The following is a 57,671-nucleotide window of genomic DNA, read 5'->3' as shown; positions in this document are numbered from 1 at the left end:
CGCTTGAACGACGCATGATTGAGCGAGTTGCGCACGAAAATCGCGCGCAAGATCGGTCATATCGTCGAATTGGCTCGTCCCTCTCTTATGCACCCACTTTTGCAATTGCCGGGCACGAAACGGCTTGCCCCCCCACTGACCCACTAACTGGGTCAGTGCCGGAGCGTCGAGCCCAAGCAAGTTGATCGGTTCAGGATGCATACGCGATGTGCCACGAGCCAAACAACCGAATTAACGGCTGTGGATGTTAATTTCAGGGAAAAAGAAGGCAATCTCTGCCTTCGCTGTTTCAGGCGCATCTGAGCCGTGAACAGCGTTCGCGTCAATGCTGTCAGCGAAGTCAGCACGGATTGTGCCTTTTTCTGCTTTCTTGGGATCTGTGGCACCCATCAGATCGCGGTTTGTCTGAATCGCGTTGTTACCCTCGAGGGCTTGAACGAAAACAGGACCGGAAATCATGAAGTCCACCAGGTCCTTGAAAAAAGGACGGGCACTGTGAACAGCGTAAAAACGCTCAGCGTCGGCACGTGACAAATGCATCATGCGTGCAGCGATCACTTTTAAGCCAGCGCCTTCAAAGCGGGCAATAATCTGACCGATGACATTTTTTGCCACGGCATCAGGCTTGATAATCGAGAGGGTACGTTCGACTGACATGTAAAACTCCAATAAATCTCAATAAAAACAGGGACTTTGCTTGTGCTAACCCTAGCCTGTGATTCTAGCACGCCACATCTGCCCGCAACACCCTAAAATAGCGAGTTATTCGCCCTACGGCGACGCCTTGCGACCTCACTTTTACCGGATATTTTGATGAATCAGCCCAACACCACCCCAGACAGCGAACTTTCTAAAAGTTTTGAACCTGCCACAATCGAGGCACGCTGGTATCAGGAGTGGGAGAAACGGGGCTACTTCGCTGCAGGCCAGCACACCCAAGGCGGCCCCGGCGCTGGCATCCCCTATGCCATCCAGTTTCCCCCGCCAAATGTGACAGGAACCCTGCACATGGGCCACGCTTTTAACCAGACCATCATGGATGGTTTAATTCGCTATCACCGCATGCTCGGTCATGACACGGTCTTTGTTCCAGGCACCGATCACGCGGGCATTGCGACCCAGATCGTGGTCGAGCGCCAACTCGATGCCCAAAAGTCCTCGCGCCATGACCTCGGTCGCGAAAAATTCATTGAAAAGGTCTGGGAGTGGAAAGAGTTATCCGGAAATACCATCACGAGTCAGGTGCGTCGCTTAGGCGCTTCCGCCGACTGGCCTCGTGAGTATTTCACGATGGACAAGCAAATGTCAGCCGGGGTGGTTGAAACATTTGTCCGGCTCTTTAAACAGGGTCTCATTTATCGCGGAAAACGCCTCGTCAACTGGGATCCCAAGCTACTGACTGCCGTTTCAGACCTTGAGGTGCTGTCCGTTGAGACCGATGGTCACCTCTGGCATATCACCTACCCCTTCGTCGATGGCCCTCAAACCATAACGCATGAGGATGGCACCCAAGAAAGTATTCGAGGGATGACAATTGCCACTACCCGTCCCGAAACGATGCTGGCCGACGGTGCGTTGTGCGTTCATCCCGAGGATGCCCGCTACCAACACCTGGTTGGCAAATTAGTCGATCTCCCCCTTTGCGATCGCCAGATTCCTATTATTGCGGACGATTTTGTAGATCCAGCCTTCGGCACAGGTTGCGTCAAAATCACGGGTGCGCATGACTTTAACGACTATGCCTGTGCAATGCGTCACAACCTCCCCTTAATTGTGATTTTCACCCTTGACGCAAAAATCAATGACCAAGGGCCAGCACAGTTTTATGGCCTCGACCGTTATGAGGCTCGCAAGGCCGTCGTCGCCGAACTCGACACACGAGGGTTCTTAGTCAAAGTCGACGCCCACAAAATGATGCAGCCCAGGGGTGACCGCACTGGCGAGGTGCTCGAACCCATGCTCACCGATCAATGGTTCGTGGCCATGAGTAAACCTGCACCCGCAAACACACTGCACCCGGGCAAGAGTATTACCGAAGTCGCTCTGGAGGTTGTGGCAAAAGGAGAGGTTGAGTTCTTTCCCAACAACTGGACAACCACCTACAACCAATGGCTGGAAAATATCCAGGATTGGTGCATTTCCCGTCAGTTGTGGTGGGGCCATCAAATTCCAGCTTGGTATGCACCCGACGGTCAAGTGTTCGTGGCGCATGACGAACAGGATGCACTGAAACAAGCTCAAGCCGCCGGAGTCCAAGGACCCTTAGTACGCGATCCGGACGTGCTTGATACATGGTTCTCCTCTGCGCTGGTCCCATTCACCACAATGGGCTGGCCTGAAAAAACTCCTGATTACGAACGGTACTTGCCTTCCAGCGTTCTAGTCACAGGTTTTGACATCATCTTTTTTTGGGTTGCCCGCATGGTGATGATGACCACGCACCTGACCGGTCAAGTCCCGTTTAAGCACGTGTATGTTCATGGCCTGATCCGCGACGCGGAAGGTCAGAAAATGAGCAAATCAAAAGGGAACACTCTCGACCCAGTGGATCTCATTGACGGTGTTGATCTGGAAACCTTGGTTAAAAAACGTACCTTTGGCCTGATGAATCCCAAGCAAGCCGGCACCATCGAGAAAGCGACGCGACGTCAGTTTCCGGAGGGCATCCCCGCGTTTGGGAGCGACGCCCTGCGCTTTACGATGTCGGCATACGCGACACTTGGTCGCAATATCAATTTTGATCTTAAACGCTGCGAGGGCTATAGAAACTTTTGCAATAAGCTATGGAACGCGACACGCTTTGTGTTGATGAATACCGAGGGCCAAGACATGGCAGCGGTCGACGCGAGCGCGCAAAGCTTCGTCGACAAATGGATCATTACCCAGCTTCAACAACTCGAGCTCGATGTCGCAAAAGGATTCGCCGACTATCGTTTTGATAATATCGCCAATGCGCTTTATCACTTTGTGTGGGACGAATATTGCGATTGGTATTTAGAGCTCGCCAAAGTCCAGATTCAACATGGTAAGGCTGAGCAACAACGCGCGACGCGTCGTACGCTGATCCGGGTTTTAGAAGCGATCCTTCGACTGATGCACCCCATCATGCCATTCATCACTGAAGAGCTTTGGCAGAAAGTGTCCATTGTGGCTGGCAAGCGCTCGGCGCTGGAGACTTCGAGCATTTCCATACAAGCTTTTCCTCAGGCTGATGTTCACGCCATGGATGCGCAAGCATGCGCACAAGTTGATTTACTCAAGGGTCAAATCGAGGCTGTGCGCGCCCTTCGAGGCGAAATGAATCTTTCACCCGCCGCGCGCGTGCCTTTAATCGCCGAAGGTCCCCAAGAAATGTTGCTTCAGCACGCACCCTATCTTGCGTCGCTGGCCAAGCTTTCTGGCGTGGATGTCATGTCAACCTTACCCGACGATGGCGCGCCCGTTCAGGTGGTTGGACAAACACGCTTAATGCTCAAGGTTGAGATCGACGTCGCGTCAGAAAAAGTACGCTTAGATAAAGAAATCGCTAGACTCGAAGGCGAGATCAACAAAGCCCAAGTCAAACTTTCTAACGAGTCGTTTGTTGCACGCGCACCCGCCGCAGTCGTCGAACAAGAGCAACAACGTGTCGCACAGTTTGGCGAGACGCTTGCTCAGGTCAAAGGGCAGCGCGCTAGATTAGACTGAGCAAAAACTTTTCGTCCGCCTTGGTAAGCAAGCCTAGTTTTCGCGCTTGCTCAAGTAAATCAGGGCGATTTTTAGCAGTGAGGCAGAGAGATTGCTCTCGACGCCATCGCGCGATGTTGGCGTGGTTTCCAGACAGCAAAACGGGCGGGACGGGCTGATCCCACAAAACCTCGGGACGGGTGAAATGTGGGCTGTCTAGCAAACCTGAAATGGATGGCTGAAAAGAATCCTGCAGCGAAGAGTCTCCGTGATGAAGTGCGCCAGGCATGAGTCTGACGGCAGCATCGATCATGGCAAGCGCTGCGATCTCTCCGCCAGATAAGACAAAATCGCCCAATGACCATTGCTCGTCGACACACTCGTCGATGAATCTTTGATCCACGCCCTCGTAGCGACCGCAAACAAAGATGGCGCCAGCAGATTTTGCAAGTTGAGCTGCTTGAGCCTGACCAAAGCGCTTACCAACGGGTGACAACAAGATCACTGGGGAAACACTTTCGCGTCGATCAGAATGAATGGCAAGCAGCGTTTGCTTGAGCGGTTCGGCCATCATCACCATGCCAGGACCACCGCCATAAGGACGATCGTCAACGGTACGATGCACATCATTCGTAAAGTCGCGAGGACTCCAAGCATGCAGTGCCCAAATGCTTTGGTTGTGCGCGCGTCCCGTCACGCCCAAGTCACGCACCACACCAAACATTTCCGGAAACAAGGTGATGACGTCGATGCGCATCATGAAGCCTTAGAGATCGAGAGGCCAGTCAGTTTCGATGCGACGGGCAACAATATCAACATGCTGTATGTGAGCGGCAACAAAAGGCACCAAAATTTCTTCGGGACGACCTTTGGCATCAAGCATGACCTGAGGCACACGCTCAACAGACGGCGTTTGATCTCCCTCAAGAGTCATTCGCTGAACACGAAGAATCGCGTGGGCGCCATTGTCAACAACTTCAAGGACCACTCCAACAAGTTGTGCTTCGCTATACACATAGCAGTCAACAAGGTCTACCCAATAAAACTCATCGGCCTGGGCTTTGGGAAAATATTGTCGAGAAACATGCACGGTATACCCACGCATAGACTCTGCAAGATCGCGATCTCCGACATGCTCGAGATCAGCCACGACTGTTGCGCCTTGAGGGCGCACTTGCTTAACTGCGTGAGGGCGGAATATGCTCGACGTGGAGATCCCAGAGCCGGGAGAAATAGGGGACTGTGGTGGAGCTAACCACCAAACAGGTGCAGCACGCAAGACTAAACCTTGCGCTGAATGCGGCTGGACTTTGACCCAACCTTTTACGCCATATGCTGACACGATACGACCTAATTCGATTAGGTCATTTGGCGCTTGTTGAGCGCCTGTGTCAGCCATGGCGAGGTACGAAGTCAGTCAAACGATGCGATCAAGCCGCTGTAGCGACTTTTGAAGAGTAGTCTTTGACCAGACGGGCAACCGCTGGAGACAACTGTGCACCCACTCCTGTCCAATATTGGACACGATCAAGCGCAATACGAAGAGGCTCTTCGTTTGCATTTGCAACAGGGTTATAAAAACCAACGCGCTCAATAAAACGACCATCACGACGATCGCGAGAATCAGTCGCAACGAGGTTGTAAAAAGGACGTTTCTTGGAGCCGCCACGGGCCAGGCGAATCACCACCATACGTAATCCCTTGAAAATGTTCAGTAAAGCCAAAGATTATAGCATCAAACAATGAATGAGCATTGTTTATTTCAAACGTTTATTTCAAACGTCGCTCTAAATAATGCGTCACGCGATCTACTTCGTCCACCTGAGCGAGTAATGTATTGCCCGTTTGCTTACAAAAAGCCTGAAAATCACGAACTGCCCCTCGGTCTGTTGTGATAACGCGCAGGATTTCGCCCGAGGTTAGGGTTGCCAAGGCTTTTTTAGCACGCAAAATGGGTAATGGACAGGCAAGTCCTGTCGCATCCACGGTTTCTTTGAACGCCCGGGGCACGTTGTTAGGATCACTCATTTAGCCTCGACCCAGGATTTCACGCTCGCCAAACTGGTTGTCAGAGCCAACAAGTCCGTCCCTCCGCCCATCGCCATGTCTGGACGACCGCCGCCCTTGCCACCAATCTGTCCTGCAACAAAACTCACCAACTCTCCGGCCTTGATCTTGGCATTCAGGTCCGCCGTCACGCCCGCCACCACACTAATTTTGCCGTCAGTCGACGCTGTCGCAAGCAAAACAACTGCTGATTTCAGACGGTCTTTGAGCTGATCAACCATCGAGCGAAGATCTTTGGGATCGACACCCTTGACTTCGGTGACCAGTAACTTAAAGCCCGCTGGCATCTCAATCGCAGCCTCGGTGAGCGCATTGCCAGCACTGGATGCAAGCTTTGCACGTGCTTGCTCGAGCTCTTTTTCCGCGGCCTTTAGCTGATCTTGTAAGAGTCCAATGCGCTCAGGGAGCTCGGCTGGCTGGGTTTTCAACGCAGCTGCTGCGCGTTGTATCGTCGCATTTAAATGCTGCACCCAAGCCAAGGCATTCGCGCCGGTTACCGCCTCGATACGTCTGACGCCAGCGGCAACACCGCCTTCAGCGATCACCTTGAACAAACCAATATCACCCGTACGAGCAACGTGGGTACCGCCACACAATTCACGGGAAAAGCCAATATCCAGGACGCGTACGCTATCCCCATACTTTTCACCAAACAACGCGACTGCACCACCTTTGACTGCATCGTCATAAGACATCGTCTGAGTCATTGCAGCCTGATTACTCAATACCTCTGCGTTGACAATTGCCTCAACGCGCGCGATTTCCTGTTCGGATAACGGGGCATCGTGTGCAAAATCAAAACGCGTCTTATCGCCATCGACTAAAGAGCCACGCTGCTGGACATGGCCTCCCAGCACCTCGCGCAAGGCTTTATGCATCAAATGGGTCGCCGAATGGTTACGCACCGTGCGCGTACGTTGCTCGGCATTGACGATAGCGGTTACCGCATCGCCCACAGACAGGGTGCCGGAGGTCAGGCGACCATGATGCCCAAACACGCCAGGTTGAATTTTTTGCGTATCTAACACATCAAACTGTGTCGAACTGGTCATCAAACAACCCGTATCTCCGACTTGACCGCCAGACTCCGCATAAAACGGGGTTTGATCAAGCACCACAATGGCATCCTGTCCAGCAGACACACGCTCAACAGCGGACCCTCCAACATAAAGCGCTAAAACCTTGCCTGGCCGCTGAAGGTGATCGTAGCCCTCAAAAACGGTCTGAGCACCCGTATACACAAGTCCCTCAGCCATTTTGAATTTACCGGCCGCACGCGCTTGATCTCTCTGACGATCCATGGCGACATCAAAACCAGCCTGATCAACATCGACCCCTCGTTCGCGACAAATATCAGCAGTCAGGTCAACGGGGAAACCGTAGGTGTCGTAGAGCGTAAACAGCGTGTTGCCGTCTAAGATCTGCGCCTGATCTTTTTGGGCGGCAGGTAATGCAGCCAAGGCCGCATCTAAGATTTTCATGCCGTGCTCAAGGGTCTCGCCGAAGCGTTCTTCTTCTTGGCGCAGGACTTGCTCGACTCGGGCGGCATTGTTCGCGAGTTCGGGATACGCATCCCCCATCTGCTTGACCAGATCAGGCACCATTTTGTAGAAAAACGGTTTGCTTTGACCCAGCTGATAACCATGGCGCAGTGCACGACGAATAATACGGCGCAATACGTAACCCCTACCCTCATTGCTTGGGATCACACCGTCGACCACGAGGAAGCAACAAGCACGAATATGGTCGGCAATCACTTTAAGCGAGTTATTCGCGAGATCTTGGGTGCCTGTTTCACGGGCGGCGGCAGCGATCAGCGCCACAAACAAATCAATCTCGTAATTGGAGTGCACATGCTGCAACACAGCAGCAATACGCTCAAGGCCCATTCCCGTATCAACACAAGGCTTTGGAAGCGGCGTCATCTTGCCAGCGGCATCCCGCTCGAACTGCATAAACACCAAATTCCAAATCTCGATATAACGATCACCGTCCTCCTGCGGAGATCCAGGAGGACCACCCCAGATCTCCGCTCCATGATCATAGAAAATCTCAGTGCATGGACCGCAAGGTCCAGTATCAGCCATCTGCCAGAAGTTATCCGATGCGTAGCGGGCGCCTTTGTTATCACCGATACGGATGATGCGCTCAGCCGGCACACCAATTTCTTTTTCCCAGATACCGTAGGCTTCGTCGTCCTCTTGGTACACCGTTACCCAAAGTTTTTCCTTGGATAGGCCATAAACGACCGTCAGCATTTCCCAAGCAAAAGCGATGGCGTCTCGTTTGAAATAATCACCAAAACTAAAGTTGCCTAGCATTTCAAAAAACGTGTGATGACGGGCGGTGTAACCGACGTTTTCAAGATCGTTATGCTTTCCGCCGGCTCGCACACTTCGCTGAGACGAGGTCGCACGTTTATAAGGGCGGGAATCCTTGCCTGTAAAGACGTCTTTGAACTGAACCATCCCCGAATTGGTAAACAATAGGGTGGGGTCGTTTCCCGGCACCAATGACGATGAGGGCACAATTGTGTGTCCCTTGGACTGGAAGAACTGCAAAAATTTCTGGCGAATTTCGGTCGTTTTCATCGTGCGGCATCAAATAAGGGGAAAGTCAAGAGAACGCTATGGCAGCAGCCTCTCAAGCATAGTCATCGATTATACGGGCTTGAACCCATCGTTTCAGGTGTGCGTGACTGCGCTGGGGGATCTCTCTGGTCTCAGTAAAAAAACGGCCAACAACACACTCTGCCTCAGTTTAAACAAAGATAAGTATAAAACTCTTCATAGGAATGAAAGGGGTAACGCCAAACTGAAATCAACTTGGGTTGATAGCCCTCAGGACAAGAGCAATCGCCCGTCAAGGGGTTTCGCCGGTCGATGTTGAGTTCCAGTCTCGTATGACAAGCTGCATTAAGACTAAGAATGTAGTGACCTCCACTAGACTTGGTGCTTGATTGCCAGATACCTGCCTGACAGACCAATAGTCCTTTCGTGCTGGACTGCGCGATCAAGCCCTCGCCTTCACACGCAGTACCCTGCTGCGCAACGGCAGCTAGCTGAAGATGTTCCGAACTAGAAATTCGTCCCGCAGCAGAGATAGCACCACCGACCGAGAGTCTACCCTTCACATTCAAATTGGCGTCGAACTGCACATCACGCAGGTCTCCTTGTCTCAAAAAGGACGCCTGCGCACTAGAATCGAAAAAACTCTGCAAAACAATCGATCCAATCGGCAACGGTGACATGTCGGACTCAGGCGGATTGGGCAAATCCAAGGTGGGGCCTCGCACGCGCTCCGGAGACAGCTGCGTCACGCTCGCACCTTGACCTTTAAAAGACGCTAAGATCTTGCCAATACGCGTCATCGTGCTGGCTTGATGGCCCTGAGATTGTTGCGGCGTCGCAATCGTGAGAGCCTCGAGCTTACAACCTTGTGTCAAACACAATCCATGTGGTTTAAGCACCTTGATACTCACGTCATAACCGAGCGGGGCACGCAAGGAAAACCCCTTAGGCAAATGTCCTGCTCCCACCAACTCGCTTAGTGACGGTCGCCAGATATGTTGATAATCCGCTGAACCCGAACCCGTCACAGACAGGCCTGTTAAAAAATCTGCCTGACGCACGAGCATCTGATCTACAGACTCCTTGACGGTCATCAGCCATCGTCCCATCGCCTCAGAAGCAGCATCTTCAGTCTGCTGAACCCAGGTTGTCGCTGACCAAACGCCAATGAGAGAAGTCAGTGCCGTCACAACGATCATTTCAAATAAAGAAAAACCACACTGCTCAACAAGCCTCAGCGAATCACTCGTACGCATCAGCGAATCACAAATTCAAAAACATTACGATCTCCGTTCAAACACTGAGCATCCGCTAACAAAGGGTTGTAAGGAGAAATGGGTTCATGCAAATGATCTTTGACTCTAACAGGTCCTCCGCTACCAGATATCGTGACAACCTCTGCAATACGCTGCAAAATGGAAGCAAGACCTGGACATGCCGCATGATTGACGTCATTGAGCGTGAGCAAAAAAGCTGAACCAACAGGTGCACCGGATAACGCGTATGGTGCGACGCGGATGACGCCTCGGCCCGAGACGCCTTGCCCACCGAGTCCGTGAGCAACATTCGCGCCAGCCCCCTCCCCCGACACAGCCACGACACTAGAACCGCGCAAAGAGTTTGCTAGCACTCTAGTATCTACACCCGCATAGGGGCTCGCACCAAAACCGTTTGTCGTGACCTTGAGTCGCGCGACGAAACGCTGCAGCTCTTCGGCCACTCGGGGAACTTTGCTTTCCACGACGTAGCCCTGAATCGCAGGAATTCCGACAATTGCGAGCAACATCATAATGGTCGTCACAATTGAAATTTCGATGAGTGAAAATCCATACTGCCGCTGTCGCTTCGACTTGAACGGAAAGCCTCTGTTACGAAACATGCAAATGAAGGAAGGTGTTTGGCGGGCGTATTTTAAAACAGCATCAAATGACATGAAACAGTCCTATAAAAATTAACGGGAATAATGCAAACTCAAGGCCTGTCTGAGTTCGTCAAAAACTTGGGCATGCCAAAAAGCAACCCCAAGGACAATGGCTAAGGCAAACAGCAGAGCACCCCAGCGTAAATAAAGTGCTTGAATACCGATACATTTGAGCGCGAAGACTTCAGTTCTTAATCGCGTTCGTTGCAAGGCCTCATCCAAACCAAGCGTTCGGGTTAAATCCGTGAAATACCACCAGATTGCAGGGTCAATTAACCCAGTGTCCAACGCATCTGTCGCAGGCGCACCGAGATCCAAGCGCCTCACCATTGTGGACAAATGCCTTTCAAACCAAGAAGATGCACCTTGCGTTTGAAGTGCAATAGCGTCCCTTAAACGTGCACTATGACACCCACCAGGACTTAAGGTCACTGCGAGCAAGGAGATGAAGCGCAAGGTATGAACTCTTCTATAAAACGCCCAAGGCCCTATCCGATCGGCGAGTTCCCTGAACCTACCTGTCCAATTTGCAAACGACCAGAGCAAAGCAATCACAGCAACAAGTAGCCCCAAGCCTACATAAGGCCATGAAAAGCTCAGCGCTTCTTCTGTAGCAAACAAAGCCTTCGTCCAAGAAGAAAAATATTGTGGAGGAACCGCTGCAAAAACTTGTCTAAATTGCTTTGCTGTAAAAAATGGAATCGACAAAATTGAACCAAATGCCAGCAATAATCCTGCGATGCCTGAAAAGGCTGTCGTCAGCAACATGAGGCGAGCGCGATCGACCAATCTCACAACATTGGCGAGTTGCCGCAGAGTTCTAGTCAGCGCATCTGCGCCCGCATACTGGGCAGATTGGATCGCGAGTAGATCTTCGAGCGGCAAGGTGGCACTCCATGTTAAGAATAAATCACCACCGGCCTGAGGAAAGCGCTCAAGCCATACGCGCGACAAAACACCGCGTGCGCCTGTCGGATAACGCAAAGCATCGTCTTGAAAAATATTGAGCAATGTCTTAGAACCACCTGTCGCATCAATCAGGTCAGCCAAATACTCGTAATAGTCGGCTCGCTGAGATCTAAATGACCACCCAGCTATATGCACCCAAAGGTCTTTCCAAAAGTCAGTCCATCGATCTAAACGAAACGAGCGTATCCACTCACAACGGGGCACGTGAAGACTCCCTCATAGAAGAAATCGTACCGAAAGTTTGTTCAACAGTTCGCGGATCGAGTAAACCTGTCCACACTTTAAAAAGTGCGCACTGTCTAGCGCTCTTACCCTGCATATTGGACTCCTTGATCGGACTTCTCTTTCTTTGCTCAAACCATCGATGCAAGGCAAGACCGTCGTTCGCCCTGAGACCCAACAAAAACTCAGGTTCTTGGGAAGGCTCAATAATTTCTGCCGCGACGGTACGGCCGGATATACCCACGAGATCCGACAAACCTTTGGTGCACTGTGCGCACCCATGGGATGATCGAAATCTCAAGTGATCTCGGGAAAGCTGCGCCTCCTCTTCAAGCATTTGAATCCAAGACTCCCTCCACTGTGGCGATCGGAGCTGATTGTTTGCGCAACGCCATGTATCTGATTCGAGAACTTGCTCATAGCTTTGTGCACACCCTTGACATAAGAGAGGCAAAAGACACTGGAACACGAGCAATTTCAAAATTCCCGGGGTGGCTAGAAAATCCCTGGGTACACCAATAAAACTTGACGTCAAACGCTCCGGTACCCAGAGCGCAGAACCAGCATGTACCGTCGTATATAGGCTGATCCCAGATCCTGCAAGATCAGAGAATGCTCTCCCGCCAGCAGCGTCCCTGATTTCTCCAATCAATAAATCATTCATGGCAGAACGCTTAAACGCTTTGAGCTTGTTGTCAAAAACGATCAAAGGGTCTTCGTCGACTGATCTTGATACGGTGTTTTGGAGAGCATGAGGAATCAAGTATTCCGCAGGGTCTTCTAACGTAATCACTTTTCGATGCGTAGGAATCTCTCGCAAGAGTGTCGCCAACGTTGTTGACTTTCCCGACCCTACCGTCCCCGCCAAAATCGTCGCTCCGCCCTGAGTCAAACTCGCTCTTCGTAACGCTGCAATTTGTGATTCCTGATAGCCGAGCTCGGAAAGCTCTGGCGTCAATTCAGTTGAGTCAAGAATTAATAGTCGCAAACAAACAGAAGGCCCTTGATCCGCGGCCAACGATGCCCAACGCAAACACACTTTCTGCCCTCCTAGCTCGCGCGTCACTCGACCTTGCTGCTCAATCGTTGGGTCGAAGACGGCGCCATTCCCACCCTCAACATCCATCCAAGTCACTGCAAGCATCGCAAGCATGGTCGCGGTTGGAAGGCGGGCGTAACGATCAGGACACACATAACGTCCATCGATCGTAAACAACACTGCGGACTCGGTCTGATTTCGTTTTACATTAAAGTGAATATCACTGGCGCGATGCTCAAGCGCCCAAAGTAGAATTGCACTCATTGCTTGTGACAAGGCACTCCCGTTATTGGACGACTCCTGAATCTGAATCGACATAGCACCGGACGTGCGAAGAGACTTAGTCACCGCAATCAGCAGAGCGGGAGACAACACAAACAAAGGACTCGCATTCAGTCGGAATCCACGTTGACTGAGTAAGTGCAACAGCGCACTTGTCTGATCATCGTGATAATGCTGACTCAACACAAAGATACCCGCTGATGAATCGCTAAAAAGAACGGGGCACATGCGTGAAACTAAACCGAACACATCCAACTCTTTAATCAGTGTTCTCATAAAAGTAGGGACTAAGCGATCGAGCTCGCCTTGTGTTCGAATTTCCCTCAATAGGCCCTCTGGCTGCATTGATCTAAGCCCTGTCATTGATGACGCTGACCAAGACAAAGCGTTTCACGATCCTCTAATTTTTTTAAATATACGCAAGGTGGCGCAATACGCTCCAATATGTACTGAACGGATCGTCCCGACATCGGGTGCTGTCTGCGACTCTTGAAAACATGGGGTTCTGAGTCAAGCAAAATTTCTGCAGTCAAAGATTGACCCACTCCATAGATCGCGAGCAAGACATTGCCTGTGCTGTGTGTCGTCACAGGACCAGATAGAGTAAGTGGCCCAACAACTTGCTGACGCGCAGAAATAAGCGCGGCCTGGGTGTCTAGCTTTAATAACTCTTCGACGACAGCAGGTGTATCGGCGCTGACGCGCCCAACAAGTCCGGCAAGCACGAGTATTCCACTGAGGCAAGACAAACTGATGCTGCGCACCGCATGAAGGTACACGCATATGCCTCGCTTGTATAAAAAATTACTCGACATGTTCAAAAACATCTCCCATCAAACTGATTGTCAATGCACTGCGGTTGATACCTTTGCCCGATGCGGGTCCAATCTCAAGTTGTAGACTTCGCCAGTGCACAGGTACGGACAATCCTCGCAGCGCAGATATCGAACGCAAAGGACCTTTGATCGACAGCATTCGCCGTTTTAAAGGCTTGATGTGTGTAGGCCTTTGCAAAGCCATACCCTGTCGATTAATCGGCGCCGGGATTGTGATTTGCGTACCAGTCCCTAATTGAATAGATTCGAATACGGGGGTCACACTTTGCAAGTAACTCAGCCAATCCTTGAGAGATGTTGATGGAGATGTCAGTTCAAATAAACTGGCTGCATCCAGGACTTTCCAACGCATCATTCCATGATCGAGATCTGGAAACTCGATAGTCCAGTCCTCTGGCTTTGCCACATCGAGATGTTGACTCAACGCCAACCTATGAGAACGTTGATAGCGTGCAACACAATGCCAATCCATGCCCGATGGCTCACATGCAATCTGCTTTAATATCCAACCGCTAGGACTCACTGGGGCTTGATGCCAAGCCTGGACGACCTTAAAAATTTGTTCGGGATGATGGATGGGATGCTCGTGCGCAAAACGTTCTTGAACGCGTTGCCATAAATCACTGGCATTTTCTTGAAGCAGCACCCCTGGATCGGAGGCGTGATCGTGAGACCACAATCTAATAAAAAAGACTGCCGTGATCATCCCGAAACTTGCGAGTAGCAACGAGAGGCGTCCTCGTGCCGGCATCCTCTGAAGACGTGTCTGGAGGCTGATGTTCGCTCGCATCCAATCCGGCTGATTCGATGTATCTAACAAGGCATACCGCAATACCTGAAGATTAGGAAAGCGTCCTCTGAGAACAAGCAGCGCCGCATCAGCTTCGTCCATACTCTCAAACCAACGATCTGTTTGCGCGAGAACCAGGCCACTATTTACCGCGACGAACCAATATCCCATTGCAGGGACAAAACTGACGGCCGCAATCACGCCCTCTTGATGCGCCGAGGCAAAGATCGCCGCGGCCGCGTGCAAGGGTCGATTTCGCAGGGCATGCGTATACGAGACACCCGACTTGTCTTTAGGAACGATACCGCAACCAACAACTGCGGCAAGTCCTCCCGTGATGAGATAGTGTGTCGCCCTCAGGGATCGGGCTCTTTGTCGTCCAAGCTTTGTCGGTTCGCCACCCACGAGCGGCATCCAATCGAGTCCAAAAACAAGCCCTACACCATCCGAAAGAGGCATCACGTGTGTACCACGCTGTCCTGTTAGGGTGATTGTTTGAGGTAACATCAAATGCCCTCCTCGACTTGTGCGGTCACAATGATCAAGGTCGCAGTCCGTCCTTGCTTTGCCCGATCCATACCACCGAACATAAGTGGTACCTCAGGCGCTAATCGACTGCGTTCCGAATCGTCATGCTTAGAGTCGAAACCAGAAATCAACATCGGCTGCCCCGCCTTGAGTGCGACCTGTTGCACCGTTCCGTGACCATCTATCGTGATTTGCTGAATTTGTAAACGACTATTCGGCTCCCCTACTACTAACGACTTCAGCGGTTGAGCGACTGTGTTGTCATAGGCAACAGAAAGCAATATCTGTCCATTTTCTTGTGCGTCCGGCACGAGCGTCAAAAATGCACCCACTGTTTCCTCTTTTTGACTGACGGACACTGAACCTAACCCGGCACGCGTGACGGATGGCCCGTTATCCGCAGGCTGTGTTGACTTGACTTGATCAATATAAGAAAAGGTTGTTCTGACGGCATGGGTAACAGGACGTCGATTTAATGTCAGGACGGGAATCGTGACATGACGAAGAACTGTTCCATATTTAGACAAGGCTTTTAGAACGGCTTGACTGCGAACGACTGATGAAGGACGCGCACTCACCAGAGCGGCTGCTCCTGCCACGGATGCACCAGCAAACGAACTGGATAAGGATGCAGCGACTTTTCCTTGTTCCCAAAGAGAATCCCAATCCAAACCAAACTCTGCGTCTTGATTCGTCACGAGCGTAATCTCCTCGAATATCAGTCGTACCCGACGGGTCAGGATTCTGTTTTCTCTTTCTATATATCTAGCGATTTCGCCTAATACTTCCGGAGTATCAGTGATCACGATGGATGTTGACGCGCCTGGTTGTGCCGCGATGATGGCCGAGCGCGTCAAAAATGGTTCGAGACGTTGCTGGATAGCGAGTAGCACATGCTGTTCGGATGCAACAAGCGACGTGCGAGAGGAGTTATCAAAACCGCCACTTTTGCTATTTGCAGCGCGCCCGAGTCGTGCGTCTGCATGCGCGGAGAGAGTGAGCGACCGCACATCAAAAACACGCGTCTCGGTGCGATAAAACTCCAGCGCCCGATCGTGATAACGCCATAAAACACCTAAACGTCTCGAAAGAATATCCAGCACTTCAGGAAGTGGCCTGGCTCCCATCGGGAGCTGAACTTGAGTCATCCCCGAACTAGCCGTTTGACCCGCAGAGGCATTCAACCGTGGCAAGAAGTGATCAACAGGCAGCAAGGCCTCTGGCTTGATGCGAACCGGAATACTCGTCGCTTGAGTGATGCGCTCAGCCAACGTTGGTAAATCCACTCGACCGTCCCGATACATCAGCGTCGTGTCGATCTTCGTTCTCAGAGCGCTCGGCAAACTCACTTCTCTGGCCAGCGGCACTGCGCGCCCCATCAGCCATGGCTTGTCAATGCTTTGCGCACGGGCCTTATCCTTTGGCGTTCGCGTCGCAATTTCAAATGTTCGATGTTTGTGATCAATCAGATCTGTTGTCTGTTTGACGCGCTCCTCTTGTTGCGCGAGACGATGCGTTAATGTGCAACCCGACAAAATACTGAGCGATACAAGCACCAGACTGAACTCGACCCTTTGTCGATTTTTTTCAAATAGATCACTCATACGCGGGTACCTTCTGCAAGCGTACGGTCGCAAGCCTCGGCTAAAGGTACAACGCGCAAAACCTGATTGGCGTAAAAACACGGCTGCAATGGCCTGTCTGATAGTTCTGTGGCCTCAATCAGCGCGCGCACCGAACCGACAAAATCATCGGAAAAATTTGCAGTGGCGGTCAGAGGAATATCGACATCCACAGCCCAGTGCTCTGCTTGAAATCTCCACCCGCTTAATCCAGACCAACGCGCCAATGTCTGCCTGAGATTGACGTCTGTACCTGTCACGGCATAGAAGGGTTGAGAAGTTGCTTTGATGGTCTCAGCAGAAACGGGGATGGATTGTGGCGTGGGCGGAGGCTGACTTAGGCTTGGGCTAGACGTCACTGTGCCGAGCTGACTTGCTGCTGAAGATGAAACGCGTCGCGCTTGCGCCTGTTGATGCGCACCTCGAAATACAAGCCTTGTCCAAGCACCCTCAAGCTTGGCGTAAGGTCCATGGCGCTCGTAAGTCACGAGCTGCTCCTCAGCTTCTGTAAGCCCAAAGATCGCGGGCAATACCTGTCCTGTTTGCCATTGGAGCCACGTATGTGTCGAATCTGAAAATACCTGCAGTGGAGCGACGGCTCTATCGCCTGACAAACGCCATGAAAAGTCCAGCACGCCTTTTGGCGTCGCGCCTGAATGATCACGCGGACTTATTTTCCAGCCTGCGGCAGATCCAGCACAAGCTTGTAGTGACAACACAAGCATTAAAAAGGCACTTCCAGTCCATATCCTTAACATTTTTACATCGCATTTGTTCGAGGACGGCTATGTTGGACCCGAACCTGCCGTTCGACAATTGCATGTAGTACGCATGGAGTAAATCAACACCAAAGAAAAACGGAGCCCGCAGGCTCCGATTTTTTTGAATAAAAGATTTTATTTGCGTTTAGGCGCTGGAGCTGGGGCATCCTGTGACAAAACTTTTGCCTGATCAACCGCCTTGGTCAACGCCTCGACAGGCGGCGTATTGCCAGAGAGCGCCGCATCAAACTCACGGCTCAAAATCGGCTCGATTTGGGGGTAGTTGCGCAAACGGAATCCGCGGCTATTCGGGTCCTTGACGTTACGCATGCTGTCCACGAGTTGACGTGCACCCGGAATGCGATCGTAAAACGCTGCATCGCCTGTACGAAAGGCGGCATCCGTCAGCGGCAAAAATCCAGTGCGCTGGTGCCATGCCGAAGCAATGACCGGTTGGGCAAGGAAAGACAGAAATGACATTGTCGCTTTATCTTGGTCCTTGGGGTGACCGGAAGTCGCCCAGAGAGCGCCCCCACTCACGTAAGGCGCACCTGATGTTTTTACAACCTGATCGTAGAAAGGCAGCGGTGCGATGCCATAACTCAGGCCTTTGCTTTCTTGCATCCTGGCTAAAGCACCAGAGGTCGTTGTGATCACCGCACAACGGTTATCAGCAAACATCGCATCGGCTTCTGAGCCATTGCTGTTGAAGGGAAACAAGTCTGAACGCTTCCAGCTCACCATGATGGACAAATGGCGCATGAACACGGGGTCCAACAAATTGAGTTGTGCACCGCGCACCTTAGCATCTAAACCATTACCTGGAGTGACGTACAAAGCGCCATTAATCGGTGCCATGTTTTCAAGGTGGGTGGTGACCTGATGGCTCGTGGCGAAAGGACACTGATAGTGCGCCTTATCTCTCAAGAGCAGCAAATGATTTTGCAGTTCGGGCCATGTTCTGGCGGGCTTGTTGGAATCCAAACCTGCCTTTTTGTAACCGGCAACGTTATAAAACATCACTGGAATTTCAGCCATGTAAGGAAAAGCCATCAGCCGACCTTGTCCGTCACGCATGAAACCCGTTGTTTGTGTCAGAAACCAGTTGGCATCATTCATTGGGTATTGCTTAAGCAACTGGTGCAAAGGAATGATGTCTTTGTGCTGAGCAATGATTTCTGGAGAACGATTGTCAGCGAGGTGAACGAGATTGGGCTTGCGCTTTTCTGCGACCGCCTTTTCACCTGCTTTTCGCATTTCGTCCTGATTAGGAAAAGCCCTCAAGACCACATTGACATCTTTTTGTTCATTGTTGAAACGTCGAGCGATTTTCTCAAACTCTGACTTATGGACCGAGGTCATTGTGTGCCAGACTTCGATATTGACGGGGTTGGCCTGTGCTGGGAGTACAAGAGCACAAGATAAGCCGAGCACTGCAGCAATACGTTTAAGGAAGGTCACGCTGAAAATCCTATGGATAGAATTCAATTACACAAAACCTTTGTGCAAGGTACTCATTATTTTACTGCGGCAATATCAGCTTCGGAAGTAAAAGCATCAGCAAAGAACGCTTCGTCAGGTAAAGAGCACTGCGTGACAAACTCGCGTCGGGCGGACTCCACCACGATCGGAGCTCCGCATGCGTAAACCTCATGGCCCATCAGACTTGGAAAGTCTTCCATGACGGCCCGGTGAACAAACCCCGTCCGTCCGCTCCATCCGTCTTCGGGCAGCGCATCGGAAACGACCGGAATGAACTTGAAGTTTGGCAAGGTTTGGGCCCAGTGCTGGGCAAGCTCGCTCATATAGAGATCGGCCGGACGTCTTCCACCCCAATATAGTGTGACCGGACGCTGGATATTTTGGTGTGCCATATGCTCGACGATCGCTTTGATGGGCGCAAAGCCTGTTCCGCTGGCCAACATCACGATGGGCAACTCGCTGTCTTCACGTAAGAAAAAAGAACCAAAGGGTCCCTCTACACGCAAAATTTCACGGTCTTTCATTTGCGTTGCGCCGGCACCAAACACATGATCCGTGAATAAACCGCCCGGCAGATGACGAATATGCAACTCAAGGGCAGCCGCATCATGAGGAGGATTTGCCATAGAGTAACTACGTCGCTTGCCATCTTTTAAGATGATTTCAACGTATTGACCCGCGTAAAAACGAAAACTCTCGGTCGCCGGCAATTGCAATTTCAACAATGCGACGTCAGCCGTCGGACGCTGGATCGAGGTCACGCGCGAGGGTAGTTTGCGAATCTGAATATCCGAGGCCAGACGAATTTCTCGGGATTCGATCACGAGATCAGAGGTGGCGCGCGCCTGACACAGTAAGGTAAAGCCCTGATGAATTTCTTCGGGCGTCAAAATCTGGGCGGCGCTATGACCGCCCTCGACGGTCCCTGACACCACGCGCGCCTTGCAAGTCGAGCAGGCTCCGCTACGGCAGCTATAGGGCAACAAAATGCCCGCAGCGAGCGCGGCATCCAAGACGCTTTTATCGGGATCCGCGGGGAACTGATGCAGACTGGGTTGAATGGTGACTTGGAACGACATGGAAATACCTAAAAAAGGGCGTGAATCGTGATGTGCAGCATTTTATCTTTAAAGCACTGGGGATAGGATTGGTTCTTTGGAACGAATATCGAGCAGCCTGCCTTTGCGCGCGCGCTTGGAAACATAGATCTCAAGCAAGGCACCACTTAGGATATCTTGAACCTGCTTTGTCCGGTAGGTGCCGGTGACCCGCAAGCCCGCTTTGGATACAGGCACGGTCTGCGTCAACACATCAGGTGCGTCGATTCCCATCAAAATAGTGCCGCGCCCCCCGGAAGCAAGGCTCTTGACCTCTTCTAAGGCAATCACTAGCAGCTTGCCACGCGATGTCAGGAACGCCACGTGTGTCGCCAAGGCAAAAAGCGGGACAGGCCGCAATAAACGGTCTTTTTCCTCAAGTGTGACAAACTGCTTGCCCGCACGTTGACGACTGGTCATATCGGAGAGTTTGGTCGAAAAACCAAAGCCCTGGCTCGTACTAAGCAGCCATTTGCTATCGGCGGCTGCAGCGATCATATGTTCGATATGTGAGCCTGGTTCGAGATCAATCATTGAGGTCACAGGTGCACCGTCACCACGCGCCGAAGGCAGCCCAGAGACCGCTACGCTGTAAACACGACCGTTATCACCGAAAGCAATCAACGCGTCGGTGCTACGACACTCAAACACGCCATAAGGACCGTCACCCGCTTTGAAGTTGAATTGCGCAACGTCGTGACCGTGGCCCTGACGAGAGCGCAGCCAACCTTTCTGGGACACAATCACAGTGACAGGCTCATCGAGAACACGCACTTCTTTGACTGCGCGCTCAGCGACCTCGATGAGCGTGCGCCGTTCATCGCCGTAGAGTTTCGAGTCAGCTTCGATCTCTTTGACAATGAGCTTTTTGAGCGCGGTGGGGTGTTCGATCAGCTCTTGCAGTTTTTGCTGCTCGGCTTGCTTTTCTGCCAGCTCTTGTTCAATTTTGAAACCTTCGAGTCGCGCAAGCTGACGAAGACGCATATCAAGAATGTCGTCGGCCTGACGCTCGCTTAATTTAAAGCGCACCATCAATGCTGGACGAGGTTCGTCGGATTCGCGAATGGTTTGGATGACTTCATCCACATTCAGATACACCAACATCCGCCCTTCGAGCACATGGATTCGATCAGTGATCTTGTCAAAGCGGTAGCGCGTCCGACGAAGAACCGTATTGGTGCGAAAGCCAATCCACTCCAGCAACACATCGCGCAGCCCCTTCTGTCGGGGTCTGTGATCCGTCCCAATACAAACCAGATTCATGGCAACACTTGTTTCCATGCTGGTCAACGCCAACAGAGTCGTGACAAACTCTTCGCGATCTATTTTTGAGGTTTTAGGCTCAAACACCAAACGAACAGCGGCATCCTTGCCTGACTCGTCACGCACGGCATCGAGCAAAGCGAGCATCTGTGCTTTGGTCTGCTGCTGCTCGGGTGTTAAGGTTTTCTTGCCTGCTTTAACTTTAGGGTTGGTCAGATCCTCGATTTCTTCGAGCACTTTTTGGCAAGAAGCACCAGGCGGCAACTCGTGCACAACCAGTTGCCACTGGCCGCGTGCCATTTCCTCGAACTGCCAGCGGGCGCGCGCTTTGAGCGAGCCACGTCCGGTTTGATAGATTTGCGCGATTTCCGCGGGCGCTGTGATGATCTGGCCACCACCGGCAAAATCGGGCCCCGGAACCATTTGATAGAGATCCGCATCGGCAAGCGAAGGGTTTTTGATCAGCGCGACGCATGCCCCAGCAATTTCGCGCAAATTGTGTGCTGGGATTTCAGTTGCCATGCCGACCGCAATACCCGAAGCGCCATTGAGCAGCATGACGGGTAAGCGTGCCGGGAGCATGGAAGGCTCTTGGTGGCTACCATCGTAATTGGGGATGAAATCAACAGTGCCTTCGTCGAGCTCGTCGAGCAACAAGCGTGCAAAGGGCGTCAGACGAGCCTCCGTATAGCGCATGGCCGCCGCATTATCGCCATCTCTGGAACCAAAGTTACCTTGACCATCAATGAGGGGGTAACGCAAGGAAAACTGCTGCGCCATTCTGACCAAGGCGTCATACGCTGCCTGGTCACCGTGCGGGTGGTATTTGCCCAACACATCACCCACTACGCGGGCGGACTTCACGGGCTTGGCACCCGACTGCAAACCCATGGCCTGCATCGCGTAAAGAATCCTGCGCTGAACAGGCTTTTGCCCATCCCCGACGTCAGGCAGCGCGCGACCGCGAACGACAGACACCGCGTAATCGAGGTAGGCCTGTTCAGCGTACAAGCCAAGGGTCAAGGATGCATCAGCATCGCTTGAGTCAAACAAACCAGGTTGAGAACTGTCAGTCATTTAGATATCAACCTCTGCGAGATTGCCTTTTTCTTCAAGCCAAGTGCGACGGGCGCCAGACTCGCCTTTGCCCATCAACATGTCAAACATTTGCGTCGTTGCGGTCTGATCGAGCGCACCGTAACCGACCGGCAACATGCGCCGAGTGTCTGGATTCATGGTGGTTTCCCACAATTGCGTTGGACTCATTTCACCGAGGCCTTTAAAGCGACTGATATCCCAGGAGCCTTCGCGCACCCCTTCTTTACGAAGCTTGTCCTGCACGGCGTCGAGCTCCCCCGAATCCAGACAATAGACCTTGCGAGCGGGTCGCTTGCCCAAGGCCGGCACATCTACGCGAAAGAGCGGAGGTCGCGCGACAAATACATGACCGAGCTCGACTAAGCGTGGGAAATGCTTATAAAAAAGTGTCAGCAACAGCACCTGAATATGGGAACCATCAACGTCCGCATCAGAGAGGATGCAGACGCGCCCGTAGCGCAAGCCTGAAAGATCTGGCGTGTCATTGGGACCGTGAGGATCCACACCAATCGCCACAGCGATATCGTGAATTTCGTTATTGGCGAACAAACGATCCCGATCGACCTCCCAGGAGTTCAGGACCTTGCCGCGTAAAGGCAGAATGGCTTGAAACTCTTTGTCACGTCCCATTTTGGCGGAGCCACCTGCGGAGTCACCCTCAACGAGAAAAACTTCGGTACGGGCTATATCAGAGGACTCGCAATCGGTCAGCTTGCCTGGCAGTACCGCCACGCCTGAACTCTTGCGCTTTTCGACCTTTTGGGCCGAACGCGCGCGGGCCTGCGCTTGGCGGATCGCTAACTCAGCAAGTTTTTTTCCATACTCAACGTGACTATTGAGCCATAAGTCCAGAGATGTACGCACAAAGCCGCCGACTAAACGCACCGCATCGCGACTGTTGAGCCGTTCTTTGATCTGTCCCTGAAACTGAGGATCAAGAACCTTGGCAGACAACACAAAACTGGTGCGGGCAAACACATCCTCGGGTAGCAGTTTGACACCTTTGGGTAACAAGCTATGCAACTCGGCGAACCCTTTGACGGCCGCGAACAGGCCTTCGCGTAAGCCCGACTCGTGGGTACCCCCCGCAGGCGTGGGAATGAGGTTGACATAAGACTCGCGCACCACATTGCCCTCGTCGGCCCAGGCAACCACCCATTGAGCACCCTCACCCTCGGCGAAATTTTCATGGTCGGCTGAGGCAAACTGCTCGCCCCCAAACAGCGGAACACGCAACTCTAAGCCCTGGAGCGCCTCGGTGAGGTAACCCTCGAGGCCGTCTTGGTATTGCCAGGTCCGCGTCTCTCCCGTTTTTTCGTTCAGATAAGTGACTTTGACGCCCGCCATCAACACCGCTTTGCTGCGAAGCAAATGCATGAGCTCATGCGTCGGGATGGACGCAGAGTCAAAAAACGAAGCATCCGGCCAGACTCTGACTCGGGTACCTGACTTTTTACGGGCAAGCTCTGGAACGACTTTGAGTGGCTCTGCAACATCGCCATTGGCAAACGCCATACGGTGGGCGGTGCCTTCACGCCACACCACAAGCTCTAGGCGCTTGGACAACGCGTTAGTGACCGAGACCCCCACGCCATGCAACCCGCCCGAGAAAGCATACGCTCCGCCCCCCTTCTTATCGAACTTTCCTCCCGCATGCAGTCGTGTAAAGACAAGCTCGACGACAGGTGCTTTTTCTTCAGGATGCAGTCCAACAGGAATACCGCGTCCATCGTCCTCGACCGTGATGCTGCCATCGGTTTGCATCGTGACATGAATGTGCTTACCAAATCCCGCAAGTGCTTCGTCAGCTGCGTTATCAATCACCTCCTGAATAATATGCAGGGGATTTTCCGTTCGGGTATACATGCCAGGACGTTGTCGTACCGGCTCAAGCCCTTTTAGGACGCGGATGGATGATTCGTTGTAGGACTTTGTACTCAAGTTATCCCCAAGATCTGTGAAAAAGATCGCCCATTTTACGGAAATTGGTAATCGGGGTGCGGCAAGCCCTTATCTGCTCAAAAATTGAGCAGATAAGCGACTGCTAGCACTCAGGTTAAAAGTGCCCACTTAATTGAAAAGTAACCATCGAGTTCATCGGATTGGTCCAAATTGTGCTTTAATAAAGAAACGCAGTAGAAAGATGCCTTGTTGCAGGTTGCTTAAATCAACGAACGGGCTCGTCTGAGATTCTTACAGACCTATCACTGAAATACCCTAGAGAAAATCATGAGTGAAAACATCAAAAACGTAAGCGATGTCAGCTTCGATGCGGACGTATTGAAATCCTCTCAGCCCGTGCTGGTAGACTATTGGGCGGCTTGGTGTGGTCCATGCAAAATGATCGCACCGATGCTCGAGGAAGTCGCCACGGAGTTTGCTGGCAAGGTGACCGTTGCTAAACTGAACGTTGACGAAAACCAGGAAACGGCCGCTAAATTCAACATCCGAGGTATTCCAACGCTAATGTTGTTTAAGGATGGCAAAGTTGCTGCGACCAAGGTTGGCGCACTTTCAAAATCCCAGCTGACTGAGTTTCTAAACGGCGCGATCTAACTCGTTTCCACGCGCGGGCCCCTTCGAGGCCCGCCATTGACTCTGCTTAGCGCGAGCTGTTCTCTCCAAGATTTCCTTTTAACTCCCTTTTTTTGACCCTTGTCTTCATTTACGAAGCCACTTTTCCAGATAAATATCAATGCACCTTAATGAACTGAAGGCGCAGCACGTTTCGCAGCTGCTCGAAATGGCCGCCGGTCTCGAAATCGAAAACGCAAACCGCCTACGCAAGCAAGAACTCATGTTTGCGATCATGAAGCGACGCGCTAAACAAGGCGAACAAATTTTTGGAGATGGCGTGCTCGAAGTCTTGCCTGACGGCTTTGGATTTCTGCGCTCCCCAGATACTTCGTATTTAGCCAGTACTGACGATATCTATATATCTCCCTCGCAAATTCGCCGCTTTAATCTTCATACTGGCGACTCCATTGAGGGAGAAGTACGTACTCCCAAGGATGGAGAGCGCTATTTTGCTCTTGTCAAAGTCGACAAGGTCAATGGGTTTCCTCCAGAGGCAATCAAGCACCGCATCATGTTTGAAAATCTGACGCCGCTGCATCCGGATAAAGTCATGACGCTCGAGCGCGACATCAAGAGCGAGGAGAACCTGACCGGTCGAATTCTGGATATTTTTGCTCCAATTGGTAAAGGTCAACGCGGCTTGATCGTCGCAAGCCCTAAATCTGGCAAGACGGTCATGATGCAGCACATCGCACATGCGATCACAACGAATTTTCCCGACGCAGTGATGATCGTGATGCTCGTAGACGAGCGTCCTGAAGAAGTCACCGAGATGCAGCGTACTGTTCGCGGTGAGGTCGTCGCCTCCACGTTCGATGAACCTGCTACGCGCCATGTCCAAGTCGCTGAAATGGTGATCGAACGTGCCAAGCGCTTGGTTGAAATGAAAAAAGATGTGGTGATTTTGCTAGACTCAATCACCCGGCTTGCCCGCGCCTATAACACTGTTGTTCCTGCCTCCGGCAAGGTATTGACAGGCGGCGTAGATGCAAACGCGCTCCAGCGTCCAAAGCGTTTCTTTGGTGCTGCACGCAATCTCGAAGAAGGTGGTTCGCTCACCATCATCGGTACAGCCTTGATTGAAACTGGTAGCCGTATGGACGAAGTCATCTACGAGGAATTCAAAGGTACGGGCAACTCTGAGGTTCACCTCGAACGTCGTCTTGCTGAAAAACGTGTTTATCCCGCGATTAATCTCAATAAATCCGGCACGCGTCGTGAAGAGCTGCTCATCAAGCCTGATTTACTACAAAAAATCTGGGTGTTGCGTAAGTTTATCCACGATATGGATGAGGTCGAGGCAATGGAGTTCATCATGGACAAAATGCGCTCCACAAAGAACAACGCTGAGTTTTTTGACATGATGAAAAAATAAGTGTCTCTAGTCGCCAATCAAAGGTTGGCTAGGCACCGGCGCTGGGACACCGATTGGGATGAGCTCTGGCTCATCCCAAGTTCCTTTGACTTCATACTTTGCACTCATCGCCCGCTCAATGGGATTTCGCAATAAAAACTGTGTGACAAGCGCACTCAGTCCAGCCAGCGGATTGACAACAAACGCAGTCGCAACGGCAGCACCGCTCATATCAAGAAGAGGGCGAACATCCGCGTCCATATTCCAGCTTTTTTGGGTGAGGTTCGAGCCTCCCTTAAGTGAAATACGCGCAATCGGACTGCGTACAACAAGGTTTTCTGTGTGAACGAAGCCTTGCTTGAGCGTCAAATCACCTTTGATGCTGTTCCAAGGGAAACCATCTTTGAACTCACTCCCTGTTCTGAAATTAAAACTCAAAATGCGTTGAAGCGACTGCAGAGAAAGCACTTCAAGCAAACGCGCGCTGCGAGAGTTCACATGTTGAAAAACGCCGTCTTTGAGATCAACGGCCACCTCACCATTTAGACCTGCGTAGGAGTAAACCCAAGGAAAGTTTAGCCAATTGATTTTTGCATTGATCGTACCAGAACCATCGAGCGCACGATTTTGGTGGCCTAATTGATCGGACAACTTCCCTAAATTGGAAATCGTAATCGAGGTGTCCAAGTTAATGCCTCGGTCAGGACCCTTCAGAAACCATGTCCCTTTTGCTGTCATTTTTGCATTCGGATTCGAAACTTCAAGTTCATGGATCATCCAGCGCGAACCATTGTCTGCATTGGCACCCACAAGATGCAAGGCCCCTAGTCGACTGCCGAATAAGGTGAAGTCTTCAACCGACAAATCGATCGCTGGCATCGATGACCATTGCTTTTCGTCAATGACCTCGGTTTTAGGCGGATCTAGTGAGGTGCCTTGGGTACCGACGGAAAGCTTTGAAAACCTTGCCACGACAGGACCGACCAACCCTCGCGCTCCGGTCGTCCACGAGGCAACTCCTTGAGTTTCTCTGGATTCAAGACGTGCCGCCCACTTTTGAGCCGTCGTTTTGCTGAGCATTAAATCCAAATTATGCAAGCTCAACTCAGCAAAAATAAACTCGGGGGAGCGCAGGCGCAATTGTTGTAAGGGAGGAAAGATAGTTGGGGTTGATGCAGCGGAATTTTGTGCAGATGGTGACGTGAGCTGATCAGTGAGCGATTTCCAATCATCCCAATTCACACGATCAAAACCGAGATTCACGGTCAGCCCAGAAGCAGGCAGTACGGCAGGGCCTCCCATCACAATCGCACCGCGAGAAAAATAAGAGGGTCCTCGCCCGTTTGGGATGTGTTCAAAGCTACCATTCAACACGTTACCCAAACTAAAGGTCAAGGCTGTTCTATTAATTTTTCCTTGCTGAAGGCTCTGTAATCGCACGGACAGTGGACGGTTTTGAGCCGCCGACTTTCCAAGGGGTGGGGGTAATTTGATTGTGAGACCTGCGAGACTTGAACGCACGTCGAGGTCGATACCTCCTGTCGCATTGCCTTTGATGTCAGCTTGATAGCCAGTGCGTCCAGTGACTGCAAGCAAGGCGCTCAGCTGTTGATGTTTTTCAGCAGCAATGCTTGTCAACTCCCCTTTCAGAGCAAATTGGCGCAGTTTTGGCCCCCATTCTCCGGACAAGGTCACGGGTCCGCCCAACGCCTCACCTCTCATCTCTTTGACAATCACAACCTCATCATTGAAATCAAAGACTCCATTGATTTTTTCAATCGGAACGCTATCTTTATTTAAAGCAATCGCCGTATCAGATAATTTGAATTGACCGTTGATCGACAAAACACGCTGTTGATTAAGATCAAAATCCAAGGACAATGGCATCGATGCTTGACCTTTTACTTCTAACGTCTCAACTTGTTTACCTAAGTCATGCTGAATAGGCGTCCTATTAAGCATCGCCAAGTAGTCCTGCACTAAACCAGTGCTATTTAGACGAACGGAGACCTTAGGATTTAAGTCCAGATCAGGCGAATGCACTTCTAGCCCTGAAATCTGTATAGAACGTCCGTGCATGCCGAGCACTTGGGCGTGATCACTTTTGATCGTCAAGCCCAACTTATCGAACTGCAAGTTGCCACTCAAGAGGGTGACTGCTGGCCACTGCCGCTGATGAGGCTCAACATAGTCATAATCAATCGACACCTGATCAAGCTGCCCCTCCAGGCGAAACACTGCCGCTTCAGCGCCTGGTTGATTAAAGGGAAATTTGGATAAGTCGCCCTGGAGCCTCATCCCCACCTGATTCAGCGAACCGTTGAGTATTGCACGACGCAGCCACTCCCGCGTCTCGGCGCTGACCTCTGTGCTGACATAGTGATGCAGCTTTGTAGGATCCACCCCATTGAGCTTGCCCGTGATGTCGACTACCCCGGGCGAGGCAGGCTCCCCTTGCGTCCACTTGCCACTAAAATCCGCACGCATACTCCCCGACTGTAAACCGAGTTGTGTCGCAGTGATTTGAAGCTTTTGACTCGCATTACGATTCCATTGGGTTTTAGCAGAGACGTCCCCAACTGAAAGGGTTCGGGGATCAAACAAACTAGAGTCGATATGTAAACCTTGGCCGCTCAAGGTCAGAGAAGCCCCCACCCGATTTGGGCTGCGATCGAACAGCATCCATGTGTTTTCTGGAAAAAGATCGCCCACCCAGCCACTCAGGCGTGCCTGGAGATGCTCTGCTCTGATCACGGTTGTGTCACCACCACCGCTCAAATGAAACGCTGCGTAAGACCCCGCCAGATCAATCGTCGCCCGTCCTACATGACCCGAGGATATCGCTAGCCAAAGACGTGTTGCAAAACGGCCTTCTGTTTTGGGGAGATCCACCCAAGGAGACCATGCACTAGGTTGAGCGTCATTGATTTCAATAAAAATTTCAGCTTCGCCTTGCTCATGCGAGGCGAGCGGATTGAAAATATTATCCGTACGGGCAATGAGTTCGATGGTGCTGCCGAGCTCTTGGGGCAGACTCGCACTCACCCGCATTTGATGACGAAAAATACTGTTATTGATATTGAAGTTAATGCCTTCAATCGCAAGCTCTGGTGCATCTCGAAGATGATCTTTCCAATAAAGGGTCGCATCGCGGATGGTGATTTGACCCTGACTCAACAACCAGCGAACAGCGGGTGTATCTGTGGAAAAATTAAATCTATCGGAACTTTGCTCGCCGAGCACAGTGGATGCAAAAACGATTCGGCCATCTGTCCTGCGACTACCTGACAGATGAATGCCGTTGACCTCAAGCTTTCGTAAACGCAAATCCAAATTGAAAATACTGCGCCAAGACACGACAGCGAACGCATCAGGCACATACAACAACTCAAGGTTGCTGTGTTGATCACGCAATCTGAGGTTTTCTAGCGCTAAAGTAGGATTCAGGCCAGACCAGCTCGCGGCAATCTCACCCATAGTGACATCCGCCTCAAGTGCCTTGGAGAGTCGCTTTTCAATTTCTGGACGCCATTCGTTAATGTGTGGCAAAACCAGATAGCGCACGCCTAGCATCGTAGCTGCTGCTGCAAAATAGAGCAGCAAAAGACTAATCATTAGAAAACGCAGTGATTTTTTAATAAATATCAAAACCTAGCCTTGCCTCTGAAATATAAGTCACTAGAATAGAAAGCATATTTTTGACCATTTTAACTTGACGATACGTCCTCCAATGACCGAATCATCTCTGACAAACGCATTGACCTGGTCAGGCGTTCTACGACGTTTAACCAACAGCCATCCCGACTTCACCCAATGGTTAGAGCAAGAATGCGCACAACCTATCACCCCCGAAAGAATTGAGGGGTGGTTCACTGAGTTTGTGGGTCAAACATCGGCCCATGCCGTGCTAGAAGCCTCTGCCTGCAGAAAAGTGCTTCGACAACTCAGGAAAAGGACTTTTTATCTGGCCATGGTGAGAGATTTGGGCGGACTGGCCGATCTCGAGGAGGTCGTCTCTGCGATGACGGCTTTGGCGGATCTGTGTGTCAATCAAGCCTACCGAACCGTCATGAAAGAGTTGGTGACGATCCATGGAACACCGCGCGACCCAAACACTCAGCTTCCCCAAGAAATGATCATTATTGGTATGGGAAAGCTTGGTGGCTGCGAGCTCAATGTGTCTTCTGATATCGATCTGGTGATGCTTTATGGCGAAGAGGGAGAGACCGACGGACCTCGGCCGATCAGCCATCATGAGTTTTATGCCCGACTGACCCGCAAAATGATGCCCATTTTGTCGGAGGCAGATGGTGACGGTCAGGTATTTAGAACGGATCTACGTCTCAGGCCAGATGGCGACTCTGGACCTGTTGCCTGGAGCCTTGATGCCTTTGAGCAATACCTTTTCACGCAAGGTCGCGAATGGGAGCGCTATGCCTGGCTCAAAGGTCGCGTGATTCCTACCAAGGCCTTCGAACAGAGCGATTCGACTGCCAGCCTGCAACAAGCAGAGAGCTTGCGGCTGCCTTTTGTATACAGAAAGTACTTTGATTTTGATGCCTTGGCAGCGTTGCGTGCGCTACGCGAGCGGATCCGTCAGGACTGGCAGCGCAAAGCGTTGGCGCGCCCTGGGGTCGATACGACACACAATATCAAGCTTGGAGATGGCGGGATTAGAGAAATCGAATTTGTGGTTCAACTTTCTCAGCTGATTCGAGGCGGGCGTATGCCAGCGCTTCAGCAAAGAGGCTTATTGACGGCTTTGAAGGCTCAAAGACGCGCGGGTATTTTGTCAGAAGAGCATGCTGATCGACTTGCTCAAGCGTATCGGTTTTTGCGTCGGGTTGAGCATGCGCTTCAATATGCCGAAGACGCACAAACACATCTTTTACCGCAAACGCACGAGCGTATGGCCGAGCTTGCAGTCGCGATGCGCATGCGTCTCGACACATTCGAGCACACCTTAAAACAACACCGTGATTTTGTCGAGCAAACGTTCCGCGATGCCTTTCGGATTGTGGGCCTGGGCGACGATAGCCCCATCACAAGCACGCCGCAAGCCGCTCAGGGTTCAGCTGTCCAATCGACTGAAGGATCTTTGCTTGAAAAAAACATTGCAAAATTTGGTGAGCAAGCCAATGCGCTGACAACACGTATCGAGAGTTTCCTCGACGGACACCGTATTCGCGGGCTTTCAACAAGTAGCCGCAATCGCATCGATACCCTGCTTCCAATCGCGCTCGAAGCCGCGCGTCAGACCTCTCAACCGATGATCACAGCATTACGCCTGTTGGATTTGATCGAATCCATTTCTCAGCGAAGTGCCTATGTCGCATTGCTAGCGGAGTATCCAGAGACACTCGCGCGCATCGCACGCATGATGGCAGCGAGCCCATGGGCTGCACAATATTTAACTCAAAACCCGGTTGTACTGGATAGCTTAATTGCATGGCGTGCGCTGATGGAGCCAGTAGATTACGCGCGGATTGAAGCTGCGATGCGGGCAGACCTAGATGCCTGCGTACTACCGGACGGTAGCGCTGACGTCGAACAGCAAATGAATATGATGCGCGACACTCAACGCCAGATCAGTTTTCAGCTACTCGCGCAGGATCTTGAAGGCGTCTTGACGGTGGAAAGTCTCGGTGATCAACTCTCCGCGCTCGCTGATATGCTCCTGAACGAAACCTTGCGCCGAGTCTGGCCCCTGATCGCCAAGCCCGATCATCTTGGAATCTTGCCCCCGATGAAGATGGCGATCATTGCCTACGGTCGCTTAGGTGGCAAAGAACTTGGCTATTCCTCGGACCTAGACCTAGTCTATCTATACGAGGATGACCGTGAGGATGCCACGGAACTCTACACAAAACTTGGTCGGCGCATGACTTCTTGGCTTTCTACGATGACCTCCTCGGGACGTCTTTATGAGGTGGATTTGCGTCTGCGGCCTGATGGAGACGCGGGACTTTTAGCCGTTTCTGTCGAAGCCTTTAAAGCCTATCAACTCAATAAAGCATGGCCTTGGGAGCATCAGGCTTTAACTCGGGCCCGCTTTGCCGCAGGGGATGCTGCGGTCGGTCTTCGTTTTGAAATCATCCGCCAAGAGGTACTCATTCTAGAGCGCAAGAGTGAGCCCTTTGCCGAAGAGGTTCGTCAAATGCGCCAAAAAATGACGGCAGGACATCCTAATAACAGTCAAGACTTTGATATCAAACATGACTCAGGCGGCATGGTTGATTTGGAGTTTGTGACGCAATATCTTGTCCTGACACAGACACACACACATCCGACCTTACTCGGCAACTTAGGCAATATCGCTCTATTGCGTCTAAGCGCAGAAGCGGGCCTGATCACACCCGAGCTCGCCACGCGATGTGGAGACGCCTATCGCAACCTACGTCGAGCACAGCATCAGTGTCGACTACAAGGTGCCGATAAGGCACGTGTGCCTCAAGAACAGTTACAAAGCGAGCGCGAAGCTATTCGCACGCTCTGGAATACAGTCTTGGGCGCACCGCTTCGGTGAAACAGTCTAAAATATACACTTCATTGCACACTCTGCCGACATCGTGAAAGACGCTCTACGCCCCTCCCTCACTCTGCCCGAAGGCCGCTCCAAGGTTTTGCTGCACTCATGCTGTGCGCCCTGCTCGGGAGAAGTCATGGAGGCCATGCTTGTAGCGGGGATTCAATACGACATATTTTTTTACAACCCTAATATTCACCCCGTCAAAGAGTACGAAATCCGCAAAAACGAGAATATTCGCTTTGCTGAAAAAAACGGTATTGGCTTTATTGATGCCGACTACGATGTAGACAATTGGTTTGAGCGTATCAAGGGCCTGGAAAATGAGCCCGAGCGTGGCGAGCGCTGTACGCAATGTTTTGACATGCGTTTCGAACGGACAGCGCTTTATGCCTTCGAGCACGGGTATGACACCATCACCAGCTCACTCGGTATCTCTCGCTGGAAAGACATGAATCAAATCAATGGCTCCGGTGAACGCGCAGCAGCTCGCTACGAAAACCTCCTGTACTGGACTTATAACTGGCGCAAACACGGCGGCTCCGCTCGCATGATTGAAATCAGCAAACGTGAAGAGTTTTATCAGCAAGAGTATTGCGGCTGTGTCTACTCGCTGCGAGATACCAACAGGCATCGACGCACTCAGGGTCGGGATCGTATTGCACTAGGTGTTAAGTTTTATGGTCGCGAAGAAATTTTATCGCCCACGATCCCTGAAACAGCAGCTTCAATAAAAAGCACATAAAGTTGCATTATTGACGGATGCCTGACTGACTTAAACGCGCGATTGTGAGTTGATTTTTCTCCAGAAGCGCGATGAAATCCTCACTGCCAAGCACACGATATTCCTCCATGCGATCTCTTCCAAAGGCAAGATTTTTGGAGGCAGACTGAGCGGGGTGCGTCATTAGTAGGCTGTTGATACGTGCATGCCTAAGCCACTCGGCGAGCATGACGAGATAAGGTGGATGGGGACGCGAAAAATCGTAAGCTCCCATCAAACCATCGTTCACGATCGCGCCAACACGCGTTGCTTGCCGAACAAGCGAGCCCGCACCCAACGCACCAATCACGTGCGCTTTGAAACGCTGCATAAACGGTAAGGCATGAGACATTTGGGTCGGCTGCGTATCCCGCAGCCAAGGCATTTTTGGTCCAAAACGCTCTGTCAGGGCGCCAAGCAACTCTTCGCGAATAATTGGAAATTGATGGACATGCAGGTGCCCATCGACAAAGTCAGGGACTCTTTTGACGTGCTGTTCGAACAAATCAAGTTGCGTGTTGATTTGTCCACGCACCTGCGAACGGGAAATACGACGCGTATAGGTCAAGACAATTAATTTTCCCAAAGGTGCGTAAAAACCAGGAAGCCCCAAAAACTCGGTGAAATTGAGATGTAAACCAATATCGACAGGCAAACCGGACAATAAAGGTGCGGCCTTTGGAAAACGCACTGCGGTCACCAAACACCCCGTCGCACTCAGTCGACCTGATTGTGCGAGATCGACAATCGCAGCATCGACACCAGGCTCGATACCGAAATCATCCGCGCAAACAATGAGTGGCTTTAAGGTCAAAGGCATGAGGTGCACGACTCAGGACTTTGGATGTTTAAACGCTTGTCCGACGGCTTGCCGGACGATGTAGAGCGGACGGCCCTTAACCTCGGCAAAGATGCCGGCGATATACTCACCGACTATGCCCAAGGACATCAGATTGATACCGGAAAAAAATAGTAGAACAGTCACAATCGTTGACCAGCCATTCACTGGATTGTTGTAAAGCAGGTACTGGATCACGATGGTAATTCCATACCCAAAAGAACACATCGAGACCAAAAATCCGAATACGCTGACAAACCGAAGCGGCCAGGTTGTAAACGATAACAAGCCCGCAAGCGAAAGCCTAAGTAGGTTCAAGAAGCAAAACCGCGATTCGCCATGAAATCTAGCCTCAGGGATATACTGAATCGCTTCGGTATTGAAGCCCACCCAAGCGTACAACCCCTTCATGAAACGATTTCTTTCAGGCAGACGCAGCAAGGCATCGACAACCTTACGATCCATGAGTCGAAAATCTCCCGCATTCGGAGGGACGACCACCCCAGATGAAGACTTGAGCAGCGAATAAAACAATTTCGTGCCTAGACGCTTAGCAAAGCTCTCGTCGTTTCGGTTTTCACGCACGGCGTAGATCATATCAATGCCGGCTTTCCAGCGACTCAGCATCTTTGGCAGCAACTCGGGCGGATGCTGGAGGTCCGCATCCAGAATCAGCACGGCATCACCAACTGAAGCTTCTATCCCCGCAGAAATAGCGGGCTCTTTACCGAAGTTGCGAGAAAGCTGAATATAGCGAAAGCCTGGGTTTTGAGTCCATGCCGTCATCAGGATGGCCGTGGCGTCGCGACTACCATCATCGACTACGATAACTTCCCAGTCTCCTCCGGTTTGGGTCAGTACAGCCTGTAGCCTTGGCAATAGCAAGGCTAAGTTGTCATGCTCATTGTAAGCAGGCACCACGCAACTAACCATTGATTGGTGGGGATCGCGTGGTTGTAAAACCGGACAGTCTGCTTTCATATTCAAAGATGCAAGATAGGATTTGCATTCAAAAAAAACATTATAGATCACGTAGTCATTTGAGCGTTGCGCGCCCGCACTGCCAAACTGGCACTAAAAATAGCCGCCATCATCAATGCCGCTCCGCAAAGCATACGGCCAGAAGGCACTTGACTGAACAGCATCCAGGCAAAGAAAATCGCATAAAGGGGTTCGGATGCGACAACCAAGCCAGCTGTGCGGGCGGGCAACTGTCTCAAGCTTGACACAAACAACCAGTGGGCCAGTCCGGTGCAGATCACACCCAGCGCTCCAATCAACCACCAATCTGACGCGCTGACTTGTCCCAAAGAGGGAATGGCCCAGGGTAATAAAAATAAAAAAACAAGTGCGTTTTGAATGCCCGCAACCTGGAAAGCATTGACATGGCGTAACTGGCGCCTATTGAGCACGGCCAACACGCCAAAAGCTGCGCCTGACAAGATGCCCCAGACAAGACCTTCAGTGCCCTGATCTGACCATTCAAAAGAGGGCGTGATCAACACAAGCCCAAGGCTGACTAGCAATAAACGTAACCACTCGGCACGCCCGACCTTCTCACGCAGAAGAAGAGCCTCGATCAAGGTGATAAAAGCCGGAAAACTTGCAAAACCGAGGGTGGCAACTGCGACCCCTCCTATCTTGACAGAGTAAAAAAATGTTACCCAATGCAACGCTAACATCCCACCACTCAAAACGAAGGCTCCCAGATGTGTGCGCCAAGAATCGAAAGTATGGAGCCGTTTGCCTCCTAGCGTTGAGAACATACGACTCAAAGCCACGAGCGTGAGTACTGCAAAAAATGCACGCCCTAAAGTGATCATCCACGCATCGGCATGGATGATGGCACCAAAAATTCCGGTCGCGCCAAAAAGGATCGCAACGAAATGAATCGCAAAAAGCGACTGCAGTCGATTGAGCAAGCGACCTCTAAACCGTCAGTGGGTTCATCATTTTTTTGGCCAGCCAAGCGGCGCGGCCCAGCCAGTGTAAACCTTGGGTAGAGGTGTTGCATAATCACCATGCTTGCTCGTGCCAAGACCTAAGGCGCTGAGCGCCTCGGCAAACTTGACGGCCACTGCGACCCCATCGATGACTGGCACACCCAATCTCTGTGTCAATGTGTGACAAAGTGTTGTCATGCCCGCACAACCCAAAACGATGGCACCACTGCGATCTCGGCTCAAGGCCTCACGCGCGGCATGCTCGATTTGTCCGATGATGTCCTCACCACTATCTTCTAAATCCAGCACGGCAATATCGGTGCCATGCACGCCACGGCACTGATGCTCAAAGCCGTAGCGCTGCACTAAACGCTCCGCAATGATGCATGTCCGCGTCATGGTGGTCACCACAGAAAAACCAGTCGCGAGCATACTGGCTGCATGAAAGGCAGCCTCTGCAATCCCTAGCACGGGAGCAGTCGTCGCCTCACGCGCGGCTTCTAGACCTGGATCACCAAAACACGCTAGAACGACAGCATCGGGCCCCCACGTCGAGGCGAGTTTGACTTGCTCTGCCACACCCGCAGCGGCGAAAGCTTCGTCGTAATGCCCCTCGATCGATAAAGGACCAAAGCTCGGTTGTGTTGCCACAATTTCTGTCGTTGAAAGTGCGACGGCTTGTGCACCTTTGGCGATCGCAGCAGTCATCTTTGAGGATGTATTAGGGTTTATGAGAAGTAGTTTCATCTGTTTTCTTGGTTTACCTTGGTTACTATTGAAACAAAGCTCTTGCACCAAACTGGACAAAAATGCCCCAAAATGGGCATAGGTCACTGGTGTGGAGCAACCGTACTCAATAATTTAAAGAGAACTGCAATAATTAGGATCATTTGCGCATAATTTAAGACATCCTTTACGCAAAAGATGGCACGATTTTTGCTTAAATTAAAGACGTATTTCAATACGTAAAACGTACTACTGGTCATACATCGGTCACGTTGGCTCACACCAGCTGGAGGTAGACAACTCAGACCGGTCTAAAAGTATCAGATTTGCAGCACAACCTGTTAGCACTATTTTTACAACCGAATTACTGGAGATTCCATGAAACAACACACGTTGATTTCCCGCTTGGTCGGCAAACCACTTGGACTGACCGTCCTGACCGCGGCACTTGCCATAGGCGCCGCAATGCCTGCCGCTGCACAAGAAAAAGTTCTGCGCATTGGTATGACTGCTGCTGACATCCCACGTACATTGGGTCAGCCTGACCAAGGTTTCGAGGGTAATCGTTTCACCGGCATCCCGATGTATGACGCATTGACGCAGTGGGACCTCTCCAAGACTGACGTCCCTAGCGCGGTGATTCCTGGACTGGCAACCTCTTGGGCAGTTGATGCCAACGATAAAAAGAAATGGGTATTTAAACTGCGCCCAGGCGTTAAGTTTCATGATGGTTCTCCCGTGAATGCTGACGCCATCGTCTGGAACGTTCAAAAGGTACTTGACAAAGATGCCCCTCAATTTGACGCCTCACAAGTCGGCGTGACGGCTTCACGTATGCCAACGCTGCGTAGCGCGAAAAAAATTGATGATCTCACTGTTGAGTTGACCACCAGTGAACCCGATGCGTTCCTGCCGATCAACCTGACCAACCTCTTTATCGCTTCGCCTGAGCACTGGAGCAAGAAACTGGCAGCCGTGCCTGCGTCTGTGACAGCTCCAGCAGATCGTTCCAGACAAGCTTGGGCCGCTTTTGCTGCCGATGCTTCTGGTAGCGGCCCCTTCAAGATGACGCGTTTCGTTCCGCGCGAGCGCGTTGAAATGGTTGCCAACAAAGACTACTGGGATCCAAAGCGCAAGCCAAAGATCGATCGCGTCGTCTTGTTGCCTATTCCTGAAGCCAATGCGCGTACTGCCGCGTTGCTTTCCGGACAAGTGGACTGGATCGAAGCACCCGCACCTGATGCAATGCCCCAAATCAGACAGCGTGGCTTTACGATTTACAGCAATCCGCAGCCACACGTCTGGCCCTGGCAGCTATCCTTTGCCGATGGCTCGCCATGGCTTGACAAGCGTGTGCGCCAAGCCGCCAACCTCTGTGTGGACCGCGAAGGTTTAAAGACCTTGTTGGGCGGTATCATGGGCATTCCAAAAGGCACGATGGCGCCTGACCACCCATGGTTTGGCAAGCCTTCTTTTGACGTGAAATACGATCCAAAAGCTGCGCAAAAACTGATGGCCGATGCAGGTTTCTCAGCGGCCAAGCCTTTGAAAGTGAAGGTTCAGATTTCAGCTTCCGGTTCGGGTCAAATGCAACCACTGCCAATGAACGAATTCGTTCAAGAATCACTGAAAAAATGTTTCTTTAACGTTGAGTTCGACGTGATCGAGTGGAACACCTTGTTCACCAACTGGCGTAAAGGCGCTAAAGACTCTTCGGCTAACGGCGCTAATGCAACCAATGTCAGCTTCTCGGCAATGGATCCATTCTTTGGCATGGTTCGCTTCAGCAGCAAGGGCACCTTCCCGCCCGTGTCAAACAACTGGGGTTACTACAACAACCCAGAAGTTGAAGCACTCGTGACCAAGGCACGTAACACGTTTGATGCAAAAGAGCGTGATGTGGCTTTGGCCAATCTTCATACGCAAATCGTCAACGATGTACCTTTTGTCTGGATTGCCCATGACGCAGGTCCTCGTGCGATGAGCAAGCGGGTGAGAGATGTCGTACAACCACAAAACTGGTTTATCGACATTGCGACGATGAACATGCAGTAAAGCTTTGACAACTCGCCACATCATCAAGATGTGGCGAGTTTTTTTTCGTTCCTTTTCGTTCCTTTTCGTTCCATTTCTGACGTCGTTTCGACGCATCACCCTTTTTCTGAGACCTCCTCTAATGCTTAGCTTTCTTCTGAGGCGTCTGGTTTACACCCTCCCTATCATGGTAGGCGTCGCACTCGTCTGTTTCTCTCTTGTTCACCTGGCACCAGGCGATCCGTTGATGGCGATTTTGCCTCCGGATGCATCACAAGAGTTACGCGATCAACTGATTGAACTCTATGGTTTTAATCGTTCCTATATCGAACAATTTTTCTACTGGGTTTGGCGTGCTATTCAAGGAGATCTTGGCACCTCGATCGCGACGAATCGTCCCGTGTCGGATGAAGTCATCAAAGCAGTCGGGAACACACTCAAGCTCGCGGTGTTTGCCACCATCATCGGTTTTATTTTCGGAAGTTTGTTTGGTTTTGTCGCAGGCTATTTCCAAAACTCTTGGATTGACAAAGCCGCTTCGCTGACATCCGTGTTGGGCGTGAGCGTGCCTCACTATTGGCTGGGTATGGTGATGGTCATCATTTTCAGCTCAACCTTGATGTGGCTTCCCCCCGGTGGTGCCGGACCAGGTGGTTCCGCCGACTGGGTCTGGAACTGGGAGCATATCAAGCATCTCATTTTGCCGGCCGTCACCATGAGTGTGATTCCAATGGGCATCATCGCCCGCACCGTCCGAGCACTGGTTGCCGACATTCTGGCCCAAGAGTTTATTGTTGGCTTACGGGCCAAGGGCATGACCAATGTGGGGATTTTCATGCACGTCGTGAAAAACTCCGCACCGACTGCATTGGCCGTTATGGGCTTGCAGCTTGGTTACCTGCTCGGCGGATCCATTCTGATCGAAACCGTATTTTCCTGGCCTGGTACGGGATTTTTACTGAATGCAGCGATCTTCCAAAGAGATTTACCTTTGCTTCAAGGCACGATTCTTGTGCTGGCCATGTTTTTCGTTGTGCTCAACATGATCGTAGACGTCATTCAGACCCTGCTTGATCCTCGCATCGCGCGTAGCTAAGGAACAGGGAACCCTCATGCTTAATATCACTGTAGATCCTTCTAAAGTCCCCGCTGTTGTCATGGAAAGATCCACTGGCTACTGGAAAAACGTTGGCCAACGCTTTATGCGCGACAAGGTCGCCATTGGTGCGGGTATTGTTATCCTGATTCTGCTGATCATGGCTGTTTTTGGACCTTGGCTCGTGCCGCACGATCCGTTTCAATCCTCCATCATGAAGCGGCTCAAGCCTATCGGTTTTCCTGACCATCTTCTGGGTACTGATGAGTTAGGTCGCGACATGCTGAGCCGCCTCGTAGTCGGCACCAAGCTCTCCTTGTTTATGGGCATTACACCTGTGATCCTAGCGTTTGGCATTGGCTCTGTGATTGGCTTGATCGCTGGTTATGCTGGTGGCAAAATCAACACGGTGATCATGCGTACGATCGACGTGTTTTATGCCTTTCCCTCTGTGCTCTTGGCGATTGCGCTCTCCGGTGTCTTGGGTGCGGGTATCACCAACTCGCTGATCTCACTGACCATCGTCTTTATTCCTCCCATTGCGCGGGTGGCGGAAAGCGTGACCACACAGATCCGAGGTCGTGACTTTGTCGATGCAGCCCGTGCCTCAGGTGCAAACGCCTTCACCATCGTGCGTGTGCACGTCTTGGGTAACGTCTTGGGACCCATTTTCGTCTACGCGACAAGCTTGATCGCCGTGTCCATGATTTTAGCCTCCGGCTTGAGCTTTCTGGGCTTGGGCGTCAAGCCTCCTGAGCCAGAGTGGGGACTGATGCTCAATACGTTGCGCACCGCGATCTATATTCAACCTTGGATCGCCGCCCTGCCCGGCGTGATGATTTTTGTGACCTCGATTGCTTTTAACCTGCTCTCGGATGGCCTGCGTACCGCCATGGAGATCAAGAACTAATGAATACCAATTTGAAAAAAAATACGGATATCGGCAGTCAGGCGCAGCCCCTGCTGATGGTCAAAAACTTGATCAAGCACTTTGCACTGAAAAAAGACATGCTCGGCCGAGGGGGTGGTGTCGTGCGCGCCGTGGATGGTATCGACTTTATGGTTCGCAAAGGAGAAACACTTGGCGTGGTCGGCGAGTCGGGCTGCGGAAAGTCGACAACCGCTCGTTTGCTGATGAATCTCATCACACCAGACAATGGCGACTTCATTTTTGACGGGATGTCCGTTGGAAGCCGTGAACTTTCGCTCAAAGAATTCCGCCGCCAAGCGCAAATGGTGTTTCAAGACAGTTACGCATCGCTCAATCCACGTCTCACGATCGAGGACTCGATTGCGTTTGCTCCGCAAGTTCATGGCGTCTCAAAGGATGAGTCTATCGAACGCGCGCGTGATTTGCTCAGACGCGTCGGCCTAGATCCCGTCCGCTTTGCAGAACGCTATCCGCACGAACTGTCCGGTGGTCAGCGTCAACGTGTGAATATTGCGCGCGCCTTGGCCTTGCAATCGCGACTGATTATCCTCGATGAGGCGGTCTCGGCCTTGGATAAATCGGTCGAAGCGCAAGTACTGAATTTGTTGCTCGACCTCAAAGAAGACTTTGGACTGACCTACGTCTTTATCAGCCATGACTTGAATGTAGTGCGTTACATCTCGGATCGCGTGATGGTGATGTATCTAGGTCAGGTGGTGGAGATCGGCGATTGCGAAACACTCTTTGAGACACCCCAACACCCCTATACACGGGCGTTGCTGTCCTCAGTGCCCTCAATGGATCCGGACAACCGTACGGAGGAGCCCCCTCTAGCCGGCGACCCTCCAAACCCAATCAATCCTCCCTCAGGCTGCCGTTTTCACACGCGTTGTGTGCATGCTCAAGCGGTCTGTTCAGAAAAAATGCCTCCTCTGGCCATGAGCAAAGACGGGCATGGCGTGGCTTGCCTCATGCATGTCGTCAATAGTGGTCACACTGAGGCGCCCAAAGCCGCTCAGGAGGTCGCATCATGACTCAAGAAAAACCTTTTATTGATATTCGCGATCTGACTGTCACGTTCACTGGGGGTCGCAAACCCGTCCGAGCCGTTTCAGGTGTCAACCTATCCGTCAAACGTGGCGAAGTCGTTGCGCTGATCGGAGAGTCGGGTTCAGGAAAAAGTGTGACATTGCGCTCAATCCTACGACTCCACAACGAACAAAAATCTAAACTTGAAGGCCAAATCGTCGTAGGCGATCAGGATGTCGTCACGTTATCCAATGCGGATCTTTCTGCGTTTAGGGGTAAAGTCGCCTCAATGATTTTTCAAGAACCCTTGCTGGCCCTTGATCCCGTCTATACCGTAGGCGAACAAATCATCGAGGCCATTTTGCGTCACGAGTCCATTGGCAAAGAGGCCGCGCGCGCGCGTGCTTTATCGCTGTTTGAGCGTGTACGTATTCCGAGCCCAGAGCGCCGCTTAGATGCCTACCCGCATGAGATGTCAGGCGGTATGAGGCAGCGTGCCATGATTTCTTTGGCCTTAGCCAGTCATCCGCAGCTCTTGCTGGCGGACGAACCGACCACGGCACTTGATGCCACGGTGCAGATTCAGATTCTGTTGCTGCTGCGCGAACTTCAGCGCGAGCTTGGCCTCTCCGTAATTTTTGTGACCCACGACATCGGCGCAGCCGTCGAGGTCGCTGATCGTATTGCAGTGATGTATGCGGGTCGTATCGTTGAAGAAGGCACCACACGGACGCTGATGCGCACACCTCGACATCCTTACACGCGGGCACTGCTCAAGAGCTTAGCGCATGGCAATGTCGCTAAAGGCACTCGACTTGAGACGATCCCAGGATCACCGCCTGATCTGAGTAATTTGCCACCGGGTTGCGTGTTTGCGGATCGCTGTAGCTTGGCGCTTGACTCATGCCGCGAAAGCGTCCCTGAGATTATCAAGATCACACCTGACCACAGCGCACGCTGCCACCGCACGGATCAGACAGCGATCGCCGTCTAAGCGAAAAAGGCTCTGCAAGGTGGGCAGCATTAAAGCTGCCTCACCTTTTAGAGCCTTTTACTGCAGAGTGCGTTCAAAAACGAACTTACCCTCGCGCCAGTCGACGGGGACCACGTCTTTTGGACCAAACTTACCCTGAAGTATCAGCTTGGCAATTGGATTTTCCAACTGCTGCTGAATCGAACGCTTGAGCGGTCTTGCGCCAAACACGGGATCAAAACCCTCTCGCGCAAGCTCAGCCAGTGCGGCATCCGACACCTCAAGACGCATTTCCTGTTGCTCCATCCGCTTTGCCAAACGATTGATCTGAATCCCTGCGATCTTTTCAATATGCTGGCTTTGCAAGGCGTGGAAAACAACGACCTCATCGATACGGTTCAAGAACTCTGGTCGGAAGTGCTGTTTCAGCTCTTCCCACACGACTTCTTTAACGGCCTCGTAAGGTTTGCCGACCATCGCCTGGATATACTGCGAACCCAGATTCGAGGTCATCACAATCACCGTATTACGAAAGTCCACGGTCCTACCTTGCCCATCCGTTAAGCGACCGTCATCCAACACCTGCAGCAAGACATTAAATACATCCGGATGTGCCTTTTCCACCTCGTCTAGCAAAATCACACTATACGGCTTGCGACGAACCGCTTCGGTCAGATACCCCCCCTCTTCGTAGCCCACATAGCCTGGAGGTGCTCCGATCAAGCGAGCAACGGAGTGTTTCTCCATGAACTCACTCATATCGATACGAATGAGATGCTCATCAGAATCAAACATAAAGTCCGCGAGTGCACGGGTGAGCTCAGTCTTGCCCACGCCAGTCGGCCCCAGGAACAAAAACGAACCATACGGTCGTGACGGGTCAGACAAACCAGCACGGGAGCGACGAATCGCATCCGCCACCAAGCCAACCGCCTCATCCTGTCCGATCACGCGATCGTGTAAGCGCTCCTCCATCTTGAGCAATTTGTCGCGCTCGCCTTGCATCATTTTTGACACAGGAATACCGGTCGCACGAGACACAACCTCGGCGATTTCCTCCGCGCCCACCTGAGTGCGTAAAAGCTTAGGCCGCTCACCAGGTAACTTGCCCTGCGCTGAGCCTTCGGCGGCTTTGAGTCGCGACTCGAGCTCTGGCAAGGTGCCATACTGAATCTCCGCAAGCTTGTCGAACTGGCCTTTGCGCTGAAGCTCAGCCATCTCGGCACGTGCGCGCTCGATTTCCTCTTTGATCGACTGAGTGCCTTGAACAGCGGCTTTTTCGCTTTTCCAGATCACCTCAAAATCGTTGTACTCCCGCTGCAGCTTCTCAAGCTCTTCCTCAATGATCTGGAAGCGACGTATCGACCCCTCGTCCGTTTCCTTTTTAACGGCTTCACGCTCGATCTTGAGCTGAATAATGCGACGATCGAGTTTGTCCATCACCTCAGGCTTGGAGTCAATCTCCATGCGGATGCGCGAGGCGGCCTCATCAATCAGATCAATGGCCTTGTCCGGCAAGAAACGATCTGTAATGTAGCGATGTGACAGCTCTGCGGCCGCGACAATCGCGGGATCCGTAATTTCAACGCCGTGGTGCAACTCATAACGCTCTTGTAGGCCACGCAAAATCGCAATGGTTGACTCCACATTAGGCTCATCGACCAATACTTTTTGAAACCGGCGCTCAAGCGCTGCGTCTTTTTCAATATATTTCCGATACTCGTCGAGTGTCGTCGCACCGATACAATGCAACTCGCCTCGGGCCAGCGCGGGCTTGAGCATATTGCCTGCGTCCATCGCGCCTTCAGCTTTACCAGCACCGACCATCGTATGGATTTCATCAATGAAAATAATGTAGCTGCCGTCGTCCTGCGCGAGCTCCTTGAGTACCGACTTGAGACGCTCCTCGAACTCTCCGCGAAACTTTGCACCCGCTAACAAGCTGGCCAAATCAAGCGACAGCACGCGTTTGCCCCGCAAGGACTCAGGCACCTCGTCGTTGACAATCCGTTGCGCTAAGCCCTCAACGATGGCGGTTTTACCCACACCAGGCTCACCGATCAAGACGGGATTGTTTTTGGTCCGACGCTGCAAAATTTGAATGGCACGTCGAATCTCATCGTCACGTCCAATCACGGGATCAAGCTTTCCTTGACGTGCGCGTTCCGTAAGATCCATCGTGTATTTAGACAGTGCCTCGCGGTTTGACTCACCTTCCTGATCCTGGACTGACGATCCGCCTCGCACAGCATCAATTGCCGAATCAAGCGCCTGACGCTGGAGACCGGTTTCCTTGAGCGCGCGACCCACATCGCCCTTGTCCTCGGACAAAGCGAGAAGGAACAATTCACTTGGAATATAGGTATCGCCTCGTTTCGCAGCCTCTTTATCGATACGCGTAAAGACGGATTGCAAGTCACGGCTGACCTGAATATTCCCATCTCCACCCTTGACCTGGGGAAGTCCTTTGACAATGCTGTCCAGAGCGGGCTGCAAGCGATTGATCGCCACACCTGCACGCGCCAAGAGGCTACCCGCCCCGCTCTCGCTGTCCGCAAGCAGCGCCGACAAGACGTGGGCAGGTTCGATATAAGGATGGTCATTACGAACGGCCAGACTCTGTGCATCGGCCAGAGCCTGTTGAAACTTAGTCGTTAATTTGTCAAAACGCATGGTGTTGCTCCTAACATGATGTGAGTGGCTTGTGGCCAATATCCGTTAACCAATATTTAGGGGCGTTTCACCATATTTCAATGGTTTATCGAAAAAATGACCTTCACTTAGCTTTAGGCTAACCTGCACCAAAAGAACTGAGCTTGATTTAGATCAAGGAGGACAGCCAAGAGGGATACAATCGAGAAGTGGCGCTTATTATCTCGCCGCCCATACACAAGGAGTCTGGAGCTTATGCTTAAACGTGTACCGGTCACCTCGGAATCAACGCATTGCTCTACATGCATGATGGGAAGCGTTTGCCTTCCTGTTGGCATGCCCTCAAGTGAAGTCGCCAAGCTCGATGAGCTCGTCAAGGAACGGCTGCGTATCGAAAAAGGTCAGCCCCTTTTTCAACATGGTATCGCTCTTGATGCGCTTTTTGCTCTACGCACAGGCTCGATTAAAACGCAGATCATCGAAGCCTCCGGCCAACAGCAAATTACCGGCTTTTACCTACCCGGTGAAATTGTGGGTCTGGATGGTATGTTGGACGGCATCCATAGCTCGACGGCCATCGCCATGGAAGACTCAGAGGTCTGCGTGGTCAAGCTTGACGATATCGATGAGATCAGCCGCTACGTGCCCTCTTTGCAACACCAAGTTCGACGTCTGATGAGCAAGGAGATCGCTCGCTCCCATCAAGTGTTACTCGCACTGGGTTCTATGCGCTCGGAGCAACGACTTGCTGCTTTTTTGATTAATCTATCCCAGAGATTGGCTGCGCTTGGCTATTCATCCACAGACTTCATCATGCGCATGAGTCGCGAAGAAATCGGCAATTATCTCGGGCTGACCTTGGAAACAGTGAGTCGACTCTTTTCAAGATTCGCCCGAGAGGGCGTGATCCGCGTGAACCAGCGTGAAGTCAAAATCTTGGACATGGCGGCCCTCAACGAGCTTGTCGGCAAACCCTGTTAAATCCGCGTTGCCGAGGACTTTACAGATTACTTGCCCTCCAGAAACAACTCGGACCGAATGAAATCGAGCGTGATCTGTTTGGAGGACAACACTTCCTGACCGAGTTGCTGTGCCCAATAAGCATGCCCTCCCCCCGCCCGCGCCCACTCATTGAGTCTGCGCGTAAACAACTGCAAGTCATACTCTTGCGTCACACCAATCGCACCATGCACCGCATGGGCAACAGCAGTCACTCGCGCAACGGACTGACTTGTTTGAGCTTTCGCTAAAGCAGACAACATCGAGGTCGGCTGCCAGTCTTTGCTGCGGCAAGCCATCTCGGTTGCCATGCGGGCGCCAAAGACCAACTCAGCCACCTCGCTAATTTGTTGTTGTAGGGCCTGAAAACGTCCAATCGGTTTACCGAATTGCTCACGTTGATTGGCATGGGCAAGTATCATTTCAAACACGCGATCCGCGGCACCTGCAATCAAAACTGCAGCAGAAAGGGACATCAAAGATTCAAACTGCGGGCTGTCCCACTTGCCAAGTAAGCATCGATCAGCCACAGCCGCAGACCAATGCAAATCGGCATCTAGCGTTCCATGGCCTCCCGAAGGCGTGACCGTGGCCTCTGCGGACGGCAGCAGCCAAACCTGTTTGCCTTGTTGTGCCAATACCCAGTCCGAAACAAGTCCGAAGTTCACAGCATGCGCAGTCAGTCCAGCGCTCTGAGCACTCACTTGAAAAGGTGCAAAAGTCAGCGAGCCTTGTGGAATCGTTTTGTCATGATGATTCAACCAGGCACGTCCCAGCATGGTGTGCGCATAGGGCAAGGGTAAAGCATGGCGCCCCATACAAAACATAATGGGCCATACTTCGGCAAGGGTCAGTCCAGCACCGCCCGCGCTCTCAGGAAGCAAGGCATCGGCAAAGCCGGCAGATAACAAGATCTCCCAGAGAGGCTCGGGATCATTGCCCTTTTCAATCTGACGTAACTGAGACGGCGCGCATTCTTGAGCGAAAAAACGGTCTGCTGAATCGTAAAAAGAGTTTTCCATGTCAATTACCTTAAGCCCAAACCGCGGGCGATGATGCCACGCAAAATTTCACGAGTACCACCACGCAGAGAAAACGTGACACCCATCTGCTCGAGATAACCCAGCGTCTGCAATAAGTCAGAACTCGCAACAAAATTAGGATGCGCGCCGAGCCAAGCACTAATCAGACGAATCAGTTTTTGTTCGTAATCCGTACCATAGTCCTTGACCACGGAGGCGTCGGTCGCGGGGCTTTCACCATCCACCAGCTTTTGGGTGACCGCAAGGGACAAGGCTCGCAAAACAGCCATTTCTGCGACCAACGAACCCACGAGCGCAGAGGTCTCAGCGTCCATGATGTTTTGTTCGCGCAGACAAGACATCCAACTGTCGAGCAGCGCGATGCTGGAATAAATGCGCTCGGGACCGCTGCGTTCAAACGCAAGCTCTGCCGTGCACTGATCCCAGCCCTGCCCCTCTACGCCAACCAACGCATCGGCACCCAGTACGACATGATCGAAAAAAACCTCAGAAAAATGGGCATCGCCGGCCATATCGTGAATAGGACGAACAGTCACACCGGGGAGTTTGAGGTCAATAATGACTTGCGAGAGGCCTTTTTGTCGATCTGAGGTTTCACCCGATGTACGCACCAAGGCGATCATGTAGTGACAGCCGTGCGCATTGGTCGTCCATATCTTGCTGCCATTGAGCAGCCAACCTTCCGTCGTCTTTGTGGCTCGGGTGCGGATACTGGCCAAGTCTGAACCAGAATTAGGTTCGCTCATGCCAATACAGAAAAACGCCTCACCGCGACATATTTTAGGAATATAAAAACGCCGCTGCTCTTCGGTGCCAAAATTTAAAATCAACGGCCCACTTTGTCGATCAGCAATCCAATGCGAAGCGACAGGCGCGCCTGCGACCAATAACTCCTCCGACAAGACAAAACGCGAAAAGAAACCTTTTCCCGAACCGCCATACTCTTTGGGGATCGTGAGACCCAGCCAACCTTTTTTTGCGAGACTTTTGCTGAAAGATTCACTTGTGCCCATCCAAGAACGGGCCTTGATGTGATTGGAAACGCCTTGCATTTCATCATTCAAAAATGCACGAATCTCCGCCCGAAAGGCGCGCTCGTCCTGAGGAACTTCTGTAAATTCAAGTGCTGTCAGCATGTTTAACCTGTCTTGGGAGACGTCACAGCAAGACTGATGCGTCTCGGTTACGGCGAATTTTTTATCGACTTATACTCAAAGGATTGTATTTGTTTGTTACAGTAACAGCCAATCCACAGAGGAAAACATGACGGAAACTAAGCTTTTAGGCTCAGTCTGTCTTAAAAATGGCTGCTGTTTTGATCTTTATTATCCTTGGGCGACATAAAGACTGTCAGTACACTCGATAAGGCTGCGATCAACCAAAAGAAGAAAAAACCAAAGGCGTACAACATTTCGCGCTCAGGTCTGATGTAGCCAAAAATAGACACATCCAGAGGATCGATCAAGGCAAAAACGACCGCACTCGCCAAACCCGCCATCAAAAATGAGGGCCATAATATCCACATCAATGAACGCCATTTCATCGCGGATCCCTTGATCAACGTGCTTCGTTTGCTGTTGGCTTGCTAGCGTTCTTTTCAACGACCAAACCCCGTTTCATCCCGCCTTCAAGAATAGGCTGATCAGAAAAGCTTTGTAGTGCAAGAGCGATTGTGATGGCACAGCCGACAATCGCCAACGCAGGACCTAGCATCAAAAACCAAGGCCATGGCTCTCTCCACCAAGGCGTCGCGACATGCGGAATTTCTAAACGTTGTGGTGTGCGAGTCATCACGCCTCCTTAGCGAGGAAAAATAAAGCTGGAAGCTTCTTTGATTTCAGTCAGCACAGCACCATTGGCACCGAGCGACTTCATCGTAAATCGTATAGGCTGTGGTCCGGGCTGAGCACCCTCGCCAGGCGCTCTCACCACAACGGCAATCAAGCGATTCGAGGCGCTCGCGACGTTGATATGTGATGTAGATTGCACAGTTCCTGATTGTTTTTCATCCGTCAAAGGCACGGAGGCTCTGTCAGCAAGCGCCACCGACAGCCCTGGCAAACCTTCCACATCAAGAGAAAGCACAAGCGGCTGCTCAGAAGCATTCATTAACTGCAGACGATACACATTTTCGATCATGCCGCCTGCAACCTCACGCCCAAGCATGCCACGATCCCGGATCACATCCACACGCAGGGTTGTCCTGGTTGCCAACGCACCTGTAAAGATGGCGACAAGCAGCAACATAACTATTGAATAAATCAGGACTCGGGGTCGAAATAAACTCTCACGCATCGCTTTCGGAGAAAGCTTTTCTAAAATACCCCGCTCAGATGTGTAGCGAATCAGACCTTTGGGGTAGTCAAGTTTATCCATCACTTGATTGCAAGCGTCCACACAGGCGCCACAACCGATACACATATATTGAAGGCCTTGCCGAATATCAATGCCAGTGGGGCATACCTGAACACAGATGCTGCAGTCCACGCAATCACCCATTCCTTGGGCTCGGTAATCGACTTTCCTAGAGCGCGCGCCACGGGGCTCACCTCGCACGGCATCATAGGTCACCACAAAGGTATCGCGGTCCACCATCACGCTCTGGAAGCGCGCATAGGGGCACATGTATTTACAAACTTGCTCGCGTAAAAATCCCGCATTGCCCCAGGTGGCAAGACTATAAAAAACCAACCAGAACCACTGCCAGGGTCCTAGCGTCAAGGCAAATAAATCAGTAGTCAAACCACGTATCGGGGCAAAATATCCAATAAACGAAAAGCCTGTCCAAAACGCAACCACAAGCCAAAGTGTATGCTTGGTCGCTTTGATTCGGACCTTGCGCGCCGAAAGCGGTGACTCATCCAAACGAATTCGGGCCACGCGATCGCCCTCGATCTTGCGCTCAATCCACATAAAAATTTCGGTGTAAACAGTCTGAGGACAGGCATACCCACAAAAGAGACGTCCTGCCAAGGCTGTAAACAAAAATAAACCGAGCGCGGAAATGATAAGCAACAGCGTCAAATAAATGATGTCCTGGGGCCACAGCACCATGCCAAAAATATAAAACTTTCTTGCACTCAGATCGAACAGTACCGCTTGACGACCATTCCAGTTGAGCCAAGGTAAACCATAAAACAGCGCTTGCGTGAACAACACCAAGGCGATGCGCCAACGCGCAAATACGCCGATGACTGAACGGGCATAAATTTTTTGACGGACATCAGCGAGCGTTTGCTCAAGCACCTCTGCGTTAGGCTGCAATATTTTGCTGCCGAGCGGACGCCAGGCAAGAGGCGGTACATTCTCAGATTTTGAGACCTGATTGTCAGCGCTCATACTCAGCGTCTCGGATCATCACGCATCCTCACTTGGCAGCGCCTTTTGACATCGCGGCAGAAGTATTCACCTCTTTACCGCCGGACAATCCCCACACCCAAGCAGTCAACATACGTACCTGCTCGGGAGTCAGAAGATGCTCCTGTGCGGGCATACGGTTGTTACGGCCGTTCAAAATGCTTTGCACAATCGCGGCTTCGGAGCTTCCATACAACCAGACATCGTCCGTCAGATTGGGTGCGCCTAAAGCCTTGTTTCCTTTGCCTTCTACGCCATGACAAGCGACGCAGTTATTTAAATACTCTCGCTTACCTGGAATCACACGGATCTGATCATGGGCCAAGCCTGAAAGCGCGCGCACGTATTGTGCGATTTCACCCGCTGCCTTTAGGTTGATATTTGCGCCCAACGGGGGCATCACACCATTTCGTCCTTGTGCGATCGAGGTTTGCAAAGCCTCTGGGGTGCGTCCATATAAGGAGTCACCCTCGGCGAGATTGGGAAAGCTCACTGAACCGCGCGCATCGGATCCATGACATTGCGCGCAATGATTGAGGAATAAACGTTGACCAATCATTCGCGCTTCGGGATCTGCTGCGATCGCAGGAATATCCATCGCGGCATAGCGCGCGAAGACTGGTTTGACCTCTTCGTTGAGCTTGGCTTGATCTTCTTTGACTTCAATCTCAGAGGTGTAGCCCAGCATCCCTTGATAGGCACCCAGTCCAGGATACAAAACCAAATAACCCACACCCACCACACACATGATGACGTACATAGAGGTCCACCATTTGGGGACAGGATTATTCAACTCTCGTAAGTCGCCATCCCAAACATGACCAGTATCTTCAACAACACCTGGTTTTTTACTCATCAACCATTTTCGCTGTGAAAAAATCAACCACAAACACCAGACAATCCCACCGACAGAAATAATTGCAATGTAATAACCCCAATAACCATTAAAAAAATCATTCATGGCATCGATTCCTTTTTGTCATGCTTAGCGCCTTCGTCGGGCAAAACAAACGGTAGATTGGCTGCCTCTTCGTTTGCTTGTTGACGTCCCTTAGAAAATGCCCACCAAATAATTCCGAAAAATGTCAGCATCGCCAACACCGTTGCGATGGCATTGAGATAAGCAAGCATCACCGACCTCCCATTGCGGGCGTTTTAGCCTGCGCGGCCTGAGCCGCCTTGCGGACACCTGTGCCCAAACCTTGTAAATAAGCGATCATGGCATCCTCTTCAGTCATCCCCTTCAAGGCAGCCGGCGCCGATTCGATTTGCGCTTCGGTATAGGGCACACCGAGGAAACGCAGGGCCCTCATCCGGTCTTTGATATCCGCACCCGTCATCTGTCGTTGAGCGAGCCAAGGATAACCAGGCATATTCGACTCAGGCACGACCGCTCTGGGATTGCGTAAGTGGACGCGATGCCACTCGTCCGAGTAACGCTCGCCGACTCGCGCGAGATCAGGACCTGTCCGCTTTGAGCCCCACAGAAAGGGACGATCAAATACAGCCTCACCGGCCAAGGAGTAAGGGCCGTAGCGCTGCACCTCAGCGCGCAACATTCGGATCTGTTGCGAATGGCAGCCTACACATCCCTCTCGGATGTAGAGATCACGCCCCATGAGCCTGAGCGGATCGTAAGGCTCAACGCCAGGGGTTGGCGTGGTCAGCGAATGCTGAAAAAACAAGGGCACAATCTGGACAAGGCCAGCAAACAATACGACCAAAATACTGCAAACGATCATGAGCCCGATATTTTTTTCCAGTGTTTCATGAGAGAAGAATTTTTGCTTTTCGTGTGCCATGATGTTCTCCTCAGGCCGTTGCGACGGCAGCGGCCGGCACAGCTTGAACATAATCTTTTGGAATTTCCGGATTGACGGCCGTTTCACCCACAACTGTTTTGTAAACGTTGTAAGCCATCACAAGCATTCCACACAAATACAACGTACCGCCGAAGAGACGAATCGCGTAAAAAGGAACCGAAGCTTTTACGGACTCGACGAAGCTGTAGGTCAGCGAACCATCCGCCTCAGTCGCACGCCACATCAGTCCCTGCATGACACCTGCAATCCACATCGAAGCGATATAAAGCACCACACCGATCGTTGCGATCCAGAAATGCACCTCGATTAGCTTGGTGCTATACATGCTGTCACGACCCCAAAGTCTTGGGATCAAGTAATACAACATACCAAACGTGATCATCGCGACCCAGCCCAAGGCACCTGAATGCACGTGTCCGATTGTCCAGTCGGTGTAATGCGACAAAGCATTGACGGTCCGGATCGACATCATCGACCCTTCGAAAGTCGACATACCGTAGAACGAGAGCGATACCACCATGAATTTGAGGATCGGGTCCGTGCGCAGCTTATGCCAAGCTCCCGACAAGGTCATGATTCCGTTAATCATGCCGCCCCACGAGGGTGCCAACAGTATCAGAGAAAAAACCATGCCAAGCGATTGCGTCCAATCAGGTAACGAGGTGTAGAGAAGATGGTGAGGTCCTGCCCACATGTAGGTGAACGCAAGCGCCCAAAAGTGAACAATCGATAAGCGATACGAATAGATGGGCCGGTTCGCCTGCTTGGGAATAAAGTAATACATCATGCCCAAAAAGCTCGTCGTTAAAAAGAAACCGACGGCATTGTGGCCATACCACCATTGCACCATCGCATCCTGCACGCCCGCATAGGCTGAATAAGACTTCCATAGCGTCGCAGGCATTTCAATATTATTGACAATGTGCAGGATCGCGATCGTCAAAATATAGGAGCCAAAGAACCAGTTCGCGACGTAGATATGCTTACTCTTACGCTTGACGATCGTGCCAAAAAACACGATCGCGTAGGCAACCCATACCAGCGTGATTAAAATATCGATCGGCCATTCAAGCTCGGCATATTCTTTGCTCGTCGTGATCCCGAGGGGTAAGGTAATCGCGGCCCCGACAATCACGAGCTGCCAGCCCCAAAAGGTGAAGGGGATCAACAATCCACCAAACAAGCGCGCCTGGCAAGTCCTCTGGACGACATAATAAGAAGCTGCAAACAAAGCACTCCCGCCAAACGCAAAAATGACCGCATTCGTATGAAGCGGCCTAATCCGTCCGTAAGTCAGCCAAGGGATATCAAGATTGAGTTCAGGCCAGAGTAGTTGAGCGGCCAGAATCACACCCACCAACATCCCCACGACACCCCAAACAACCGTCATGATGGCAAACTGCCTGACGACTCCGTAGTTAAAGGTATCGACCGTCACAGCGTTAGAGCGAGCCATGTTTATTTCCTTTTTAAAGATATATTTCTGATCGTCCGGTCATCGTCAAGAAAAATAGATTGACTCGCGGCATCAGGATCGTCGTACTGACCGGAAAATACGGCCCACCACAACATGGCTCCCACGAGTACGATCACCACGAGCGATAGGGGTAAAAGCAGATACAGTATTTCCAACATCATTCCTAAGATTGAGCCTTGGGATGGAACCCTTGGGGTGCCCTCGTATTTAAAGCGCTGTGGGGAACTGCATAGAGACGCCAAGCATTGAGCACCACAGCCACCGAGGAGATCAACATCAACAAGGCGGCGAGCCAAGGCGTCACCCAGCCAACAGCCGCAAGAGGCATGGTCAATACATGCCAACTGAGCGAACCGTATAGGTTTTGACGTGTGACCCGGCGTGTCCGCGCAAACAAAACGGTGCGCTGCGCATCCGTCATCTCAGGGTAAGCCGCTAGACTTGCGTGCGTTGCGGCAAGAGACATCGGTGCAGCTAAGGCCAGTGCACAAGGACAACTCATAACCAATAGCGCCACAAGAATCGATAAAGCATGCTCCGGATAGGTCATCCACCAGAAACCGGAAATGACAAAAGCAAAGCCAAGCTGAACAAGAATGAAGATCGTTGCAACGCGATCAGACTGTGCGACCAAAGGTCGGCAAAGCGCCTCAAGCGGAGCCCCAGCTCGGGATACTTCGACCGACTGCCTGGCCCGAGTCTCAACATAGCGGGCAGTGAGCAGAAAAGCGACGAACATCGTCACCGAATCAAAATACACCTCTCCGCGACCCGAGATTGTGGCAAAAGCACTTGGAATGAAGGCCGCTACGATACTGGTGGCGACAGGGATATCCATCGTGATACGCCGCTCTGAAAAAGCGCTGGCAACGCCTTGCCAGACGGGCCAGGCGGCGTACAGGACCACTGGGACGGTCAGCGCAAGACTTGCCCAATTCATCAAAAAAATGGCCCAGTCAAGAACCTCCAGGCTATCATTGGGACCAGCTTCGATGCGCAGATATCCGGGCAGAGCGAACATCATGACCTGCATCATGGCAAGCCACGCCAGACCCAGTCTGACAAGACTGCGCCGACGTCCGGAGATCTCGACGGGACTGAGCGTGCGATTTAACGCAAAAATTGATTGAACCTTCATCACTAGTGTCCCAACGTTTGGAACAGATCTTGTTGAACAGGATAATCCGATAACTCGGTAGGTTCAACAGGCTTGCCGAGTAAAGCTTCGATGGGCGTCATTTCAAACATGTTTAAGTCCAATACTCTTAGGATTTCGTAAAGCGAATGTTTCAAATTCAATCGCTTCTTCATAATTGCAATCGAGACGTAGGGCGCAATCGCGATCCATATTTGCGTCTTCACGGATGATGTAGCCATCTGATTTTAAGTCTCAATCATTTCGGATTATTTATTGTTGGCTTTAGTGCGTTCATAAAAGATTTTGCAATTAACTCTCGGTCTGATCCCATCGTAAAAATGCGAGCACCTTGACTAATTAAGGCATTAAATTCTGCGCTCATTTCATCATCCGATCTACTTTTTAATCTTGATACAAAAGGTACAGACGCAGCCTGAGCTTGGGTTTTAAATTCTTCAAATATTTGGTTTAACCGAACTCCATATCTGTCACCAAATAATCCTAGCTCGTGAGCTATGTCAAATCGCCCAAGAACAATGGTGTCAATACCTGGCACTGAAAGAATCCCTGATAAGTTTTTCAAGCCTTCCATGCTTTCAATCAAAATGGCAATCATTACGTTGGCATTTGACCAATCAATAAATTTTTCCCATTCGGCCCCACGGCCTCTAACCGCTCTGCTAGTTGGACAAGCCCCCTTTGTTCCACCATTTCCATTTTTTTGATACTTAGTTGCAGCGATAAGTGTTTTTGCTTGCTCGGGAGTACGAACATCTGGAACATATACCCCCATGGCACCACCCTCGACAACTTTTCGAATCATTGACTCATCATGATTTGGGACTCTTACAATTGGACAAATCCCAGCAGCCTCGGCATCTCTAATTAGATCAAAGGTGGCGTCAATTCCAAAAGATCCGTGCTCCATGTCAATAATCACATAGTCGTAGCCGCAACTAGCAGCTATTTCGATGCAAGCAGAGTTATTTGTTTGGATATAGATTCCAGTAATAGTTTGATCTTTAGACAGCTTTAACTTTAAGGGGTTGGGGTTTGGATACATGATGGAGATAGAGGATTGACAGAATATTAGGAAATATTGATTACTGAGCTGAAAAATCAACTAACTTTTTCACCTGGCGGAAACGATCAATTTCTTCTTGTTGTAATTTTTGTAGCTGATCTGGTAGCAGAGGAATAACTTCTGTCCCACGAGGGCGATGATACTTTTCAATAGTCTCTTGAGAAGTCATTACTTTTTTAACTGCATCACCCAACACTTTACGAATGGACTCTGGTGTGTCTGATCGGATAAATAATGCATTCCAACTATATTGAAAGAACTCAGGATAGCCAGACTCTTTGACTGTAGGAACATTAGGAAAGTCGGGTGATCTATTTTCACCAGTTACTGCTAATGCCCGCACCTTATTTTCTCTAACCAATACGGAGGCACCACCTAAATCTACCATTGCCATATCTAAGTGATTACCAATAATGTCAGTCATCACCTGACTTTGGCCTTTGTAGGGAACATTGGTGAACTTAAGTCCCGTAATATGCCCTAGCCAGGCACCTGAAAGACTCAGTGTGGTTGAAAATGTTCCCATTAGTAAAGGTTTAGATAACTTTTTCCCATCTTCTATCAGGTCTGTAAACGACTTATATTTAGAATTGTTGGGAACCAATATCACATTCATATTTCTAGCGTAACCAAGCACCGGTGTGAAATCTTTTACTGGGTCATAGGCTAGGTTTGGGAAAACTACAGCATTCACAACTGATGGAGAGATACCACCCTGAACTAAGGTATAACCATCTGCAGGAGCTGCTTTTGCAGCCATCATTCCAATAGTTGCATCTGCACCTGGTTTATTTTCAACAACCACGGGTTGGCCAAGAATTGCACTTATCTTTTCGCCATAATACCGGGCGTTAGCATCCGATCCGCTCCCTGCACCAAAGGGAACAATGATGCGGATTGATTTACTTGGGAATTGATCTGCAAGACTTGCGTTTGAAAAACACACCAACAAAGAGGCAATAATGTTTACAAAATATTTATGATTAAAAAATTTCATAATTAATTCCTTAAAATTTAATTACGATGAATAAAACGCTTTTCAAGAGCAAGTGCTTCAGGCATTCCAGCAATGTCTTGAAGATCTTGAAGCGGGCA

General features: G+C 51.3%; 50 protein-coding genes (1 of these 50 running past the window's edge). 11 read left to right on the top strand and 39 right to left on the bottom strand.

What is annotated here, in order from left to right; all coding sequences use genetic code 11:
* Both rlmN and ndk read right to left on the bottom strand, forming a co-directional pair.
* Positions 1 to 201, bottom strand: partial view of a dual-specificity RNA methyltransferase RlmN gene (rlmN, locus tag AC8GE9_RS17615; protein WP_506678486.1) — the start only. 990 nt of this gene lie to the left of the window's left edge; the window shows 201 of its 1,191 coding nt (coding positions 1-201); it begins with the start codon at positions 199 to 201; its stop codon lies off the left edge, out of view.
* A gap of 30 nt (positions 202 to 231) precedes the next feature.
* Positions 232 to 657 (bottom strand): nucleoside-diphosphate kinase, encoded by a 426-nt coding sequence (gene ndk, locus AC8GE9_RS17610; protein ID WP_506678485.1) that lies wholly within the window; start codon positions 655 to 657, stop codon positions 232 to 234.
* A gap of 156 nt (positions 658 to 813) precedes the next feature.
* Between ndk and AC8GE9_RS17605 the strand changes: the two genes are divergently transcribed.
* Entirely contained in the window at positions 814 to 3,687 is a 2,874-nt protein-coding gene (locus tag AC8GE9_RS17605; RefSeq protein WP_506678484.1) for a valine--tRNA ligase, read from the top strand.
* Here AC8GE9_RS17605 and trmD read toward each other — a convergent pair.
* The 17 genes from trmD to AC8GE9_RS17520 form a co-directional block, all read right to left on the bottom strand.
* Positions 3,674 to 4,423 carry a tRNA (guanosine(37)-N1)-methyltransferase TrmD gene (gene trmD / locus AC8GE9_RS17600; protein WP_506678510.1) on the bottom strand — a complete coding sequence of 250 codons (750 nt, stop codon included), beginning with the start codon at positions 4,421 to 4,423 and terminating at the stop codon, positions 3,674 to 3,676. The two genes, AC8GE9_RS17605 and trmD, sit on opposite strands and share 14 nt — an antisense overlap.
* A 9-nt stretch (positions 4,424 to 4,432) precedes the next feature.
* Positions 4,433 to 5,065 carry a ribosome maturation factor RimM gene (gene rimM, locus AC8GE9_RS17595; protein ID WP_506678483.1) on the bottom strand — a complete coding sequence of 211 codons (633 nt, stop codon included), beginning with the start codon at positions 5,063 to 5,065 and terminating at the stop codon, positions 4,433 to 4,435.
* A 31-nt stretch (positions 5,066 to 5,096) separates the two neighbouring features.
* Positions 5,097 to 5,357: a 30S ribosomal protein S16 gene (gene rpsP / locus AC8GE9_RS17590; RefSeq protein WP_028817356.1), complete on the bottom strand. Its 261-nt coding sequence runs from the start codon at positions 5,355 to 5,357 to the stop codon at positions 5,097 to 5,099.
* A 79-nt stretch (positions 5,358 to 5,436) separates the two neighbouring features.
* Positions 5,437 to 5,694 (bottom strand): sulfurtransferase TusA family protein, encoded by a 258-nt coding sequence (locus tag AC8GE9_RS17585; protein WP_506678482.1) that lies wholly within the window; start codon positions 5,692 to 5,694, stop codon positions 5,437 to 5,439.
* Positions 5,691 to 8,324 (bottom strand): alanine--tRNA ligase, encoded by a 2,634-nt coding sequence (gene alaS, locus AC8GE9_RS17580; protein ID WP_506678481.1) that lies wholly within the window; start codon positions 8,322 to 8,324, stop codon positions 5,691 to 5,693. The genes AC8GE9_RS17585 and alaS overlap by 4 nt, the downstream gene beginning before the upstream one ends.
* Before the next feature lie 164 nt (positions 8,325 to 8,488).
* The gene (locus tag AC8GE9_RS17575; RefSeq protein WP_506678480.1) at positions 8,489 to 9,559 is read right to left on the bottom strand and encodes a PulJ/GspJ family protein; all 1,071 of its coding nucleotides are present in this window, start codon (positions 9,557 to 9,559) and stop codon (positions 8,489 to 8,491) included.
* The gene (locus tag AC8GE9_RS17570; protein ID WP_506678509.1) at positions 9,559 to 10,182 is read right to left on the bottom strand and encodes a prepilin-type cleavage/methylation domain-containing protein; all 624 of its coding nucleotides are present in this window, start codon (positions 10,180 to 10,182) and stop codon (positions 9,559 to 9,561) included. The genes AC8GE9_RS17575 and AC8GE9_RS17570 overlap by 1 nt, the downstream gene beginning before the upstream one ends.
* A 72-nt stretch (positions 10,183 to 10,254) precedes the next feature.
* Complete coding sequence (locus AC8GE9_RS17565) at positions 10,255 to 11,328, bottom strand: hypothetical protein (RefSeq protein WP_506678479.1); 1,074 nt, start codon at positions 11,326 to 11,328, stop codon at positions 10,255 to 10,257.
* A gap of 55 nt (positions 11,329 to 11,383) precedes the next feature.
* Entirely contained in the window at positions 11,384 to 13,099 is a 1,716-nt protein-coding gene (locus AC8GE9_RS17560) for an ATPase, T2SS/T4P/T4SS family (protein WP_506678478.1), read from the bottom strand.
* Positions 13,096 to 13,551 (bottom strand): hypothetical protein, encoded by a 456-nt coding sequence (locus AC8GE9_RS17555; RefSeq protein WP_506678477.1) that lies wholly within the window; start codon positions 13,549 to 13,551, stop codon positions 13,096 to 13,098. The genes AC8GE9_RS17560 and AC8GE9_RS17555 overlap by 4 nt, the downstream gene beginning before the upstream one ends.
* Complete coding sequence (locus tag AC8GE9_RS17550; RefSeq protein WP_506678476.1) at positions 13,541 to 14,869, bottom strand: hypothetical protein; 1,329 nt, start codon at positions 14,867 to 14,869, stop codon at positions 13,541 to 13,543. The genes AC8GE9_RS17555 and AC8GE9_RS17550 overlap by 11 nt, the downstream gene beginning before the upstream one ends.
* Entirely contained in the window at positions 14,869 to 16,494 is a 1,626-nt protein-coding gene (locus AC8GE9_RS17545) for a hypothetical protein (protein ID WP_506678475.1), read from the bottom strand. Before AC8GE9_RS17545 ends, AC8GE9_RS17550 begins: the two co-directional genes overlap by 1 nt.
* Positions 16,491 to 17,237 carry a TrbG/VirB9 family P-type conjugative transfer protein gene (locus tag AC8GE9_RS17540; protein ID WP_506678474.1) on the bottom strand — a complete coding sequence of 249 codons (747 nt, stop codon included), beginning with the start codon at positions 17,235 to 17,237 and terminating at the stop codon, positions 16,491 to 16,493. Before AC8GE9_RS17540 ends, AC8GE9_RS17545 begins: the two co-directional genes overlap by 4 nt.
* 171 nt (positions 17,238 to 17,408) lie before the next feature.
* A complete protein-coding gene (locus AC8GE9_RS17535; protein ID WP_506678473.1) occupies positions 17,409 to 18,734 on the bottom strand; it encodes an extracellular solute-binding protein in 1,326 nt (441 codons plus the stop codon).
* Between the two features lie 56 nt (positions 18,735 to 18,790).
* The gene (locus AC8GE9_RS17530) at positions 18,791 to 19,834 is read right to left on the bottom strand and encodes a CDP-6-deoxy-delta-3,4-glucoseen reductase (RefSeq protein ID WP_506678472.1); all 1,044 of its coding nucleotides are present in this window, start codon (positions 19,832 to 19,834) and stop codon (positions 18,791 to 18,793) included.
* Between the two features lie 48 nt (positions 19,835 to 19,882).
* Positions 19,883 to 22,192 carry a DNA topoisomerase IV subunit A gene (gene parC / locus AC8GE9_RS17525; RefSeq protein WP_506678471.1) on the bottom strand — a complete coding sequence of 770 codons (2,310 nt, stop codon included), beginning with the start codon at positions 22,190 to 22,192 and terminating at the stop codon, positions 19,883 to 19,885.
* Entirely contained in the window at positions 22,193 to 24,154 is a 1,962-nt protein-coding gene (locus tag AC8GE9_RS17520) for a DNA topoisomerase IV subunit B (protein ID WP_506678470.1), read from the bottom strand. It abuts the gene before it with no gap.
* A gap of 288 nt (positions 24,155 to 24,442) precedes the next feature.
* On the opposite strand from AC8GE9_RS17520, the gene trxA reads away from it, so the two are divergent.
* Together trxA and rho are read left to right on the top strand one after the other, a co-directional pair.
* On the top strand, positions 24,443 to 24,769 hold the full coding sequence (trxA, locus tag AC8GE9_RS17515; protein WP_506678469.1) for a thioredoxin TrxA: 327 nt from the start codon (positions 24,443 to 24,445) through the stop codon (positions 24,767 to 24,769).
* A 139-nt stretch (positions 24,770 to 24,908) separates the two neighbouring features.
* Positions 24,909 to 26,165, top strand: coding sequence for a transcription termination factor Rho (rho, locus tag AC8GE9_RS17510; protein ID WP_506678468.1), 1,257 nt, complete (start codon positions 24,909 to 24,911; stop codon positions 26,163 to 26,165).
* A gap of 6 nt (positions 26,166 to 26,171) precedes the next feature.
* Here the strand turns inward: rho and AC8GE9_RS17505 are convergent, their stop codons facing one another.
* On the bottom strand, positions 26,172 to 29,792 hold the full coding sequence (locus AC8GE9_RS17505; protein WP_506678467.1) for a YhdP family phospholipid transporter: 3,621 nt from the start codon (positions 29,790 to 29,792) through the stop codon (positions 26,172 to 26,174).
* Between the two features lie 82 nt (positions 29,793 to 29,874).
* Between AC8GE9_RS17505 and glnE the strand changes: the two genes are divergently transcribed.
* On the top strand, positions 29,875 to 32,670 hold the full coding sequence (gene glnE / locus AC8GE9_RS17500; protein ID WP_506678466.1) for a bifunctional [glutamate--ammonia ligase]-adenylyl-L-tyrosine phosphorylase/[glutamate--ammonia-ligase] adenylyltransferase: 2,796 nt from the start codon (positions 29,875 to 29,877) through the stop codon (positions 32,668 to 32,670).
* 43 nt (positions 32,671 to 32,713) lie between these two features.
* The gene (locus AC8GE9_RS17495) at positions 32,714 to 33,415 is read left to right on the top strand and encodes an epoxyqueuosine reductase QueH (RefSeq protein ID WP_506678465.1); all 702 of its coding nucleotides are present in this window, start codon (positions 32,714 to 32,716) and stop codon (positions 33,413 to 33,415) included.
* Positions 33,416 to 33,422: 7 nt separating this feature from the next.
* Here the strand turns inward: AC8GE9_RS17495 and AC8GE9_RS17490 are convergent, their stop codons facing one another.
* From AC8GE9_RS17490 to AC8GE9_RS17475, 4 genes are all read right to left on the bottom strand, one after another.
* The gene (locus AC8GE9_RS17490; protein ID WP_506678464.1) at positions 33,423 to 34,253 is read right to left on the bottom strand and encodes a ChbG/HpnK family deacetylase; all 831 of its coding nucleotides are present in this window, start codon (positions 34,251 to 34,253) and stop codon (positions 33,423 to 33,425) included.
* 12 nt (positions 34,254 to 34,265) lie between these two features.
* Positions 34,266 to 35,189, bottom strand: coding sequence for a glycosyltransferase family 2 protein (locus tag AC8GE9_RS17485; protein WP_506678463.1), 924 nt, complete (start codon positions 35,187 to 35,189; stop codon positions 34,266 to 34,268).
* Positions 35,190 to 35,299: 110 nt separating this feature from the next.
* Positions 35,300 to 36,193, bottom strand: coding sequence for a DMT family transporter (locus tag AC8GE9_RS17480; protein ID WP_506678462.1), 894 nt, complete (start codon positions 36,191 to 36,193; stop codon positions 35,300 to 35,302).
* A 27-nt stretch (positions 36,194 to 36,220) separates the two neighbouring features.
* The gene (locus AC8GE9_RS17475) at positions 36,221 to 36,961 is read right to left on the bottom strand and encodes an aspartate/glutamate racemase family protein (protein ID WP_506678461.1); all 741 of its coding nucleotides are present in this window, start codon (positions 36,959 to 36,961) and stop codon (positions 36,221 to 36,223) included.
* A 444-nt stretch (positions 36,962 to 37,405) separates the two neighbouring features.
* On the opposite strand from AC8GE9_RS17475, the gene AC8GE9_RS17470 reads away from it, so the two are divergent.
* From AC8GE9_RS17470 to AC8GE9_RS17450, 5 genes are all read left to right on the top strand, one after another.
* Positions 37,406 to 38,995 (top strand): ABC transporter substrate-binding protein, encoded by a 1,590-nt coding sequence (locus AC8GE9_RS17470; protein ID WP_506678508.1) that lies wholly within the window; start codon positions 37,406 to 37,408, stop codon positions 38,993 to 38,995.
* A gap of 121 nt (positions 38,996 to 39,116) precedes the next feature.
* Positions 39,117 to 40,070 (top strand): ABC transporter permease, encoded by a 954-nt coding sequence (locus AC8GE9_RS17465; protein ID WP_506678460.1) that lies wholly within the window; start codon positions 39,117 to 39,119, stop codon positions 40,068 to 40,070.
* Positions 40,071 to 40,086: 16 nt separating this feature from the next.
* Positions 40,087 to 40,980: an ABC transporter permease gene (locus AC8GE9_RS17460; protein WP_506678459.1), complete on the top strand. Its 894-nt coding sequence runs from the start codon at positions 40,087 to 40,089 to the stop codon at positions 40,978 to 40,980.
* On the top strand, positions 40,980 to 42,035 hold the full coding sequence (locus AC8GE9_RS17455; protein WP_506678458.1) for an ABC transporter ATP-binding protein: 1,056 nt from the start codon (positions 40,980 to 40,982) through the stop codon (positions 42,033 to 42,035). The genes AC8GE9_RS17460 and AC8GE9_RS17455 overlap by 1 nt, the downstream gene beginning before the upstream one ends.
* Positions 42,032 to 43,024: an ABC transporter ATP-binding protein gene (locus AC8GE9_RS17450; RefSeq protein ID WP_506678457.1), complete on the top strand. Its 993-nt coding sequence runs from the start codon at positions 42,032 to 42,034 to the stop codon at positions 43,022 to 43,024. Before AC8GE9_RS17455 ends, AC8GE9_RS17450 begins: the two co-directional genes overlap by 4 nt.
* A gap of 57 nt (positions 43,025 to 43,081) precedes the next feature.
* On the opposite strand, the gene clpB is transcribed toward AC8GE9_RS17450, so the two are convergent.
* Positions 43,082 to 45,676, bottom strand: coding sequence for an ATP-dependent chaperone ClpB (clpB, locus tag AC8GE9_RS17445; protein ID WP_506678456.1), 2,595 nt, complete (start codon positions 45,674 to 45,676; stop codon positions 43,082 to 43,084).
* Positions 45,677 to 45,910: 234 nt separating this feature from the next.
* On the opposite strand from clpB, the gene fnr reads away from it, so the two are divergent.
* Positions 45,911 to 46,636: a fumarate/nitrate reduction transcriptional regulator Fnr gene (gene fnr, locus AC8GE9_RS17440; RefSeq protein ID WP_506678455.1), complete on the top strand. Its 726-nt coding sequence runs from the start codon at positions 45,911 to 45,913 to the stop codon at positions 46,634 to 46,636.
* 26 nt (positions 46,637 to 46,662) lie between these two features.
* On the opposite strand, the gene AC8GE9_RS17435 is transcribed toward fnr, so the two are convergent.
* From AC8GE9_RS17435 to AC8GE9_RS17370, 14 genes are all read right to left on the bottom strand, one after another.
* Positions 46,663 to 47,676 carry an acyl-CoA dehydrogenase family protein gene (locus AC8GE9_RS17435; protein WP_506678454.1) on the bottom strand — a complete coding sequence of 338 codons (1,014 nt, stop codon included), beginning with the start codon at positions 47,674 to 47,676 and terminating at the stop codon, positions 46,663 to 46,665.
* 5 nt (positions 47,677 to 47,681) lie between these two features.
* Positions 47,682 to 48,833, bottom strand: coding sequence for an acyl-CoA dehydrogenase family protein (locus tag AC8GE9_RS17430; protein WP_506678453.1), 1,152 nt, complete (start codon positions 48,831 to 48,833; stop codon positions 47,682 to 47,684).
* Between the two features lie 161 nt (positions 48,834 to 48,994).
* The gene (locus tag AC8GE9_RS17425; RefSeq protein ID WP_506678452.1) at positions 48,995 to 49,240 is read right to left on the bottom strand and encodes a hypothetical protein; all 246 of its coding nucleotides are present in this window, start codon (positions 49,238 to 49,240) and stop codon (positions 48,995 to 48,997) included.
* A 14-nt stretch (positions 49,241 to 49,254) separates the two neighbouring features.
* The gene (locus AC8GE9_RS17420) at positions 49,255 to 49,488 is read right to left on the bottom strand and encodes a FixH family protein (protein WP_506678451.1); all 234 of its coding nucleotides are present in this window, start codon (positions 49,486 to 49,488) and stop codon (positions 49,255 to 49,257) included.
* A gap of 9 nt (positions 49,489 to 49,497) precedes the next feature.
* Positions 49,498 to 51,036, bottom strand: coding sequence for a cytochrome c oxidase accessory protein CcoG (ccoG, locus tag AC8GE9_RS17415; protein ID WP_506678450.1), 1,539 nt, complete (start codon positions 51,034 to 51,036; stop codon positions 49,498 to 49,500).
* Positions 51,037 to 51,064: 28 nt separating this feature from the next.
* On the bottom strand, positions 51,065 to 52,015 hold the full coding sequence (ccoP, locus tag AC8GE9_RS17410; protein ID WP_506678449.1) for a cytochrome-c oxidase, cbb3-type subunit III: 951 nt from the start codon (positions 52,013 to 52,015) through the stop codon (positions 51,065 to 51,067).
* The gene (locus AC8GE9_RS17405; protein ID WP_506678448.1) at positions 52,012 to 52,185 is read right to left on the bottom strand and encodes a cbb3-type cytochrome oxidase subunit 3; all 174 of its coding nucleotides are present in this window, start codon (positions 52,183 to 52,185) and stop codon (positions 52,012 to 52,014) included. Before AC8GE9_RS17405 ends, ccoP begins: the two co-directional genes overlap by 4 nt.
* The gene (gene ccoO / locus AC8GE9_RS17400) at positions 52,185 to 52,856 is read right to left on the bottom strand and encodes a cytochrome-c oxidase, cbb3-type subunit II (RefSeq protein ID WP_506678447.1); all 672 of its coding nucleotides are present in this window, start codon (positions 52,854 to 52,856) and stop codon (positions 52,185 to 52,187) included. Before ccoO ends, AC8GE9_RS17405 begins: the two co-directional genes overlap by 1 nt.
* Before the next feature lie 10 nt (positions 52,857 to 52,866).
* Positions 52,867 to 54,333 carry a cytochrome-c oxidase, cbb3-type subunit I gene (gene ccoN, locus AC8GE9_RS17395; protein WP_506678446.1) on the bottom strand — a complete coding sequence of 489 codons (1,467 nt, stop codon included), beginning with the start codon at positions 54,331 to 54,333 and terminating at the stop codon, positions 52,867 to 52,869.
* Positions 54,334 to 54,335: 2 nt separating this feature from the next.
* Positions 54,336 to 54,509, bottom strand: a complete 174-nt coding sequence (ccoS, locus tag AC8GE9_RS17390; RefSeq protein ID WP_506678445.1) for a cbb3-type cytochrome oxidase assembly protein CcoS — start codon at positions 54,507 to 54,509, stop codon at positions 54,336 to 54,338.
* 8 nt (positions 54,510 to 54,517) lie between these two features.
* Entirely contained in the window at positions 54,518 to 55,492 is a 975-nt protein-coding gene (locus AC8GE9_RS17385; RefSeq protein WP_506678444.1) for a hypothetical protein, read from the bottom strand.
* A 2-nt stretch (positions 55,493 to 55,494) separates the two neighbouring features.
* Positions 55,495 to 55,731: a hypothetical protein gene (locus AC8GE9_RS17380; RefSeq protein WP_506678443.1), complete on the bottom strand. Its 237-nt coding sequence runs from the start codon at positions 55,729 to 55,731 to the stop codon at positions 55,495 to 55,497.
* A 17-nt stretch (positions 55,732 to 55,748) separates the two neighbouring features.
* The gene (locus tag AC8GE9_RS17375; protein WP_506678442.1) at positions 55,749 to 56,615 is read right to left on the bottom strand and encodes an HpcH/HpaI aldolase family protein; all 867 of its coding nucleotides are present in this window, start codon (positions 56,613 to 56,615) and stop codon (positions 55,749 to 55,751) included.
* The gene (locus tag AC8GE9_RS17370) at positions 56,596 to 57,573 is read right to left on the bottom strand and encodes a Bug family tripartite tricarboxylate transporter substrate binding protein (RefSeq protein WP_506678441.1); all 978 of its coding nucleotides are present in this window, start codon (positions 57,571 to 57,573) and stop codon (positions 56,596 to 56,598) included. The genes AC8GE9_RS17375 and AC8GE9_RS17370 overlap by 20 nt, the downstream gene beginning before the upstream one ends.
* Positions 57,574 to 57,671 lie beyond the last annotated feature (98 nt).

The organism is Zwartia lucis (genome assembly GCF_965234455.1).
Classification (GTDB): Bacteria; Pseudomonadota; Gammaproteobacteria; order Burkholderiales; family Burkholderiaceae_B; genus Zwartia; species Zwartia lucis.
This window is presented reverse-complemented; position numbering and strand designations above follow the sequence as displayed.

What these genes read in the sequence shown, in the direction of transcription:
- rimM (WP_506678483.1), bottom strand. Translation starts at nt 5,065, where the DNA reads ATGGCTGACACAGGCGCTCAACAAGCGCCAAATGACCTAATCGAATTA.
- AC8GE9_RS17545 (WP_506678475.1), bottom strand. Translation starts at nt 16,494, where the DNA reads ATGAGTGATCTATTTGAAAAAAATCGACAAAGGGTCGAGTTCAGTCTG.
- AC8GE9_RS17490 (WP_506678464.1), bottom strand. Translation starts at nt 34,253, where the DNA reads ATGCCTTTGACCTTAAAGCCACTCATTGTTTGCGCGGATGATTTCGGT.
- ndk (WP_506678485.1), bottom strand. Translation starts at nt 657, where the DNA reads ATGTCAGTCGAACGTACCCTCTCGATTATCAAGCCTGATGCCGTGGCA.
- AC8GE9_RS17560 (WP_506678478.1), bottom strand. Translation starts at nt 13,099, where the DNA reads ATGACAGGGCTTAGATCAATGCAGCCAGAGGGCCTATTGAGGGAAATT.
- AC8GE9_RS17370 (WP_506678441.1), bottom strand. Translation starts at nt 57,573, where the DNA reads ATGAAATTTTTTAATCATAAATATTTTGTAAACATTATTGCCTCTTTG.
- AC8GE9_RS17385 (WP_506678444.1), bottom strand. Translation starts at nt 55,492, where the DNA reads ATGAAGGTTCAATCAATTTTTGCGTTAAATCGCACGCTCAGTCCCGTC.
- fnr (WP_506678455.1), top strand. Translation starts at nt 45,911, where the DNA reads ATGCTTAAACGTGTACCGGTCACCTCGGAATCAACGCATTGCTCTACA.
- ccoG (WP_506678450.1), bottom strand. Translation starts at nt 51,036, where the DNA reads ATGAGCGCTGACAATCAGGTCTCAAAATCTGAGAATGTACCGCCTCTT.
- AC8GE9_RS17435 (WP_506678454.1), bottom strand. Translation starts at nt 47,676, where the DNA reads ATGGAAAACTCTTTTTACGATTCAGCAGACCGTTTTTTCGCTCAAGAA.
- AC8GE9_RS17430 (WP_506678453.1), bottom strand. Translation starts at nt 48,833, where the DNA reads ATGCTGACAGCACTTGAATTTACAGAAGTTCCTCAGGACGAGCGCGCC.
- trxA (WP_506678469.1), top strand. Translation starts at nt 24,443, where the DNA reads ATGAGTGAAAACATCAAAAACGTAAGCGATGTCAGCTTCGATGCGGAC.
- AC8GE9_RS17420 (WP_506678451.1), bottom strand. Translation starts at nt 49,488, where the DNA reads ATGACTCGCACACCACAACGTTTAGAAATTCCGCATGTCGCGACGCCT.
- AC8GE9_RS17380 (WP_506678443.1), bottom strand. Translation starts at nt 55,731, where the DNA reads ATGGCTACATCATCCGTGAAGACGCAAATATGGATCGCGATTGCGCCC.
- AC8GE9_RS17450 (WP_506678457.1), top strand. Translation starts at nt 42,032, where the DNA reads ATGACTCAAGAAAAACCTTTTATTGATATTCGCGATCTGACTGTCACG.
- AC8GE9_RS17475 (WP_506678461.1), bottom strand. Translation starts at nt 36,961, where the DNA reads ATGAAACTACTTCTCATAAACCCTAATACATCCTCAAAGATGACTGCT.
- AC8GE9_RS17585 (WP_506678482.1), bottom strand. Translation starts at nt 5,694, where the DNA reads ATGAGTGATCCTAACAACGTGCCCCGGGCGTTCAAAGAAACCGTGGAT.
- ccoP (WP_506678449.1), bottom strand. Translation starts at nt 52,015, where the DNA reads ATGAATGATTTTTTTAATGGTTATTGGGGTTATTACATTGCAATTATT.
- ccoO (WP_506678447.1), bottom strand. Translation starts at nt 52,856, where the DNA reads ATGGCACACGAAAAGCAAAAATTCTTCTCTCATGAAACACTGGAAAAA.
- AC8GE9_RS17575 (WP_506678480.1), bottom strand. Translation starts at nt 9,559, where the DNA reads ATGCGTACGAGTGATTCGCTGAGGCTTGTTGAGCAGTGTGGTTTTTCT.
- trmD (WP_506678510.1), bottom strand. Translation starts at nt 4,423, where the DNA reads ATGCGCATCGACGTCATCACCTTGTTTCCGGAAATGTTTGGTGTGGTG.
- AC8GE9_RS17550 (WP_506678476.1), bottom strand. Translation starts at nt 14,869, where the DNA reads ATGTTACCTCAAACAATCACCCTAACAGGACAGCGTGGTACACACGTG.
- rho (WP_506678468.1), top strand. Translation starts at nt 24,909, where the DNA reads ATGCACCTTAATGAACTGAAGGCGCAGCACGTTTCGCAGCTGCTCGAA.
- AC8GE9_RS17540 (WP_506678474.1), bottom strand. Translation starts at nt 17,237, where the DNA reads ATGCTTGTGTTGTCACTACAAGCTTGTGCTGGATCTGCCGCAGGCTGG.
- parC (WP_506678471.1), bottom strand. Translation starts at nt 22,192, where the DNA reads ATGACTGACAGTTCTCAACCTGGTTTGTTTGACTCAAGCGATGCTGAT.
- AC8GE9_RS17455 (WP_506678458.1), top strand. Translation starts at nt 40,980, where the DNA reads ATGAATACCAATTTGAAAAAAAATACGGATATCGGCAGTCAGGCGCAG.
- rpsP (WP_028817356.1), bottom strand. Translation starts at nt 5,357, where the DNA reads ATGGTGGTGATTCGCCTGGCCCGTGGCGGCTCCAAGAAACGTCCTTTT.
- AC8GE9_RS17530 (WP_506678472.1), bottom strand. Translation starts at nt 19,834, where the DNA reads ATGTCGTTCCAAGTCACCATTCAACCCAGTCTGCATCAGTTCCCCGCG.
- ccoN (WP_506678446.1), bottom strand. Translation starts at nt 54,333, where the DNA reads ATGGCTCGCTCTAACGCTGTGACGGTCGATACCTTTAACTACGGAGTC.
- AC8GE9_RS17405 (WP_506678448.1), bottom strand. Translation starts at nt 52,185, where the DNA reads ATGCTTGCTTATCTCAATGCCATCGCAACGGTGTTGGCGATGCTGACA.
- AC8GE9_RS17460 (WP_506678459.1), top strand. Translation starts at nt 40,087, where the DNA reads ATGCTTAATATCACTGTAGATCCTTCTAAAGTCCCCGCTGTTGTCATG.
- AC8GE9_RS17555 (WP_506678477.1), bottom strand. Translation starts at nt 13,551, where the DNA reads ATGTCGAGTAATTTTTTATACAAGCGAGGCATATGCGTGTACCTTCAT.
- AC8GE9_RS17425 (WP_506678452.1), bottom strand. Translation starts at nt 49,240, where the DNA reads ATGAAATGGCGTTCATTGATGTGGATATTATGGCCCTCATTTTTGATG.
- AC8GE9_RS17470 (WP_506678508.1), top strand. Translation starts at nt 37,406, where the DNA reads ATGCCTGCCGCTGCACAAGAAAAAGTTCTGCGCATTGGTATGACTGCT.
- glnE (WP_506678466.1), top strand. Translation starts at nt 29,875, where the DNA reads ATGACCGAATCATCTCTGACAAACGCATTGACCTGGTCAGGCGTTCTA.
- clpB (WP_506678456.1), bottom strand. Translation starts at nt 45,676, where the DNA reads ATGCGTTTTGACAAATTAACGACTAAGTTTCAACAGGCTCTGGCCGAT.
- AC8GE9_RS17605 (WP_506678484.1), top strand. Translation starts at nt 814, where the DNA reads ATGAATCAGCCCAACACCACCCCAGACAGCGAACTTTCTAAAAGTTTT.
- alaS (WP_506678481.1), bottom strand. Translation starts at nt 8,324, where the DNA reads ATGAAAACGACCGAAATTCGCCAGAAATTTTTGCAGTTCTTCCAGTCC.
- AC8GE9_RS17570 (WP_506678509.1), bottom strand. Translation starts at nt 10,182, where the DNA reads ATGTTTCGTAACAGAGGCTTTCCGTTCAAGTCGAAGCGACAGCGGCAG.
- AC8GE9_RS17465 (WP_506678460.1), top strand. Translation starts at nt 39,117, where the DNA reads ATGCTTAGCTTTCTTCTGAGGCGTCTGGTTTACACCCTCCCTATCATG.